The sequence below is a fragment of the Mesorhizobium sp. M0715 genome, assembly GCF_040320355.1.
Taxonomy (GTDB): domain Bacteria; phylum Pseudomonadota; class Alphaproteobacteria; order Rhizobiales; family Rhizobiaceae; genus Mesorhizobium.
The window spans coordinates 170,830-225,630 of sequence record NZ_JAMYPL010000008.1; the positions used below are offsets into that span (position 1 = coordinate 170,830).

A 54,801-nucleotide genomic window follows, 5' to 3' on the forward strand; every position below is an offset into this window, starting at 1 on the left:
TTCGGTTGCCGGCCATGAACTCGATGGCGCGATACTGCCAGGACTGGAAACCCGAGGACTGGCCGAGCGCGTCGCGGAACTCGGTGTATTCGCTGGGCGTCATCGTCCGCAGCACGTCCCAGGCATTGTTCAGCTGCTCGAAGATGCGCGCAACGCGCGACAGCATCTTGAAGCTCGGCTCGAGCCGGTCGGCGCGGATCGAGCGGATCGCGGCGCCGATCTCGTGCAGAGCGAGCTTCATCCAGAGCTCGGAGGTCTGATGCTGGATGATGAACAGCATCTCGTCATGCGCCGATGACAGCGGCGTCTGGGCCTCCAGCACTTTCTCCAGGTGCAGATAGTCGCTGTAGGACATGCGCTCCTTGAACGACATCTGGGCGCCTTCGGACGCCGGATCGTATGGCTCGCTCAATTGATTTTCTCCGTGCGCAGCCGGAAGCGCTGGATCTTTCCGGTCTGGGTCTTGGGCAGAGCGGCGATGAATTTTACCGATCGCGGATATTTATAGGGCGCGATCGTTGCCTTGACATGGTCCTGCAGGCGCTTGATGGTGAGGGCGTCGGGCGCGACGCCCTGCACCAGCACGACATGCGCCTCGACGATCTGGCCGCGTTCGGCGTCCTCTGCACCGATCACCGCGCATTCGGCGACGTCCGGATGCGCCAGCAGCGCCGCCTCGACCTCGGGACCGGCGATGTTGTAGCCGGCGCTGACGATCATGTCGTCGGAGCGTGCGGCGAAATGGAAGAAGCCGTCCTCGTCCTGCGTGAAGGTGTCGCCGGTGAGGTTCCAGCCGTCGCGCACATATTCCTTCTGCCTGTCATCGGCCATGTAGCGGCAGCCGGTCGGGCCGCGCACCGCCAGCCTGCCGGTCGTGCCGCGCGGCACCTCGCGCATCTCGTCGTCGAGGATGCGCGCCTCGTAGCCGCCCACCGGCTTGCCGGTCGACGCAGGCCTCATGTCATCGAAGCGGTTGGAGATGAAGATGTGCAGCATTTCGGTGGCGCCGATGCCGTCGAGGATCGGCTTGCCGGTCTTTTTCGTCCACTCTTCGAAAACCGGAGCGGGCAAGGTTTCGCCGGCCGAAACGGCAACGCGCAGCGACGACAAATCGGCTCCTTCATCCATGGCCTTCAGCATAGCGCGGTAGGCGGTCGGCGCGGTGAAGGAGATCGTCGCTTTGTAGGTCTCGATGATGTGGATCATGTTGGGTGGCGTCGCCTGCTCCAGAAGCGTCGCCGCCGCACCGAAGCGCAGCGGAAAGATAGCGAGCCCGCCAAGGCCGAAGGTGAAGGCCAGCGGCGGCGAGCCGACGAAGATGTCGTCCGGCGTCACCTCCAGGATTTCGCGAGCATAGGCGTCGGCGATGATCAGCAGGTCGCGGTGGAAATGCATCGTCGCCTTCGGAACGCCTGTCGTGCCCGAGGTGAAGCCGAGCAGCGCGACATCGTCGCGGCCGGTGTCAACTGCGGTGAACGTTACCGGCTTGTCGAGAGCGGCACGATCGAGTTCAGCATCATGGTTGGCGGTGCCGTCGAAACCGATGACCTGCTTGAGGAATGCGCTGTCCTTGGCGCACACGGTCATCTCGTCCATCAGCCTGGTGTCGCAGAGCGCGACGGTGATCTCGGCCTTGTCGACGATCTTGGCGAGTTCGCCGGCGCGCAGCATCGGCATGGTGTTGACGACCACGGCTCCGACCTTGGTGGCGGCCAGCCAGCAGGCGACCATGGCGGGGTTGTTGGCCGAGCGGATCAGCACCCGGTTGCCCGGCTTGACTCCGTAATTCTCGACCAGCGCGTGGGCCAGCCTGTTCGTCCAGTCGGATAGTTCCTTGTAGGTGCGGCGGCGGCCATTGCCGATGAGGGCGGTGTGGTCGCCGAGACCTTTTTCGACCAGCCTGTCGGTCAGTTCGACACCGGCGTTGAGGCGTTCGGGATAGTCGAAGCCGTCGAGCAGGATTTCAGGCCATTGCTCCGGCGGCGGCAGGTGATCGCGCGTGAACGTGTCGATATGCGCTGAAGGCCCAAGCATGTCGCCGCTCTCCCGTCTGCTGCCTGGCCAGTGCGCGACGCGCCTTGGCTGGCTGTGGTGGATCCTAAGGTCCTGCTCTGAGGAAGCTTCGTACTACCCATCGCACCTGCTGAGATGCGCCCAGAAAGGGTGAACATCTGCAGGTTCGGGCAGCACAGCAGACCTCCCATTGTCGGCTGTTCGTTGGGGCAGGATCGCACCAGTCGAAATTTGTTTCAAGCCTAAAATGTTTTTGCTCAGGGCATTGACGCATGGCATGGCGGTGGCCATTGCTAGCAAGTAGCGATGCCGTCTTGGGGAAGGGCGCAGATGTTCGAACGTCACATCGTCGATTGGGATGATGCCTATGCCAACGGTGCGAATATCGCCGGCAGTGATCGCTGGCCGGCCGCATGGGCGAAGCCGGCGCAAGCATTCCGTGATGCGCTGTCGGCGCAGGGCCGGGCACGGCTCGACATCGCCTATGGCGAAGGGCCGCGCAATCGGCTCGATCTTTTCATTCCTAGTGCCGCGCCCAAAGGGCTGGTGGCGATTATCCATGGCGGTTACTGGCTGGAGACCGACAAGAGTTTGTGGTCTCACCTTGCCAATGGCGCGGTCAGCAACGGTTTTGCCGTTGCGATGCCGTCCTACACGCTGTGCCCGGACATACGCATCGCCGGCATCGTCAGGGAGATTGGGGCGGCAATCGGCGAGGCAGCGGCAATGGTCGACGGACCGCTGATGCTGACCGGACATTCGGCCGGCGGCCATCTCGCCACCCGGATGGTGACGACAACCACGCCGTTGGCTGCCGATGTGGCGCGGCGCATACGCCACGTCGTTTCGATTTCAGGCTTGCATGACCTGCGTCCGATCATGCGCACCGGCATGAACAAGGAACTGGCAATCGACGAAGAGGAGGCGCTGGCTGAAAGCCCGGCGCTGCTGCGCCCGATAAATGGCGCCCGCATCACCTGTTGGGCCGGTGGCGGCGAGCGCGCCGAATTCCTGCGCCAGAATGCGCTGCTTGCCAACATCTGGACCGGCCTCGGCGCCACCACCAGCGTCGTGGTCGAGCCCGACCGGCATCATTACAGCATTGTCGACGGCCTTGCCGACCCGGCGCATCCGCTGACGCAGAGCTTGATCTCGAACTAGAGCCGGGATCACTTTCTCGTCTGTTATGAGTGGCTTGTCTGGGATTCCTCAGCGCAGCATCAAAACGCTGCAAGCCTCGCCAGCAGCTGCTGCAGGGGCAAACGGCGCCCGCACGATCAGCCCGTTGGCGTCGGCCAGCATTCTCAGCATCGAGGAATCCTGGATACCGAACGGCGTCGCCACCGGTACGCCGTCATCTTCCCTGACCACGGCTCGGACATAGTCCTGGCGCAAATCATTGGCCGGCATTGCGGCGCCCAATCGCGCTTGGCGAACGTCCTGGCGATGATTGCGGCCGCCGAGCCGCGCCAGCAGCGGCTTCAGGAACAACTGCGAGCAGACCAGGCTTGCCACCGGATTGCCGGGCAGGCCGATGCACCTGATGTCGCCGAGGCGGCCGAACATCAGGGGCTTGCCGGGGCGCATGGCGATCTTCCAGAAGCCGAGCGTCATGCCTTCGCCGGTCAGCACGTCGTGGATCAGGTCGTGATCGCCGACCGAGGCGCCACCAAGCGTCACGATGACATCCGCACCGGCCGCGACCGCTTGTCTGATCAGGGCAGCGATAGCCTCCTTGCGATCGGCGGCAATGCCGAGATCGAGCGCGCGGGCGCCGACCGAGTGTGCGGTGGCAGCGACGCCATAGGCATTCGATGAGATGATCTGATCCGGGCCGAGATCACTGCCCGGCGGCAGCAATTCGTCGCCGGTGGCGACGATGGCGACCAGCGGCCGTTTCACCACGCTGACCCGAGGATGGTTGGCCGATGCTGCCAGCGACAGTGCCGCCGGGTCGAGTAAGCGGCCTTTTTCCAGCAGCATGTCGCCTGTTGAAAAATCGAGCCCGATGCGGCGGATATTGCGCCATTGCGCCGTCGGCTCGGTCACTTCGATTTCGCCGCCGCCGAGGTCGCGGACATTCTCCTGGATGACGATGGTGTCGGCGCCTTCGGGCAGCGGCGCGCCGGTGAAGATGCGCACGGCCTGCGTCTGGCCGACCGTGCCGTCGAAGCCACGTCCAGCCGGCGCCATGCCGATCACCGACAGCCTGGATGGGACCGACGTGACGTCGGCGGCGCGCGCCGCATAGCCGTCCATGGCGGAAGCATTGAAAGGCGGCTGGGTGCGAAGAGCAACGACCGGTTCCGCCAGAACACGATCCACCGCCTCGAACAGAGGAACGCTTTCGCCGGCTAGAGGTGCCGCACCATCGAGCAGGCGTTCAAGCGCCTCCGCGATAGGAACCAGCGCCATCAGGCGCTCGCCTTGTAGTCACCCGACTTGCCACCCGTCTTTTCGACCAGGCGGATGCCGGTGATGACCATAGCGCGGTCGACTGCTTTCGCCATGTCGTAGATGGTCAGGCAGGCCACCGAAGCGGCGGTCAGCGCTTCCATCTCGACACCCGTCTTGCCGGTGACGCGCGCCAGCGCGGTGACCTTCAGGCCCGGCAAAGCATGGTCGGGCTCGATGTCGACGGAAACCTTGGTCAAAAGCAGCGGGTGGCAGAGCGGGATCAGTTCATGCGTCTTCTTCGCCGCCATGATACCGGCGATGCGCGCTGTGCCGAGCACATCGCCCTTCTTGGCGTTGCCGGCGAGGATCATCTTCAGCGTCTCGGGCTGCATCGCGACAAAGCCTTCGGCAATCGCCGTGCGCGTTGTTTCTTCCTTGTCGCCGACATCGACCATGTTGGCCTCGCCCTGCGCGCCGAGATGGGTAAGACCTGATACCATCGTCAGATAGCCCCGGCCAAAGCCTTGCCTGTCAGCAGCAGGCGCGTCGCCGCGGTGACGTCCTGTTGCCGCATCAGGCTCTCGCCGACAAGAAAAGTGCCGATGTCGCTCTTTTGCAGCCTGAGGCAGTCGTCATGCGAGAAAATACCGCTCTCGCTGACCAGCAAGCGGTCGGCCGGAACCATCGTCGCCAGCCGCACTGAAGTGTCGAGGCTGGTCTCGAATGTGCGCAGATTGCGGTTGTTGATGCCGATCAGCCGCGACGACAATTTTAGCGCGCGTTGCGTCTCGGCCTCGTCATGCACTTCGACCAGTGCATCCATGCCGAGTTCGAACGCCGTCGCCTCGAGCTCGCTCGCCAGGGCGTCGTCGACGCTGGCCATGATGATCAGGATGGCATCCGCGCCCCAGGCGCGGGCTTCGTAGACCTGATACGGATCGAACAGGAAATCCTTGCGCAGCGCCGGCAGCGCGACGGCGGCTCGCGCCCGGGTGAGAAATTCAGGCGCACCTTGGAAGGACGGTGCATCGGTCAGCACCGAAAGACAGGCAGCACCACCCTTGGCATAGGCCTGCGCCAGAGCCGGTGGATCGAAATCGGCACGGATCAGACCCTTGGAGGGGCTCGCTTTCTTGATCTCGGCGATCAGCGCGAAGGCGCCGGATTTGCGCTTCGCTTCCAGTGCGGCAAGAAAACCGCGCGGTGCGTCGGCATCTTTTGCCCGGACCTTGATTTCGGCCAACGGCACGCGTGCCTTTGCCGCCGCGATCTCGTCGCGCTTGTAGGCCTCGATCTTGCGAAGAATGTCAGACACGCTCTATCCGTTATCCGTTCGAAATCTCGACCAGCCTGTCGAGCACTTGCAGGGCACGGCCGCTATCGATGGCTTGCGCCGCCGCCGCGATGCCGTCGCCAAGCGTCGTCGCCTTGCCGGCCACAACCAGTCCGGCACCGGCGTTCATCAGCACGGTGTCGCGATAGGCGCCGGCGCCGCCGCCCAGCATATCGCGCAAGGCCTTGGCGTTGTAGTCCGCATCGCCGCCGCGCAACTCATCCTTGCTATGGCGCGCCAGCCCAACCGCTTCAGGGGTCAGCGTGAAGCTGCGGATTTCGCCGCCGATCAGTTCGGCGACCTGCGTCTCGCCGGTGGTGGTGATCTCGTCATAGCCGTCGCCATGGGCGACCCAGACATGCTCGGCACCCAGCGCCTTCAGTGTCTCGGCAACCGGCAGGATCCATTCCGGCAGGAACACACCGACCAGCTGCCGCTTGACGCCGGCCGGATTGGAGAGCGGCCCGAGCAGGTTGAATATGGTGCGGGTGCCGAGTTCGACGCGGGTCGGGCCGACATGCTTCATCGCAGGATGATGCGCGGGCGCGAACATGAAGCCAACGCCTGCCTCGTGGATGCAACGGCTAATGAAATCGGGCGAGATGTCGATCTTGACCCCGAGCGCCACCAGCACATCGGCTGCCCCTGTCAGCGACGACAGGCCGCGATTGCCGTGTTTGGCAACCGGCACGCCGCTGCCGGCAACGACGAAGGCCGATGCCGTCGAAATGTTGACGCTGTGAGAATTGTCGCCGCCGGTACCGACGATGTCGACGGCATCGGTGGGCGCGTCGACGTGCAGCATCTTGGCCCGCATGGTTGCGACGGCGCCGGAAATCTCGCTCACCGTCTCGCCGCGCACGCGCAGCGCCATCAGGAAACCGCCGATCTGGCCGGGGGTCGCGTCACCCGACATGATGATGTCGAAGGCCTCGCGCGCTTCCTCAAAGGAAAGCGCGCTACCGGTCGCGATCTTGGCGATATGGGTTTTCAGCGCGCTCATCTTGTCGAGGCTTGGGCGACGGCGGCCTGGTCGATGCGAACGTCGTACTGTGTCTGCAACTGTGCCACCAATTGGTCGAGCAGATCATCCGACATGCCGGAGGTGAAGGATTTCTGTGCGTCATCCGGCACCGAGCTGGCATCGGCTCCGGCGGGCTCGAACACTTCGGCGACCTTGTACAGGATCTGCCCGTCGCCGGTGGGCGAGGGGATCAGGCCGGTACCGCCTTCGCCAACGCCGAACATTGCTGCGGCGCCTTCCTTGCCGAAATCGACATCGTCGGCCTCGCGCTTGACACCGCGCTTGGTCTGCTTTTCCAGCTTCAGTTCGCTGGCGATGACATCGAGCGTTGCGCCGGCCTTGAGCCGCTTTTCCAGCTCGTCAGCCTTGGCGGCGAGCCGCTTGCTTGTTTCCGCCGCGGTCCAGTCGGTGACGGCTTTCTGACGAACCTCATCCAGCGTGCGGTCGCGAGCCGGCGTGATGGACGCCACCTCATAGAAGACGAAGCCGTTGTCGGCTGTGGTCAAGGCATCGTTTTCCGTGTTGGGTTCGGCGTCGAAGACCGCTTTGATCAGCTCCGGCGATTGCGGCAGGTCCTTGACGATGCTTGCATCTGGCCGCAGCCCACTGCGATCGATGGCGTCGATGGTGACGATCTTCAGCTTCAGCTTGGCCGCGGCCTCTGCCAGCGAACTGCCGGCGGCGCGGGTGTCATCGTAACTGTCGCGCACGTCCAGAAGAATGCGGCTTGCCTCGCCCAACGCCAGGTCCTTGCGGATCTGGTCGGACACTTCGGTCAGCGGCTTCACCACCTCGGACTTGATCTCGGTGACGCGCAGCAGCACCGGGCCGAAGGCACCTTGCACGACCTGGCTGACCTCATTGGCATTGAGCGAAAAGGCCGCGCCGGCGACCGCCTTGTCGGCAATCTTGTCCTTGGCAAGCGTGCCGAGCAGCGTGTCGGCCGGGGTCTTGCCTTCCGCCGTGACCAGCTTGTCGAAGGTGGCGCCGGCCTTGAGCGAATCGAGTGCGGCCTTGGCCGCATCCGGCGTCTTGAATACAAGCTGCTCGACGGTGCGCAGTTCCGGCGTGGTGTAACGCGCCTTGTTCTTGTTGTAGTCGTCGCTGACCTGGCTGTCGGTGACGGCGGTCGTGTCCATGATGTCGACGGGTTCAAGGCGGACATAGGAGAATTTGCGGTATTCGGGTGCCGCATATGTCTTCTTGTTGGCTTCGAAATAGGCCAAGAGCACGCTATCGGACGGTGCCGCGATCGGTTCGACCAGTGCCTTGGGCAGCGTCAAATAGTCGATGGTGCGGTCCTCGCCGCGATAGAGCGCAACCGCCTTGAAGAAAGTGTCCGGAGCCTTGAGGCCATCCGAGACAGCCTCGACGATCTGCTGGCGCACCGCCACCTGGGCACGGTTCTTCAGATAGTCCTCGGGCCGCATGCCAATCTGCTGCAGCATGTATTCGAATGTTCTGCGGTCGAACTGGCCGCCCGGGCCCTTGAATGCCGGGTCTTCGCGCGTCAACTCGGCCAACCGGTCCTTGGAAAGTCCGAGGCCCAGCTTGCGGGCCTGTTCGTCGAGAACGGCGCCCGAGACGAGTTGCGCCAGCACCTGGTTGTCGACACCGAGTGCCTTTGCCTGTTCGTGGCTGAGACGCTGGCCGAACTGCTGCGACATGACAGCGAGCTGGCGATCATAGGCGAGACGGTATTCGTTGATCGACACTTTGGTGCCGCCGGCGGTAATGACCGAATCATGGCCGGCCAAACCACCCATCAGCCGTCCGGAAACGCCCCAGACCAAAAAGCTGAGCACCAGCAGCACCAACAGCCCCTTCGCGACCCAGGTGCCTGCCGCGCTTCTCAATATACCAAGCATTTTTACTTCCGATTTATGCGCATTTTCGCATGCGCCGAGTCTGAAACAAGCGCAATAGCGCCCTTCCGGCCCACTGTCGATTGCTTTGTGGCCTGATTTTGGTAGTGAGGGCCAGAGCCCCGATATCATCCGGAGAAGCAAACCCATGACGCCAGGAATTCGCCCGCTCGTCGCCGGCAACTGGAAAATGAACGGCACCAGTGCCTCGCTCAACGAGCTCCGGATGATCGGCAACGGCTTCATGAGCGGACTTGACGCGGAGACCGAAGCGTTGGTTTGCGTTCCCGCGACCCTGCTTGCCCACGCCGCGGAGATCCTGTCACGCACGCCGGTGCATGCCGGCGGTGAGGATTGCCATACCAAGGAGAGCGGCGCCTACACCGGCTGCATCTCGGCGGAAATGCTCAGGGATGCCGGTGCGAGCCATGTCATCGTCGGCCATTCCGAATGCCGCGAGCAACGCGGCGAGGATGACGCCACTGTCCAGGCCAAGGCATCCGCCGCATGGCGTGCCGGGCTTGTTGCCATCATTTGCGTCGGCGAAACGCATGAACAGCGTGAAGCGGGCGCGACGCTGGATGTGCTGTCACGGCAGGTCGATGGTTCGGTCCCGCCAAGCGCCACCCCGTCCAACACCATCATTGCCTATGAGCCGGTATGGGCGATCGGCACCGGCCTGACGCCGACAGCCGGCGATGTGGCGGCAGCACATGCACATATCCGCGAAAAGCTGTCGGAAAAGCTCGGCGGCGTCGCGGCGAAGATGCGCATTCTCTACGGCGGCTCGGTCAAGCCCTCCAACGCGGTCGAATTGCTCGGCGTCAGGAATGTCGACGGCGCGCTGGTCGGCGGCGCCAGCCTGAAAGCGGCGGATTTTCTCGGCATCGCCGAGGCCTATCGCAATATTGCCTGAAGACATTCGCTGCGCCGGACAGGGCTTCCGGTGCACGAAATCGTTGCAAAGGACGGGTTGCTTCCCATATTCCGGCCACGGGCTTGGAAATGCCGTCAAAGCATTGTATTGAGCCGCCTCCAATTCACCGGTCGTGTCCGCGGCCGGGCAAGGCCTTGCCAGGATAAACTATGGAAACCGTACTGATCGTCATCCATCTCATGGTTGTGCTCGCCCTTGTCGGCGTGGTGCTGCTGCAGCGCTCCGAAGGCGGCGGCCTCGGCATCGGTGGCGGCTCCGGCTTCATGACCGCGCGTGGCGCTGCCAATGCGCTGACGCGTGCGACGGCGATCCTGGCGGCCGCCTTCTTCGCCACGTCCTTGACCCTGTCGATCGTCGCCCGCTACGGCGAGAAGCCGATCGATATCCTCGACCGCGTGCCGGCGACATCGGACGGTGCAGGCAAAGGCGTGCTCAACCAATTGCCCGGCACGACCACCCCGGCGCCCGCAGGCACCACCACGCCGACGCCGCCGTCAGGCAACGATGCCGCGGCTCCGGCGACCGCGCCGGCCACGGCGCCTGCCGCCGGGTCGACGCCGCCGGCAACCAATGGCGCCGCTCCCGCCGCGCCGGCGGCCCCGCAGGTTCCAAACCAGTAGTCTTCGGCGGCTGAAGCCGCGATCTGTGCTCGTTTGAACACAGTCGCGGCAAATGCAGCGAGATCACAAAGATTCGACTGGGTGAGGTACGACCTCACGCTTGAGGCCCCCGCGCTTATTCGACTATAGATTGCGCGCGGCACTTCCGGCGCCCTTGGGGGGCGCTGGGCGACGCCGTGGGCAACAAGCATAGAACGATCGGATCTTCGCCATGCAGCTTCGCAGCTTCATTTTCCTGGGACTTTGTGCCGCAATCGGCATCAGTTCCCCCGCTTTCGCTGGCGTTCCAGCCAATATGGCCGCACAGCCTTCGGTTGAAACAACCTCCGCCATCAACGTCGCCGTCAAAAGTGACGCGTCGCAATTGAAGCTTCTCAAGAAGAAGAAAAACCCGACGCCCGACGACCTCGCCCAGATCAAGAAGATCGAGGCCAAGATCGTTGCCGACAAGGAGGCCGCCAAAGCCAAGGCGCTCGAAGCCAGGAAACTGGCGATGCGCGAGGCGGCCAAGGCCAAGGCCGACGCTGAACGGCAGGCGTTCCTTGCCAAGAAGGGCAAGAGCGCGCCGGCAACCGAGGTGGCCGATGCCAAGCCGGCCAAGAAGCAGGTTGCCAAGATCATCGAGCCTATCGAACCGATCGCGCCGATCCAATCGGCAGAGCCGCTTCCGGCAGAGGCGATGAACGTCGCCTTGACCGGCAACAATGGCGAGCTGCGCAGCGAGGTCATCGGCCAGAAGCAGCCGAGCAACGGTGGTCTGTTCGCCGGTCTCTTCGGCGGGACCTCGTCCGGGTCTTCGATAAGCTATCTCCCTGAGACACGGGCTCTCGACCAGGTGCTCGCCAAGAGGGAAGCCAAGAAGCAGTTCAAGGTGAAGCCGGAATTCGTGCCGCAGGACGTGGAATTCAGCGGTTACGATGCGGGCACCATCGTCATCGACACCAGCGCGCGGCGCCTCTACCTCGTCGAATCGTCCTCCACCGCCCGCCGCTACGCCATTGCGGTCGGCCGCGAGGGTCTGCAGTACAAGGGTACGGTTGCGGTCGGCGACAAGCAGGAATGGCCGCGCTGGATCCCGACGCTGGACATGCAGAAGCGTGAGCCGAAGCATTACGGCCAGTACAAGGACGGCATGCCCGGCGGTGGCCAGAACCCGCTCGGCGCCCGCGCCATCTACCTCTATGACGGCAAGAAGGACACGCATCTGCGCATCCACGGCACCATCGCGCCGCAGTCGATCGGAACCAGCGCCTCGAATGGCTGCTTCCGCATGATCAACGAGCACGTCATGGACCTCTACAGCCGCGTCAGGGTTGGCACCAAGGTCGTTATCATCTGACGTTTTCGTCATCCTGCCGAAAGGGCCGGCTCAGCCGGCCCTTTTGTTTTGCCCTGTTCACGATCCGAGCGCCTTCTTGGGAAAAAACCTTCGCGGTGGTTTTTTCTCTGGCGGAATCAATCCGGCCGCGTTAAGCGATGACTCCCATGGCGCGATATGTATTCATCACAGGCGGCGTGGTTTCCTCACTTGGAAAAGGCATAGCCGCAGCGGCCCTTGGGGCTCTCCTGCAGGCGCGAGGCTATCGCGCACGCATCAAAAAACTCGACCCCTACCTCAATGTCGATCCGGGCACGATGTCGCCGTACCAGCATGGCGAGGTTTTCGTCACTGATGATGGCGCGGAAACCGATCTCGATCTTGGCCATTACGAGCGCTTCACCGGCCGCTCCGCCAATCAGCAGGACAACATCACCACCGGCCGCATCTACAAGAACATCATCGAGCGTGAGCGGCGCGGCGATTATCTCGGCGCAACCGTGCAGGTCATTCCGCACGTCACCGACGAGATCAAGAATTTCGTCCTCAACGGCAATGACGACTATGATTTCGTGCTTTGCGAGATCGGCGGCACGGTCGGCGACATCGAGGCGATGCCGTTCCTGGAAGCGATACGCCAGCTCGGCAACGACCTGCCGCGCAACAACGCCGTTTACGTGCATCTGACGCTGATGCCCTACATCCCGACAGCGGGCGAGCTGAAGACCAAGCCGACTCAGCATTCGGTCAAGGAGCTGCGCGGCATCGGCATCGCGCCCGACATCCTGCTGGTCCGCGCCGACCGCGCCATCCCCAAGGAAGAACGCAGAAAATTGTCGCTGTTCTGCAACGTCCGCGAGAGCGCTGTGATCCAGGCGCTCGACGTGCCGCATATCTACGACGTGCCGATGGCATACCACAAGGAAGGGCTCGATTCGGAAGTGCTGGCCGCCTTCGGCATCGATCCGGCGCCGAAGCCGCGCATGGAGCCCTGGCAGGCGGTGTCCAACCGCATCCACAATCCGGAAGGCGAGGTCACCATCGCCGTGGTCGGCAAATATACCGGCCTCAAGGATGCCTACAAATCGCTGATCGAGGCGCTCTCGCATGGCGGCCTGGCCAACCACGTCAAGGTCAAGCTCGACTGGATCGAATCGGAGATCTTCGAAAAGGAGGATCCGACGCCATGGCTGGAAAAGGTGCATGGCATCCTGGTTCCCGGCGGCTTTGGCGAGCGCGGTGCCGAAGGCAAGATCCTGGCGGCGAAGTTCGCGCGCGAGCGCAAGGTGCCGTATTTCGGCATCTGCTTCGGCATGCAGATGGCTTGCATCGAGGCCGCGCGGTCGCTGGCCGGCGTCGAGCATGCGTCTTCGACCGAGTTTGGTCCGACCGAGGAACCGGTCGTCGGCCTGATGACCGAATGGCTGAAAGGCAACATGCTGGAGAAGCGCCGCGAAACCGGCGATCTCGGCGGCACGATGCGGCTCGGCGCCTATCAAGCCGAACTCGCCAAGGGCTCCAAGATCGCCGAGATTTACGGCGACACACAGATTTTCGAGCGCCATCGCCACCGCTACGAGGTCAATGTCGACTACAAGGAGCGGCTCGAAGATTGCGGCCTGGTGTTTGCCGGCATGTCGCCCGACGGCGTGCTGCCGGAGACGGTCGAGTATCCAGACCACCCCTGGTTCATCGGCGTGCAATATCATCCGGAACTGAAAAGCCGGCCGCTCGACCCGCATCCGCTGTTCGCCAGTTTCATCGAGGCGGCGGTGGAGCAGAGCCGGTTGGTGTAGCGATCAGGTCGGGCGGCAATGCAGACCTATGTCGCGCTGCTTTACAGCATCATCCTGGGCGAGGGCCGCCGGGTCGTCATGGCCGACCTCAAGGCTATGGCCGAAGAGCTCGGGCTGAACAACCCGCGCACGCTGGTGTCGACGGGCAATCTGGTCTTCGAGGCACCGGCAACTGATATCGCCGACCTCGAACGGTGGTTGGAGGCAGCCTTTGAAAAAACCTTCGGCCGCCATGTCGATATCCTCGTGCGCGGTGCCCAGGACTGGCTGAAGCTTGCCGCCGGCAATCCGTTCCCGGCCGATTCGGCTAAAGCAGGCGATCAGGTGGCCGTACGGGTGATGCGCAAGCCTGCGCCCGTGGAGGCCGTGAAGGGGCTCCAAGCCTATGCCGGCGAGGATGAAAAAGTGACTTCGGTCGGCGGCGACATCTGGGTCGTATTTTCACGCGAGAGGACAAGCTCGCGGCTGCTCGCGGCAATGAATCACAAGCGCATGGGCACGGGCACGTCGCGCAACTGGAACACAGTGCGCAGATTGGCCGAGATGCTCGGGTAGTTCGGGGCGGCTTTGCGCCGCCCCGAATGACGCCCGTCAGGCTTTCGCGGTCCTGGCGCCGGCGCCTAAAGCGGCGGTGCGTAGCACGTAGTAGATGATGCCGGCGATCGCCACGCCGAAGAACCAGCCATAGACGCCCCACCAGGACGGCAGCCAGTTGGTGAAGTTGGGCAGGATCGACGAGAAGATGGCGCCGATGCCGGCGGCGATGAATGCATTGACGTGCCAGCCGCCCTGGAAACGGAACTCGCCGTCTTCGCGGTAAAGCGCCTCAACGTCGATCTCACCCTTCCGGATCAGGTAGTAGTCGACCATCATCACCCCGAAGATCGGCCCCATCGTCGCGCCGATGATGTTGACGAAGGAAGCGGCACTGCCTTCCCATGGCGCGAAGGGATAGAGCAGCAGGGCAATGACGGCCGCGATATAGCCGCCCTTCTTGAAGTCGATCTGCCTGGGGAAGACGTTGGAGAAGTCGAAGGCCGGCGAGACGAAATTGGCGACCACGTTGATGCCCAGGGTCGCAACCGCAAAGGTCAGGGCTGCGAGCGCCGCCAGGAACCAGCTGTCGAATTTCGCCGAGATCTGGTCGGGATGCAGCAGCACCTCGCCATAGACGTCAAAGGCGGCAATGGTGGTGACGCCGGCGACCAGCGAGAACAGGATGAGGTTGATCGGCAGGCCCCAGATGTTGCCCTTGCGCAGCGATGCCTTGTCCGGCGCGTAACGGGCGAAATCGCAGAAGTTGAGATAGAGCGCCGAGAAATAGGTGACCCAGATTGCTGCCACCGCAAACAGCGAAGTCCACGAGCCGGGCGTGCCGGGCACGCCCGCGTCCTTCGTCTTGTCCAGCAACACGTCCATCGGGATGTCGCTGGTGAAGGCAAATCTCCCGGATTTGACGCAGAGATAGATCGCCAGGATCAGCATCATCACCCACACTGCGGGGCCGGCCCAGTCCTGGAAGCGGCGCACCGTTTCCATGCCGTTCTGGATGATCAGCAGTTGCAGCCCCCAGATGACCACGAAGCAGATCACCTCCAGGCCGGTATGGCCGAGGAAATGCGTGCTGGCGTTGAAATCGGCGAACCACTGCGTGCGGATCAGCAGCGCCACGATCGCGCCCGAGGCGGCGGCCGTCTGCGCGCCGTACCAGAAGCAGGCGACGATGGCGCGCACCAGTGCCGGTATGTTGGCGCCCCAGATGCCGAAAGAGGCGCGGGCAAGCACGGGGTAGGGCACGCCCGTCTTCACGCCGGCATAGCCGACCATGTTCATCAGCACATAGATGATCAGCGATCCGATGCCTATGGCGATGATGAAATTGACGAAGCCGCCGCAAAACAGGAACAGACTGGCGGCAAGATAGTAGCCCCAAAGGCTGTGGACGTCCGATGTCCAGACGTTGAAGATCGAGAATGGTCCCCAGTTTCGCACTTTGGCCGGAGCCAGATCCTCGTTGTACAGATCAGGTGAAGCACCCTGTATCGTCATGGCAATGTTCCCCTTTTGCAGCACGCGCCCTCACGCGTTGGCCGCGTGCAGGTTAAGCCTGCCGCAGGGGAACCGACAAGCAACCTATTTGCCGGCTTTGGCCTTAAAGATATTCAATGAGAACTGCGATTATCGATGCAAGGCGATGGTGGGTCATCGCTGAACCCGGCACGGATGATTCGAAGTTCGACACCAGGATTTCAATCTGAAGCGGTGGCTGCCGACACCTTCGGTAGGGGGCCATCTAAGCGATGGCCATCACCTGCTTGTGGTCCGCGACTTCGGCGAGCAGCCAATCCTGAAACAGGCCGGTGCCTGGTTTGTTGCCGATGCTGCGACGCTGATGCAGGTAAATGCCGGCCGGATAGGTGTGGCGGGCACGGAACGGGGCGACCAGTTTGCCTTGCTGCAGAAAATCTTGCGCCATCATCGTGTCCGCGAGCGCTATTCCCGCGCCATTGATCGCTTCGCGCATGATCAAGGTGCAATCATCCAGTGTTGTGCTGGATTTTGGCGTCGTTTCCAGAACGCCTTCCTGCTCCAGCCAACGCTTCCATCTCATGGTTTCGCATTCATGGATCAGATGATGATTGACCAGATCGGCCGGCGATCGCAGCGGCACAGGCCCCTCCAAAAGCGAAGGCGCACAGACCGGCGTCAAAAGCAGCGGGATCAGCAGCGTCAAAGCCGGGCCGGCCTTGTAGACGAACTCGTCGACAATGGCCAAATCGAAGTTGGCGCGCTTGCCTGAAGTGGAGATCTCCAGATCCACCGACGGATGCAACCGGCGAAAGTTCGGCAACCGGTCCGCCAGCCAAAGGTTCAGAACAGTGGGCACGCACAAGACCCGGACACGTTGGATCTTGCCGTGGCGCGACCCCTCGGAGAGGCTGACGTCATCGGTGGCGCGCCAGATGGCTTCGAACGCCTCCGAGAGGCTGCGCGCATAGTAGGAGCCCCTGATGGTTGGGGTTATCTGGCGAAAACCGCGTTCGAACAGGTCCTGGCCAAGATTTCGTTCAAGCGCGCGGATGTGGCGGCTGACAGCCGAGGGTGTCAGATGCAGTTCTTCCGCCGCGTCCTTTACGCTGCCGAGGCGAGCGGCGGCCTCGAAAGCGCGCATGCCATTGAGTGAGGGAAGGGCCATTGGCCGATCATGAATTGTCAGTTGAGTTTTTGTCAATCGACATGGGCAGAATTCGCGTTTGATCGCCTGCCCCGTTAGGGGATACCCAGAAGACAAGAGCAATTAAGTCGTCTCAAGAAAGCGACTGTTTGGGGACCGGCATTATACCACGAACGGCGGAGACCGGCTTGACCAGTCTCCACCGGGGCGAGCGAAGCGTTGCTCGCTACCGGCTGGTGTTGCCGCAATTGGAGAGAGCGCCAGCCTATGCCTCAATCGCCAGCGCCGGTTTTCGAGACCGCGGACGAGATTTCCGCCGAAGCCTCTGTCGTCGTGATTTTGCAAACTGCCCACACGGGCTTTGGCCCGCGGGCAGTCGCCCTGGATGCCGAGATGAGCGGGATTTTCTCTCGCGCCTGCTCCGACCCGGCCGCCTTGGCCGAATCCGGCACCTGCATCGATCTTATTGCTCCTCAGGCCGTATCGACCAAGCGCGTGGTCGTCCTGGCCTTGGGCAAAGCTGAAACGGTAACCGCCCTGTCGTTGGCACGCGCCGGCGGTCTGCTTGCCGCGCATCTGGAGGGCAAGGGAGAATGCGCGGCCACGCTGGTCCTGGACCCCATCGCCGGCGTTGACCTGCCCGGAGCCGAAATCCTGGCGCGTGTCGCGCTCGGCATGCGGCTACGCCGCTATCGTTTCGACATGCGCAACCGGCGGCAAGGAGCAGGAGCGGATCGAACCTTGCGGGTGAAACTGGTCGGGGCCGGCGGCCCGGATCTGACCGCGGCGCTGGCGCGGATCAATGCCATCGCCGACGGCGTGGAATATGCACGCACCCTGGTCAACCTGCCGCCGAACCATCTCCATCCCGACAATTTCCACGATCATCTGGAGCCGCTGCGTGAAGCCGGCATCGACATCGAAATGCTCGATGCCGCGCAACTGAAGGAGCTCGGCATGAACGCGCTTCTTGCTGTTGGATCGGGCTCGGCGCGCCCGCCCCGGGTCGCTGTCCTGCGTTACCGGGGCAAGGGTGCGCCCGCTCAACCACTCGCTTTCGTCGGCAAGGGCGTCTGCTTCGATTCGGGAGGCCTCTGCATCAAGGGCGGAGCGCAAATGTTCGACATGAAAGCCGACATGGGCGGAGCGGCCGCTGTGGTCGGCCTGCTGATCGCGCTCGCCCGGCAAGGCAGCCCGGTACATGTTGTCGGTGTTCTCGGCATCGCCGAGAACATGCCATCCGGCACCGCGCTCAAACCGCGCGACATCATCACGACGGCGTCCGGACAGACCGTGGAAGTGTTCGACACGGATGCGGAAGGACGCCTGCTTCTGGCCGACTGCCTCCACTATGCAGCCACGCGCTTCAACCCTTCGGTGATCGTCGATCTGGCGACGCTGACCTATTCGGTGACGCGTGGCCTGGGGTCGATATTCGCCGGCCTGTTCAGCACCGACGATGCCATCGCGTCACAGATGATCGCGGCCGGAGAAGCGGTCGGCGAACGGTTCTGGCGGCTGCCGCTCGACCGGGCCTATGATGAGGGTCTGCAATCGCCGTTCGCGGACCTGCGGCATCATGCCAAGGACATGGAAGACGGCGACGCTCCCTATGCGGCGGCCTTCCTGCGTCACTTCACTGAAGACCGCCCCTGGGTGCATCTCGACATCGCCAGCAAGGAACTGACCGACACCGATCGGCCTCTCGGCAGGCAAGGTGCCACGGCATTTGGCGTGCAGATGCTGGAAGAGTGGGTGCAGGTCACCCGCAACATGAGTTAGGCCCCCGTCGTCACGGACAAATACAAGATGCCTTCAACCGCACTGGGAACTGGGATGTCATCTGAGATCATCGGCATGGAAGGACGGGGCGCTTTCGGTGCCTACGAGACCTGGTATCGGGTCAGTGGCGAACTCGGTGGCGAAAAGGCGCCGGTGGTGATCCTGCATGGCGGCCCGGGCGTCGCCCACAATTATGTCGATGCCTACAACCTTCTTGCGCGAAGGGATCGCGCCGTCATTCATTATGACCAGTTGGGCTGCGGCAATTCCACCTTGCTGCCTGAGAAAGGCGCCGATTTCTGGACACCTGGGCTGTTCATCGACGAGCTTGAAAACCTGATCGACCACCTCGGCATTCGGGCGGGCTTCCACGTGCTCGGCCAGAGCTGGGGCGGCATGCTGGGCGCCGAATATGCCGTGACGCGGCCGCAGGGTCTGAAATCGCTGACCATTGCCAACTCACCGGCGTCCATGAAGCTGTGGGTCGAAGAGGCCAACCGGTTGCGTGCGGATCTGCCCGCCGATGTGCAGGAGACTCTGACCTGGCACGAGCAGGCCGGCACGACGGACGATGCGGCGTACCAGGCGGCGACGATGGTGTTCTACGAGCGGCATGTCTGCCGGGTCGTGCCTTTCCCGCCCGAAGTCACGGAAAGTTTCGCCCAGGTCGTGCGCAATCCGACCGTCTATAATCTGATGAATGGGCCGAACGAGTTCCATGTCATCGGAACGCTGAAGAACTGGAGCATCGTCGAGCGCCTGCCGGCCATCGATGTTCCCACATTGATCATCTCCGGACGTCACGACGAGGCCACGCCCGCGACCGTGCAGCCCTACAAGGACGGCATCAAGGGGTCTCGCTGGGAGATATTCGAGCATTCCAGCCACATGCCGCATGTCGAAGAGCAAGATGCGTGCATGCGGGTGGTGGGAGACTTCCTGGACCACAACGATAACTGAAAAAAGGGGAATCAAGACATGAAGAAACTGCTTCTGGCGGCAACAGCCGCGGCATTGCTGGCCGGTACATGGCTGGCCCCGGCACAGGCCGAATATCTCAAGGAGCACCGGGGCGGCACCATCCGCCTGCTGGCCCGCTCCGCGGCCGGAACGCTCGATCCGCACATCAATTACACGGACCAGGGCTGGCAGATGTACCAGCCGATCTATGACGGCCTGGTGGCCTTCCGCAAGGCCGAGGGCATGGACGGCTTCACCATCGTTCCCGATCTGGCCGAGGCCCTGCCGCAGGTCAGCAATGACGGTAAGACCTTCACCTTCAAGCTGCGCAAGGGCATCAAGTTCTCCAGCGGCCAGGATCTTGGCGTGAAGGACGTCGTCGCTTCCTTCCAGCGCATCTTCAAGGTTTCCGGACCCACCTCCGGCACGTTCTATGCTGGCATCGTCGGCGCGGACAAATGCCTGGCCGACACCAAGAGCTGCACGCTGGAAGGCGGCGTTGTCGGCGACGAAGCGGCCGGCACCATCACCATCAACATCACCAAGCCGGATGCCGAGCTGCTCTACAAGCTTGCCTTGCCGCATGCCGTGGTCCTGCCGGCGGAAACGCCCGCCGAAGACATGGGTTCCAAGCCCATTCCCAGCACCGGCGCGTACATGATCTCCGCCTTCGACCCCAATAAGGGCATGACGGTTTCCCGCAACCCCAATTTCAAGCAGTGGAGCGAAGAAGCCCAGCCGGACGGCTATCCGGATGTCGTTCAATATGATTTCGGCCTATCCGAAGAGGCAGCCGTCACCGCGATCCAGAACGGCGAAGCGGACTGGATGTTCGACGCTCTGCCCAGCGATCGCCTGGGCGAACTGGGCAGCAAGTCCATGGACCAGCTGCACATCTCACCGCTTTCGGCTTGGTGGTACGCGCCGCTGAACAACCGTCTCGCACCCTTCGACAATGAAAAAGCCCGCCAGGCCGTTGCCTATGCGATCGATCGCAACACGCTGGTCAAGCTGTTCGGCGGCAAGGTGCTGGCCTCGCCGGTCTGTCAGGTCCTGCCCCCGGATTTCCCCGGCCATGAAGACTATTGCCCCTTCACCCAAAAATCCGGGCGCCAAATGGTCGGCTCCTGATCTCGACAAAGCAAAGCAGCTCGTCGAGGACTCCGGCACCAAGGGCCAGAAGGTGACGATCATCGTCGAGGACACCGCCATTTCGCGGTCCATCGGTGTCTATCTGCAGAGCGTGCTGACCAGCATCGGCTATGTCGCCGACGTCAAGCCGATCTCGTCGAACATCCAGTTCACCTACATCCAGAACACCAACAACAAGGTGCAGATGTCCGTCACCCAGTGGTACAAGGACTATCCGGCGGCTTCGGACTTCCTGAACATCCTGTTCAGCTGCGCCTCCTTCCGTGAAGGTTCGGACGCCTCGATCAACATCGCCGGCTTCTGCGACAAGGAAATCGACGCCAAGATGCAAAAAGCATTGGACCTCGGCGTCACCGACCAGAAAGCCGCCGACAAAATGTGGGCTGAAATCGACAGGCAAGTCACCGACAAGGCACCCGCCGTTGGCCTCTTCACGCCGAAGCGGCTCGACTTTGTCAGCAAACGTCTCGGCAATTTCAAGTTCAACCGGCAGTTCAACTGGATGATCACCCAATCCTGGGTACAGTAACGAACCGCGGAGGGGCACGTCGGTGTCGAACGTAGCTGTCGCCGCGCCGCGCAAGACGCGAGGGCCCTGGGCCGTCGCGTTTGCGAAGCTGGCAAGGGACAGGGCTGCCATGGCGTCGCTGGCCGTGTTCCTCCTCATCGTCCTTGCCTGCCTCAGTGCGCCTCTTTATGCGAAATGGGCAGGCGTGGATCCCTTCGCCTCGACGCTCGACGCCGTTATCCAGATCGACGGTGCCGACGTTCCGGTGATGGAACAATCGACGGAGGGGCTTGGGCTTGGCTACACACCGCTCGGCCCGACCTGGCGGCTGGGCAATTATTTCCTCGGCGCCGACAGCCAGGGCCGCGATGTCATGGCCAGGATGCTCTATGGCGGGCTGAGCTCGTTGTTGATCTCCGGAGCAGCCACCATCTTCACCCTGATCCTGGGCACGGCGGCGGGATTGATCGCCGGCTATTTCGGCGGCGTCACCGACACGGTGCTGTCGCGCTTCCTCGACATACTGTGGGCGTTCCCGATCTATCTGCTGGCGATTTCGCTCTCCATCGTCACCATCGCGCATGGCATCACGATCGGTCCGATCCAGATCGAGTCCGGCAGTCTGTGGCTGCCTGTCATCATCATCGGCACCGTCTACGTGCCCTATGTGGCCCGCCCAATCCGCGGGCAGGTTCTGGCACTGCGTAAAAGCGAGTTCGTGCTGGCCGCGATCAATCTGGGCGTGCCGGGATGGCGCATCTTGTGGCGCGACATCCTGCCCAACGTCACCACCACGCTCATCGTCTTCGTGCCGCTGATGATGGCGCTGAACATGCTTACGGAATCAGCGCTTTCCTTCCTTTCGATCGGTGTGCAGCCACCCGCCGCGAGCTGGGGCACCATCATCCAGGACGGGCAGGCGCTGCTTTACACCAGGCCATTGGTGGCGCTGGTGCCGGGGCTGGCGATCGCGGTTTCCGTCATGGCGCTCAATGTCTTCGGCGACGGCCTGCGCGACGCGCTCGACCCGCGCTCCAAGGTTCGGCTGGGGCGCGACTGATGATCTACGCCATCCTGCGCCGTTTCGGCCAGATGCTGTTCGTGATGTTCGGCATCTCGGTCATCGTCTTCCTGATTTTCTTCGCAACGCCGGGCGCCGACCCGGCGGCGCGCATCGCCGGCCGCAATGCATCGCCCGAAGTGCTGGAGGCGGTACGCCACAGCTTCGGCTTCGACCGGCCGCTCTACGTGCAATATGTGACGATGATGGAGAAGATCTTCGTCACCGGCGATCTGACCTCCTTCGTCAATCGTGGCTGGAAGGTGGTGCCGGCGGTCATGGATTCGATCCCGGTTACACTCTCGCTGGTGTTCGGAGCGGCGATCCTGTGGGTGGTCGTCTCCATCATCATCGGCATCGCCGCCGCCGCCACGCGCGGCAGCTGGCTGGACAAGCTGCTGATGGCGCTGGGGCTGCTCGGTATTTCGATGCCGGTGTACTGGCTGGGCGAAGTGATGAACCTGATCACCCAGAGCCGCTACCACGACAGCTGGGCGTTCTCCTGGGTGCCACCGCTCGGCTACAAGAATTTCTCCGACGATCCGAAGGGCTGGTTTCTGACCCTGGTCATTCCCTGGATCACACTGTCCATTCTCTATATCGGCATTTACGGGCGCGTGCTGCGCGCGGCAATCATCGAATCGCTGCAGGAAGACTATATCCGCACGGCCCGGGCCAAGGGGCTGTCGGAAACCCGCATCCTGCTGCGCCATGCCTTGCGCACGTCGCTCATCGCCTTCGTCACTCTGTTCGGCCTGGATTTCGGCGCGCTGGTGGGAGGCTCGGCCTTGCTCACAGAGGTGGTGTTCGGGCTGCACGGCATCGGCAAGCTCACTTATGACGCTCTGCAGAATCTCGATCTGCCGATGATCATGGCGACGGTGATGTATGCGTCCATGTTCGTGGTTATCGCCAATGCGGTCGTCGATTTCGTCTACATCCTTCTCGATCCGCGCCTGAGGACATCATGATACTGTCGGTGCGCGACCTCAGAGTTTCCTTCCGCACAAATGATGGCCTGGTGCGGGCCATCGATGGCGTTTCCTTCGACCTCGAGGAGAGCGAGATCCTCGGTGTCGTCGGTGAGTCCGGTTCCGGCAAGACCGTGTCGCTGCTGGCCGTCATGGGTCTCATCACCGATCCCAACGCCACCATCGAAGGGTCGATCCGCTACAAGGGCCGCGAACTCGTGGGACTGCCCGCACGCGAACTCAGGCGGCTGCGCGGCAACGAGATCGCGATGATCTTCCAGGATCCGATGACCGCATTGACGCCTGTCTACACGATCGGCTGGCAGATCGCCGAACAGATCCGCGCGCATCGCAACATCAGCAAGTCCAAGGCGATGGAGCGCGTCGAGGAACTGCTGGCCGAGGTGAATTTTCCGAACCCGCACGAGGCGATGTCGCGCTACCCGCACCAACTGTCCGGAGGCATGCGTCAACGGGCGGTGATCGCAATGGCTTTGTCCTGCAATCCGGCGCTGCTGGTGGCTGACGAACCGACCACGGCGCTTGACGTCACCGTACAGGCCGGTATTCTCGATCTGGTGCGCAAGCTGCGCGCGACGCACAAGTCGGCGGTCGTCTTCATCACGCATGACATGGGCGTGGTCTCCGAACTCGCCGACCGGGTCATGGTCATGTATGCCGGCCGCGTGGTGGAGCGCGGCAGTCGCGCGGAGCTGTTTTCCGATCCGCGACACCCCTATACGCGCGCGCTGCTGGGTTCGATCCCGCCGCTGACCGGCGAAAAACCGCGGCGCCTGCCGGCCATTCCCGGTTCGCCGCCATCATTGCTGCGACTGCCGCAGGGCTGTGCGTTCGGTCCGCGGTGTCCAGTTCACTACGAACCCTGCGAGGCCGGCAAGCCCGATCTCGGGAGCGGCACCCATGCCGCGGCATGCTTCAGGGTGGCACAGGCATGAGCGGACCGATGATCGACAAGAACCGCCCAATCCTCGAGACGCGTTCGCTGGGCAAGCGCTTTTCCATCGGCAGCCGCTTTTCTGCCGAGGGCAAGCGAACCGTCCATGCGGTCGACAATGTTTCCCTGACCGTGTGGCGCGGCGAGACGGTTGGGCTGGTCGGCGAATCCGGATGCGGCAAGTCCACGCTGGCGCGCTGTCTGGTGAGGCTCTACGACATATCGGACGGCGAGCTTCTGTTCGAAGGCAACGACATCACCTCGAAGTCGCTGTCTGAACTCAGGCCGCTGCGGCGGCGCCTGCAAATGGTTTTCCAGGATCCGTCGGCATCGCTCAATCCGCGCCGGCGCGTCGGCGACCTGGTGGCCGAGCCGCTGCGCATCCATGGCAGGCTCTCGTCGAGCGAGATCACCAAACGCGTGGCGGAACTGTTCGACCTTGTCGGCTTGCTGCCGGATCACGTCATGCGGTTTCCGCACGAATTTTCCGGCGGACAACGCCAGCGCGTCGGCATCGCGCGGGCTATTGCATTGAATCCGGACCTTGTGGTCCTGGACGAACCCGTCTCTGCGCTCGACGTGTCGGTGCAGGCGCAAATCGTCAACCTGCTCGCCGATCTGCAGGAGAAGCTCAACCTCACTTACATCTTCATCGCCCACGACCTGTCTGTGGTACGTCAGGTTTCAACCCGCATCGCGGTCATGTATCTCGGCTCGATCGTCGAAGAAGGGCCGGCGGAAGAAGTGTTTGCAGCACCAGCCCATCCCTATAGCCAGGCGCTGATCTCGGCGGTTCCCGTCGTGGAGACGACGCCCGGTGGGACGCGCAAGCGCATCATCCTCACCGGCGACGTACCGAGCCCGCTGAACCCTCCAACCGGCTGCCGTTTCCATCCCCGATGCCCGATCGCGGCGGAGCGCTGCCGTTCGGAGCGGCCGCAGTTACGGGAATACCGGCCCGGTCGCAAAGTCGCCTGCCACTTCCCCACGATGTAGGCGACACTCACCACCGCACGGGTGATCGCCTTCGCCTGACAGATTTCTAAAAAATTCCATTTTTGCCGGGAACCAACTGGCTATTGGCGCGTTTGGTGGGGTTCGATCGAGCGCATTGCGGTCGACCGGGAGGAAGCGATGGATCAATTGCATTTCTTTTCGCCCGTGCGGATTTCGCGCGGGCAGGGACACCCTTTGGAAGAAATCGATAGTGTTGCCGAAGCCATGATGTTCTTGCGGAAATGGCCGACGGGACGGCGCGGTCCGGTTTATCAGTGCGCGCTGAATTGTTGCTCGGCCGCCTTGTCGGGCCAGATGTCGGCCGAGGAAGCAAGGAAAGCGTTCACCGGCTTTGCCCGCATCACGCGTCTTCTCGATGACGACATGGCGTTGCCGGTGCCCGGCGAAAGCAAGGCAAGCGTACACGCGTTGCGGCGATAGGCTGTTGTCCTGACGGTCCCCACAAGGTCCCGCGCTGCAAGGCGCGGGACCTTGTGCCGCGCTCGGTTTGACGCATCGAAAGTTCGTCCTGCATGGCACACTTTCACAGCGGACGGTCGTTCATGCTTACTTCGGTCACGAGCTTGCGGCGAAGCGCCATGGTGTAGTCGTCTGGCCCCTTTGGCGTCATGACGAAGGCTTGGGAACCGCCAATCACCGATTTGGCAAAATAGGATGCCAGAGGTTCGCCGGGATTCTCATCCTCCGTCGGGATGGCGATGGCGTTGATCGTATATCCCTTGGCTATGGCGTTCGACCTGCTCGGCTGGACGGGAAGCCCGTCGTTGTTCTCGCCGTTGGAAGAGATATCGATGACTTTCTTGGCCGCCTTTCCCGGGAACCGGTCGAGCAGGAGACTGCCGATGTCGATAGCCGAGGAAACGGATGTTCCGCCACGCCCTCTGCGGATGAAGCCGGTATCGCCTTTCCTGCTGATCACCGCTGCCGCCGCTTTGGCATCTTCCAGTCCGCAGATGCTTGTCCAGGGCAGCACGACGCGTGCGTGTCCGGGGCTCGACCATTCAAAATAGGCAACGCCGATGCAGCCAACGTAATTCCGGCTGATAGCGGCGATGATCTCTGGCGAGGTGAGTGCCGCGGCATGTCCCTCGCGTTGCATATCGGCGATCTTTGGATCGATCGACGACGAGAAGTCGACCGCGAACACGATGGCGACGTCAACGTTCGCGGCATGGGCAGAGATCGCCCAAAACATCGAAGCTGCGACTATTCCTGTCACTCTCGAGATTGAACTGACCGGCGTCAGAATGCCCCAACCTTTCGTCCGTACCCGTTCACGAAAGGATAGGGGGGCGGCGTCCTGATGATATACACTGCCAAACATGTCATTCTCCATCTCGACATCCGGTCGTTTCAAAAAGCGAGCTCAACATGTGGAAATTTGGCGGGGCGCCTTGGCACCCACCCCGAACAGCAGCAGATCGGCCTTGGTCCACAAAAGATAACAGCCGAGCAAGGTCAGCGGCATGGCGAGTGCCGCGAAGGACCCGCCCGACCAGACCTCCGGCAGAGCTCGGCCGAGGGCGACGGTCGTCGCCAGCATTGCCGGCAACCGGCTGGCGAGCACCGCACTGCGGAACGGATCGGGCCAAGCGGCCGGCCACATCGGAATTGGCGTGCCGGGCCTGTGGAAGGTGCTGCCGAATTTGCCCAGGGCATGGAGCAGGCCAGAGGTCGCCGCAAGCAATGGATCGCCGAGCAGCAACAGGGCAATACCGAGTCCGATCGCACCCAGACCCGACAGGAAGTCGCCCAGACGGTTGAGGGTGGGATCGGGAGCATCCGGCCTTGCCCAGGCCCGGTGATAGGCCTCGCCGCCCCAGAAGAAGACCAGGGTGGTCAAGGTCAGCGCAACAGTGCCATGGCTGCCGGCGAAATATTCGATCACCGCCATGGTGACGCTGCTTCCCTCATGCAAGCCGACCGGCGCGGTAGCAATCTGGATCGCGAGACCGACAATGAGGCCGAGCGCGTTACCGCTGTTGTAATAGCCGCCCGGTCCCTTCATGCGGGCGCGAAGCGCCGAAACCAAATGTGCGATAGGAAGAAGGATCGTCCGCGCGTCCATCACTGCGCCCCCACGACAAGTCCTGCCGCCATCGGCAAGGCCACCGCCGCCTGGCTGATCGACGCCACTGGCCCCGTGTCGGGCGGCAGCCGGGGCCGGAATAGGTTTCGCATCACCGGCAAGGGTCATCACATTCCTCCACTGGACCTGAATTGTTGGGGTGACGATCGCCTGCCCAATTTGCGGCGGCAGCTGCAAAGGCAGGGGCCCCGTCGGAGGGTTGAACCGAAGCGGTTCGCAAGGACGTGCGTGCCTGCGGCGCTCGGTTCGACAGTGCCACGGACAGGATCGCACCCAGAATGATGGCGGCACCCAATGCGCTCGCGGACGAGCTCCGCTCGCCGAGAAAGATCGCCGCGCCCAGCGCCCCGAAAACGCTTTCTGCGCTGACGATCACGGCGGCGTGGCTGGCCGGCGTAAAGCGGAGGGCAACCGTCTGTATGCCGAAGGCAATCGCAGTGGAGAACACGCCGAGGATCGCCAGTTCCGGGCCGGCTGCGAATGCGGCGGCCAACGACAGATTGCCTTGCATTGCGCCGAGCGGCAGGGCGAAGGCTGCGGCGCCGAAGAACTGTGTCGCAGCTGCGGTGAACGGCCGCGCATGCACCTGCATGTGCCGGCCCAGCTCGACTGCCCAGAGCGCATAGCAGGCAGCCGAGAGGACAGCGGTGAGATCGCCGCTGATGAGCCCGGCGATCCCATCCGACAACAGCAGGGCTCCAACAACGGTCAGCCCGGCGGCGACCGTGAGACTCGGCGTCGGACGTTCGCCTATGAGAAACCAGGCGGCCAGCGGTGTCATTACCGTTGCCGTGCTGACCAGGAAGCTCGCATTGGTGACGGAGGCGCCGAGATAGCAAAGCTGCTGGAGCGTGATGGAGATGGCAAACAGCGCGCACACCTTGGCCAAGCTGGAAAAATAGTCCGGCCCGAGCGGAAGCCGCCTCTCCATCAAGACAAAGGGCAACACAAGCAGGCCGCCGATCAGGCAGCGCAGACCCACCGCACTCAGCGCGTCGAGATGCACAAGCACCATCTTTTGCGAGACATTGCCGAAGCCCCACAAAGCGGCTGCGAATAGCAGCAGCAAATTGGCTCTTGTCCTGGACACGCGTCCCCCTCGAACCAAGCCTTTCGTTGACTTGGTCACTTTAATTTAGCAAAGCCTAAACAGCCTGCCGTTACGGCAGCGCTTGAGCGCGAAGGCCGACTGTTGCGAAGCGTTAGTTTTGAGTTAGGATTTCGTCAGGCTGGGATAGCAAATGCAAAGTGAGGACAGGGGCGCTGCAAATAGAATCTCACTCTTCGGCGGTTTCCGGATTGAAAATGAAACGGCCGGTCCGCTTCGGCTGACCGGGAAACGAGGGCCGGCAATCATCGCCTATCTGGCCCGGTGTCCGGGCATGGCGGCGACGCGGGAGAGGCTGGCTGACCTCCTATGGGGCGACAGTGACGGCGAACATTCGCGCAACAGCCTTCGGCAAGCCCTCAGTGTCCTGCGCCAGGATCTGGCGCGAGAAGGGGTGGATCTCATCCATTCCAGCGGTGAGCTGATCGCCCTGAGGCCAGAGGCCTTTCAAATCGACGTGGAGAAGTTCGAAACGGGTCTCTCGGCCCGTTCCGCTCAGGACCTCGCGAAGGCCTTGGCGAACTACACCGGGCCCTTCCTCGACGGGCTTTATCTGGGAAGCAATGCGTTCGATGACTGGATCACATCGGAACGCGACAGGCTGCTCGGCCGCGCGCTTGAGTCCTTCGAAAAACTGGCCCGTCTCGTCGACCCCGATGCCGGGCTGATCCTGGCCGATCGTATTCTGAGCATGGAACCGACACGGGAAGAATCCTATCGGCTCAAGATGGAATTGCTGCTCGCATGCGGGCAACGCGACAGGGCAATCAGGACATACGAAGCTTGCAGAAGCATGCTGAAGAAGGAGTTCGGCGTCGAAGCCGGCACTGAAACGCGGGCGCTTTGGCAATCTCTGTTGCTTGCCGCCGATGACGCTTCAAATGTGCAGTCGACAAGTGGTGTTCCGGCCAGCCAGCGCCTTGGGCGTCCGTCCATCAGCGTTGCCGACTTCGTCAATCTGACTGGAAAGCAAGGCGACGACTTTTTCGCCAAGGGACTTGTCCAGGACATCACGACGGCCCTTTCCGAAGTGGCCGATTATGTCGTGCTCGCCGCGCTTCCGCCCGAGAAGAGCGGCCCAGGCGAAGAAGCCAAGACGCCAGGGACACTCCGGGCGCGATATATGCTCAGCGGCAGCGTCCAGAGATCTGGCAATGGGTTGAGGGTAAATGTCCAGCTCGTCGACGCCGCCGGCGGCCACCACGTCTGGGCCCAGAAGTTCGACGGCCACTCCGAGAACGCGCTCGAATTCCAGGACAGGATCGCACAGTCTGTTGTTCTTGCCGTGATCCTCGAACTTCAACTGACCAACTGGAAGGTTCGAGACAAAAGCCCGCCGGGGACCCCTGAAGTGCGCAGGCTGGTCAACGAAGCCCTCATGAAATATTTTGAGATGACTCGGGACTCACTTTTGATCGGGATTGAGCTTGCCGAGAAGGCCTTCTCGATAGGTCCCGACAACGCTCGTGCAAAGCGGACGCTCTCGATCGTAATATCCATGGGCGTGGCGTTTGGTGCGCTGCCTCGGGAGCGAGGGGTGATCGAGCGTGCGGTCGAGCTTGCGGAAGCTGCGGTGCGCGCGGTGCCGGACGATGAAATTGCCCGATGTATCTTGTCGTTCGCTCTCGAAAGTTGCGGTCGTATCGACGAGGCGATCGCCGAATGCCGCCACGCGATCAGCCTCAACCCAAGCTACCCGACTGGCCACGGCGATATTTCGATGCTCTTTGCGTTGCGCGGACAGGTCGACGAAGCGGTGCGCGAGGCCAACGAAGCAATCCGGCTCGGAACGCACGATGTGATCGACTTCTGGCGCCACCACGGCCTGGTTGTGGCGCTCTTCGCTGGCGGAGACAACCAGCGGGCGCTCGAAGCCGCCCGCAAAGTGGTCAGGACAAAGCCGGGCTTCGTTCGCGGTGCCCTTTATTGGGCCGCGACCGCGTCGGCCACCGGGAACAACGAAGAAGCGTCCCGAGCCATCCACCATTGCCTGTCACAACTTCCGCATCTCAATCTGAGCAATGTCTGCCCTGGCTTTGTGCCGCGCTATGTGAAGGATCATCACCATTCCCGGTTCCTTGAGATGCTGTCGAGGGCTGGCCTTCCCAGTTCCTAGCCACATCTTTGGCGCAGACACCATCATACGAAACTGGAGGGTTCCATCCTCCGCCCAGGCATCGAAAGCAGATGACGCGTTGGCAATTCCGGCCAGGTCGACCTATAAGCTACCCCTGCGATTGAGCTAGTCGCGCCGCACGCCGTCGCGCCAGCCAGTCATCCGCCGAATTTGCGGCTTGGCCTATCATGGCACGTGATAGAGTTCATACGATACGATTTAACCTATTGAAGTTACTAAATATGCAAGAGTATCAAAGGTTTAGGATAGCCATAGCCCCGATGATGGACTGGACGGACCGGCATTGCCGGTTCTTCCACCGCCAGTTGACGAGCCATGCACTGCTTTACACCGAGATGGTGGTGGCCGACGCGGTCATTCACGGCGCGCGCGAGCGGCTGCTCGGCTTCGATGCGACGGAACATCCGGTCGCGCTGCAGCTCGGCGGCTCTGATCGTGAAAAGCTCGCCGAGGCTGCCCGCATCGGCGAGGCTTTTGGCTATGACGAGATCAACCTCAATGTCGGCTGTCCGTCGGACCGCGTTCAGTCGGGCACGTTCGGCGCCTGCCTGATGAAGGTGCCGGACCTCGTCGCCGGCTGCGTCGCAGCGATGAAGGCGGCGGTGACAATTCCCGTCACCGTCAAATGCCGCATCGGCGTCGACGAGCAGGACCCGGAACCAGCCCTCGATGCGCTGGCGGATGGGGTTTTCGATGCCGGCGCCGACGCGTTGTGGGTGCATGCACGCAAGGCGTGGCTGGAAGGGCTGAGTCCCAAGGAAAACCGAGACATCCCGCCGCTCGATTACAGCAGAGTCTATCGACTGAAGGCAAAAAAGAACAACAAATTCATAGGCATAAATGGTGGAATTCAGTCGATTGAAGAGGCCCAGGCGCATCTCGGTCACGTCGACGGCGCCATGCTTGGCCGCGCCGCCTACCACACGCCCGGCATTCTGGCCGGCGTCGATGCCGCTTTCTACGGCGTCCAGTCCGAGCCGTTCGATTTTGCCGCGCTGATCGATACCATGGCGGACTATGCGGCACGCCATATCGAGCAGGGTGGCCGGCTTGGCCATGTCACCCGCCATATGGTCGGACTGTTCCATGGCCTGCCCGGTGCGCGCCGCTACCGGCAGATCCTGTCCACCGACGCGACAAAACCCGGCGCCGGCCCGGACGTGCTGAAGACGGCTTTCGCGGCCGTCGAGTTCGGTGGAGCAGCAGCCGAAGCGGCTTGAGTTTTGGGGATCAATCCCTGAGGATCATGCGGTCGCCGCGCACGTCAAAACCCGACAATGAACCGATGAAGTTCATGCCGAGCAGGCTCTGGCTGAGCATGCCGGGTGCGGCGATCATCACCGACATATCCCTGCGCATGATGCCGCCGATCGCAATCTGATCGGTTTTCACGGCCGCGGCGCGTGCCATGCCGTTAGCGGTCGAAACCGGTATGGTGTAGTTGAGCGCGGCCGGATTGAATCCGGCGGCCTGCGCATCCTGTGACGTCAGCACGGTGCTGGTTGCACCCGTATCCACCACGGCCCGGACCGGGTTGCCGTTGACCAGGATGCGCGCTTCGAAATGGCCGTTGTCGGCCTTGTCGAGCGTCACCGTGGCGTGACCGTCTTCGACGCCGAGCGCAAGCGGGCTGCCGGGAACAAGGCCCGCGGTCACCCGGCTGGCGACATCCTGCAACTCATAGCGATATTGGTAGCCAGCGATCAGCGCGAGTGCGATCGCCGCCCAGGCGCCGAGGTTGCGGGCCATGGCGCCCAGGGGCCGGCCCGAGCGAAGCAGGCCGGCGCCGACAAGGGCGCCAAAGGCGCCGAGCCAGATCAGTCGGCTGAAATCGTTGTTCTCGACGCCGAGCGTGCTGCCGGCGGAATCGTTGAGCATGAGCAGGACTGCTCCCACCCCGATCGCGGCCGTCAAGATCCAGAACAACCGGCTCATCCGCACCTCACGATAGCGCGTCGCGTTCGCGCGTCATGCGGGTGCGGCGCGTTTCCCGGCGCGGCCGGCGCTCGACCGTTTCCAGCCGGGCCGGCAATTGCGCCATGACGCTGCGGCGCGTTTCCGTCGTCATCCCGATCCAGGCGCCGATTTCCTCGCGCGTGCGGCCGCAACCGAAACAGAAGCCGGTTTTCATGTCGATCGAACAGACCAGGATGCACGGGGATTCGATGACCGTCATGACTTTCTCTTGGGCTTCCATCCGGAATCCCTTGTTCCACCTCCACATGGTGCAACGGCAAAGCCAATGCAAGCCCTCGCGATTGCGCCCTTCGGGGCCGGCTTTGCGTCAAATGCAGGCCCATCATCCCGGAGGTTGTGCCAACCTCGCAAGGCGGCTATGCCGCTCACCAACTCCAGGGAATGATCGACAACAAGATGACCAGCGCACTGCCTTTCGACGATTTTCGCAACCTGTTGGCCAATCTGCCGACGGCCGACACGGCAGCCGAGACCCGCGTGCGCATGCTGTTTGCCAAGGCCGACAAACCAGGCAATTCGCTTGGCCGTATCGAGGACATCGCCGCCTGGCTGGCAGCCTGGAGCGGGCGGGCCCCGCCCGCGGTGACAAGACCGCTGATGGCGGTCTTTGCCGGCAATCACGGCGTCACGCGCCACGGCATTTCGCCACGGCCGGTGGCGGCGACCGCCAATGCGGTCGAGCTTTGCGCCGCCGGAGGTGCCGCGATCAACCAGATCTGCATCGCCAACGATCTCGGACTGAAGGTCTTCGATCTCGCCCTGCACATCCCGACCGCCGACATCACCGAGGATGCTGCGCTCGACGAGCGTGGCTGTGCCGCCACCATGGCCTTCGGCATGGAAGCGATCGCCGGCGGCACCGACCTTTTGTGTCTCGGCGATCTCGGCGTCGGCAACTCCACCGTCGCCGCCACCCTGTTTGCGGCGCTGTTCGGGGGCAGGGGCGCCGACTGGGTCGGCGCGGGGTCGGGGGCCGATGCGGCCATGCAGGCACGCAAGGCCGACGTGGTCGATGCTGCGCTGGCTTTTCATGACGGCCATCTCGGCGACCCGCTCGAGGCGCTGCGCCGGGTCGGCGGCCGTGAATTCGCAGCAATCGCCGGCGCCATCCTTGCCGCGCGGATGCAGAAAATCCCGCTGCTGCTCGACGGATTGGCCGCCACGGCAGCCGCAGCGGTACTGCATGGCGTCAATCCCACCGCGCTCGATCATTGCCTGCTGGCCAGCCTGTCGCCAGAGCCTGCGCATGCACGCGCCGCCCAACGGCTCGGCCTGCGCCCGTTGCTCGATTTGGGCATCAGCCATGGCGAAGGGGCAGGGGCCGCCCTTGCCGCGGGGCTGGTCAAGGCCGCCGCGCTGACCAGTTCGGGCATGGCTGCGGCAGTACGCGGCTAGAGTCTTGAGGTATTAGCGCCGGAGATTGGGAATGCGATAGACGACAGTGTTGTATTTTGGGTTGGAGCGGCCGCCGACTATTACGCCTCCAAGGCGTTCCGCTATTCTTCTGCTGGCCACGTTCCTTTCGGCAACCGGATATTCGAAGCAGTCCGGTTCAAGTGCCTCGGAAGCCCACTCCGCGACAGCAGCAATTGCCTCTTGGCCAATGCCGTTTCCTTGAGCGTCTTCCCTGATCCAGATCCCGAGTTCGGGACACACGGTCTTCGCTGCATGAAGGCCGACAAGTCCCAGACAGCGATCGTCCGCCAATGCACGCACAACAAAGTGCAAATCCGATCCGTCCTGGATTGGCGTCAGCCAGGATCGCCATACTTTGGCAAAGGCCGCCAGTGATCGAGGTGGTTCCCACTGCATGAAACGGGTGATGGCGGGAGTGATGGCGAAAAAGAGGTCTTCAGCGTCGTCGGCTGTAAACAGCCTCAAGCGAAGGCGGTCCGAGTGGATCTCTATGCCAACGACGTGCCAATCACCTTCTGCCATCGTGGGGCGCCGTCCTTCTTGCTGGCCATCGACACAGTTCGCCGCGACGCTTACCGTCGTCGAGCCGCCACCGCCGCTGTCGGCAGTGCTGGCAGTTCCTCCATCACCCGGCTCAGCGGAAAGATGGCGATCGCCTCGGTCCCTTCGCGCAGCTTGGAATGAAGCTCGAACTCGCCGCCATGCATGGCGAGCAGCCCTTGCACGATCGGCAAGCCAAGCCCGGTGCCTTGCTCGGCGCTCTTGATCGCGATCGAGCCCTGGCCGAAGGCGGAAAGCACGATCGGGATCTCGTCTTCCGGTATGCCCGGACCGTTGTCCTTGATCGAAATGTATTGTCCGCCGCCCGCCGTCCAACCAACGCGGACACGGATTTCACCGCCGGTAGCGGTGAATTTTATCGCATTCGACAGAAGGTTGAGCGTGATCTGTCGCACCGCACGCTCATCAGCGAAAAGGCGCGGCAGTTCGTGCTCGAAATCCTGGACGACCCGGATATCCTTGTTGCGCGCCCTCAACTCCATCATGTGACAGCAGTCCTCGACGATACCAAGCAGCATCACCGGCTCTTCGTTGAGCTGGTAGCGGCCGGCCTCGATGCGCGAGAGGTCGAGGATCTCGTTGATCAGGTCGAGCAGATGCTGGCCGGATTCGTGCACGTCATGGGCGTAGTCGCGATAGGTGGGATTGCTCATCGGCCCCAGCACCTCGTTCGACATCACCTCGGAAAAACCGAGAATGGCGTTGAGCGGTGTGCGCAATTCGTGGCTCATCGAAGCGAGGAACCGCGATTTCGCCAGATTGGCGTCTTCGGCCCGCCGCCGCGCCTCGTCCGACATCGATTTCGCCGTCTCCAGTTCGGCGATCAGCGCATCCTTTTCGGAGCGGAACGACAACATCATCAGGGACGAGTGGTTGAGATGCCGGGCCACATAGGCGAAGAACGGCAGCGACATGACCAGCAGCGCGGCCATGATCGCCTCGACCGGCATCCATAGCTTGGCGCCGGCATAAGCGTAGAGCGCCACGGGAACGGCAAAGGTGGCCAACAGCGCCCCGCGCAGAGACGAGGTCATCACCGCGGTCGCCGCCATGGCGAACAACAGCACCACGGCCTTGACGATGTGGAACGGATCGACCTCGCAGACGCTGCAGCCAAGCCACACAAACCATGCCCAGCCGAGACCGCAAAGGAAATGGCCGATCAGGAATTCCCGTCGTGCTTGCGAAGGGTTGAGGTCGGAAGCTTCCGTGCGCTCGATGCGCCGCGCCATGAAGGCAACGATGGTGTAGCAGGTCAGGGCGAACAGCGCCCAGAGCCCGATCTCGTTGCCGATTCCGGCCAGCCGGCCGGCCGCCGCGATCGACAGGACAAGAAGCGGGATGGCGATGGCGCCGCTGGTCATCGCGCGGGCATGCAGCTTCAACAGTTCGCGATCGAAATCGGGATTGCCGGCCTGCTGCGAAAGACGGTCACGCGTCTTGCGCACCGCGCGCGCCACATCGCTGTTGCGATGAGGTTTCCTGCGGTCCACAATGAACTTGTCCGCTGTGTTCGAGCGTTGCAAGGGCATCAAAACTTCAATTTATGCGAGCAGCGGTTTCCAAGTGTTAAGCTACGTTCGAATGATTAACCAACCGTTTGCCATATGAGCCGCTCATGGTCGCCAAGACCGCGCCGGCGATACGTTGCGCGCCCCAGAAGCCTGTGGCGCCGGCTGGTGGATTACGGGCTTGCCGTCATCATCCTCGGACTGCTGATCCTGCTGGCGGCCCGCCTCGACCGGGTGGAGACACGCAAGACGCAAGGCGTGGCAATCATCAACGACGGCGATTCGATCACGCTTGGCACCGAGCGTATCCGCATGCGCGGCATCGATGCTCCAGAATATACGCAGACCTGCCGCAAGAACGGCGCGGACTATTCCTGCGGCACGCTTGCGCGTCAGTCGCTCGTTCGCCTGATCGCCGGCAAGCCCGTCTCTTGTACCGGCTGGCAGCGTGATCGTTATGGCCGGCTGCTCGGCGACTGCACCGCCGGCGGCAAGAATCTCAACCGCGCGCAGGTCGAGGCCGGCTGGGCGGTTGCCTATGGCGACTTCGAGAGCGAGGAGGCCGTCGCCCGGGCGGGAAAGGCCGGCATCTGGGCGGGAACGTTCGATCAGCCGCAGAACTGGCGAGACAGCCATCACGGGGAAGTCGTCGAGAAGAAGCACGGCACACTGGCCTCGATCGGCGATGCCGTGCGCGAGATTTTTCGCTTCTGGTGATACGCGTCCTGGAACTGGAACCGAGAACGAACAGGAGGATGGAATGAAACTCTTCGACGGGGGCCGGGCGCCCAATCCACGGCGGGTCCGCGTTTTCCTGGCCGAGAAAGGCATCGAGGTTCCGCAGGTGCCCATCGACATGGGGGCGCTCGAACACAGGCAACAGGCGGTCAGCTCGCGCAATCCCTTGCAACGCCTGCCGGTGCTGGAACTCGACGACGGCACCGTCATCACGGAATCCGTCGCCATCTGCCGTTATTTCGAGGAACTGCATCCCGAACCGGCCCTGTTCGGGCGCGGCGCACTCGGCAAGGCGCAGGTCGAGATGTGGCAGCGACGGATGGAATTCAATTTGCTCAGTTGCGTCACGCAGGCTTTCCGGCACATCCATCCGGCCATGAAGGAATGGGAAATCCCGCAGGTCCCCGAATGGGGTGAGGCCAATAAGCCGAAGGCCGTGGCGTTCCTCAGGCTTCTGGACGGCGAACTGGGCAGCCGGGAGTTCATCGCCGGTGACAGCTATTCGATCGCCGACATCACCGGCCTGATCGCCGTCGACTTCATGAAGCCGGCACGCATCAAGGTGCCGGATGACTGCGCGAATGTGTTGCGCTGGCATCAGGCCGTCTCCAGCCGGCCGAGCGCATCAGCCTGAGAATGACTGTTGAACTCGAAAACCTCGTCGCCAGGGTCCGCGCCTGCCGTATCTGCGTGGAAAATCCGGCCGGCAAGCCGTTGCCGCATGAGCCACGACCAGTACTGCGCCCTTCGTCCAGCGCCCGTATCCTGATCGCCAGCCAGGCGCCCGGCACCAAGGTACATCTGTCTGGCATGCCGTTCACCGACGCCTCCGGCGACCGCCTGCGCAGTTGGCTTGGCGTGACGAGCGACGAATTCTACGACATCGAAAAATTCGCCATCGTCCCGATGGGCTTCTGCTTTCCCGGCCAGGATGCCAAGGGGGGAGATCTGCCGCCGAGGCGCGAATGCGCGGCGGCCTGGCGCGCGCCTTTGATGGCCTCGATGCCACGGATCGATCTGGTGCTGACGATCGGCATCTATGCGCAGTCCTGGCACATGGGTGCGGCGCGCCGGCCCTCCCTGACCGAAACGGTCATGGATTGGCGCTCCATCTGGGAGAATTCCGTCGGTCCGAAAGTGCTGCCGCTGCCGCATCCCTCGTGGCGCAACACCGGCTGGCTGAAGAAGAATCCATGGTTTGAAATGGATTTGCTGCCTTTTCTGCGTTCGGAAATCCGATATCGCCTCGGCTGACCTTACAGCAAGAAATCACTCGCTTTTCCGTCAATTGGCAGAATTTCTTTCTTGTGAAAGGTCGGAATAAGGGGGAGTATAGCCAATCTATTCCCCTGGGGAGCAAAATATGGACCGCCTCGATAGAAAAATTCTCCGTCTTTTGCAGGAGGACGCGACACTCGCGGTCGCCGACGTCGCCAAGAAAGTCGGGCTGTCGACAACACCTTGCTGGCGGCGCATCCAGAAGCTCGAGGAGGAAGGCGTCATCAAGCGGCGCGTTGCCATTCTCGACCATGAAAAGGTCAATGTGCGCGTCACCGTCTTCGTGTCGATCCGCACCAATTCGCACAGCCATGAATGGCTGCGGCGTTTCTCGGAAGTCATCCAGGAGTTTCCCGAGGTGGTCGAGTTCTACCGCATGAGCGGTGACGTCGATTATCTGCTGCGGGTCGTGGTTCCAGACATCGCCGCCTATGACGCCTTCTACAAGCGGCTGATCGCCAAGATCGAAATCCGTGACGTGTCGTCGTCCTTCGCCATGGAGCAGATCAAGTACACGACCGAAATCCCGCTCGACTACATGGTGCTGGACAAGGAATCGGGTGCCAACGCCGCCTGAGCTGCAGCAGGTTGTCCTGCTTAGTTCTTCTTTTTGTTGAGGAAACTCCAGGGCGAATTGACCGGCAGGGTGACGGTGTCCGGTACGCTGCCGACGGCGACCACGTCTGCCTTGCGGACGCTGTAGCCAGACTGGATGACGCTGACGCCGTCGAGGATGAACAGCTGGCTCTTCTCCATGTCCGGCTTCAGCGCGCCGGTGACCGCGACCGGCTGATAGGCCTCGGAGATTTTGTAGGGACGTGCCGGCGTGACCAGCACGATCTGGTTGGGGGGCGGCGTTGGCATGTGGCTGCACGCACCCGTCCACGGCACCAGCAGGAACTGATAGACAAGATCGCCGTCGCGATCGACCGGCAATGCGTAGCCGGCTAGCTGAATGCTTTTGTCCTGCAGGTTGAGGGACAGCGTCTCGCCATGGTCGGGCAATTTTGCCGCGATCATCGGCAGCCCGACGTTTTCGGCGGCGGATTGCGTAGCCGGACGCAGATCCTTCCAGAATATGTGCGCGGTCTCGGCCGAGGCATCGGTGGCCGCGGACACAAACAATGCCGCTGCGAAGGCCAGGATTGATTTGGGAGGATTGCTCATTGGCCGCGTCCCTTTGAAGCTCAAGTAAAGACGCCGCTGTCAACGACGTCAACGCTCCCGCCGCATCACATGTCGGCAGCCGCATCACATGTCGGCAGCCACTTCACATGTCGGCGAGATCCAGACATGCCGGAAAGCGGATTTCCGCGCCGTCAGCCTTTCCTGGCGACGATCCGCGCGAGCGTCTTGGCATTGGACAGCTCCCTTACGGCGTCCTTGCCGATCCAGCGCGCCGTCTTGTCTGCCGACTGCGCCAATCGTTCGGCGACAGCCAGGGCAGCGCCGTGCATGTCCATTGATCGTTTGCCGATCGACCGAAGCGCCCAGTTCACGGCTTTCTTCACGAAATTGCGGCTGTCGTTGGCATGCGTTTCGATGATCGGCAGGAAGGCGAGGAAGGTCGTCTCCGGCTCCTTCTTCCGGTGGACGACAGACCAGGCCATCATGGCAAAGGCCGTGCGCCGAACGAATTCCCGCTCGTCCGCCGCGAACTCGGCGATCAGTTCTTTCCAGGCGTCCGTGTCGACAAAGAGGTCGGAGACGCCGTCGACGATGTCCCAGGAGTCGAAGCTGGCCGCCCATCGTCTTGCATCTTCAGCAGAAAACCGTTTCGGGTCAGCGGTGACGGAGGCGATGAACTGCGCCTCCATGATGCCGGTGTCCCATAGCTCGAAGGCGCGCTCGTGGTTGCGTCTGATCTTCCTGGCGATCTGCCGCTGCATGCCGTGCGAGATACCAAGCGCACGGTCGATCTTGATGCCGTAGCGCAACATGCCGAGGCGGTTCTCCTCCGACCCGATAGCGCGAAGATGGGCGACGATTTCCGCGGCTGTGGATTGAGGTGAGAGCTCTGCCACGGCGGAAACCTACTTCTCCAGGCGCGCCAGCAGCGAGGACGTGTCCCAGCGCTTGCCGCCCATCGCCTGCACATCCTTGTAGAACTGGTCGACAAGTGCTGTCACCGGCAGTCTGGCGCCATTGCGATCGGCCTCGGCCAGACAGATGCCGAGATCCTTGCGCATCCAGTCGACGGCGAAGCCGAAATCATATTTGCCGGCGTTCATCGTCTTGTGGCGGTTCTCCATCTGCCAGGAGCCCGCGGCGCCCTTGGAAATCACCTCGATCACCTTCTCGATGTCGAGTCCGGCCTTCTTGCCGAAATGGATGCCTTCGGCCAGGCCTTGGACGAGGCCGGCTATGGTGATCTGGTTGATCATCTTGGTGAGCTGGCCGGCACCGGCCGACCCCATCAAGCCGACCGTGCGGGCAAAAGCGTCGATAACAGGCTTCGCTCTGTCGAAAGCGTCCTGCTCGCCGCCGACCATGACGGTCAGCACGCCGTTCTCGGCGCCGGCCTGGCCGCCCGAGACAGGCGCATCGAGAAACGAAAACCCGCCGGCTTCCGCCGCCGCCGCCAGCTCGCGAGCGACCTCGGCCGAGGCCGTGGTGTTGTCGATGAAGACCGAACCCTTCTTCATCGATTTGAAGGCGCCTTCCGGACCGGTCGTCACCGAACGCAGATCGTCGTCATTGCCGACACAGGAGAAGACAAAATCCTTGCCCTCGGCGGCCTGTGCTGGCGTCGCCGCAAGGCTATCGCCATGCTGGCCAACCCATTGCTCGGCCTTGGCCTTGGTGCGGTTGTAGACGGTGACATCATGGCCACCCTTGTTCTTCAAGTGCCCGGCCATCGGATAGCCCATCACGCCAAGACCGAGAAATGCAACAGATGCCATGAGCTTGCCCTTCAGAAACGGAATTTGCTGCGAAAGCTCTAGGCTCTGCGCTCAATTCGTCAAGACGCGTAGGGCAGGATCGGCTGGTGCAGCTGAATTGAAATAGTCAGCGTTTCAGGTGAACGGTGATCCGGCGCTCGATCCATTCGACGCCATGGCGCAATATCTCGACCATCACCAGATAGACGAGCGCGACCCAGATATAGGCCTGGATGTCGAACGAGTTGGCGAAGGCGAGCTTTGCATTGCCCATCAGATCATAGACCGTGATGATGGCGACGATGGCGGACGCCTTGACCATCAGGATCAGTTCGTTGCCATAGGGCCGCAAGGCGACGATCAAGGCTTGCGGCAGGATGATCTTGCGCAAGGTCTGCAATTTGTGCAGACCAAGCGATGCCGCCCCTTCCCATTGCCCTCTTGGCACGCTCTCGATGGCGCCGCGCAGAATCTCGGCCTGATAGGCGGCGGTGTTGAGCGCAAAGGCAAAGACGCCGCAATTGAACGCGTCCTTGAAAAAGTCCCAGAGGCCGATCGACTGGAGCTCGACCCTGAACGAGCCCAATCCGTAATAGACGAGATAAGTCTGGACCAGCAGCGGCGTGCCGCGGAAGAAATAGACGTAGCAATAGGCGAGGCCGGACAGGATCCGGTTCTTGGACATGCGCCCGTAAGCGACGGGCACCGACAGGATCGCGCCGAGCACCATCGATATGGAAACCAGCGAGAGCGTTACCCCAAGCCCTCGCAAATAGGCTGGCGCATATTTGGCGAAGAACTCAGGGTTCCAGGCAAGGAAGAGATAGCTGACGATGCCAATGCCGAACAAAATCCACAGGCAGACCAGCGCATAACCGGCAATACGCCTGCGCGGCCAGCCGCGCGCCCGGGGCGGGGGCCGTTCGACCATTGTGGCCGTGGCGCTCATCGCTGCGCCTCCTGCCGGCCAAGCGAACGCAGGATAGCGCTGGTGGCGAAGGACGACAGGACGGCCAGACCAAGAAAGACCAGCGAGGCGACACCGAAGAACAGGAAAGCATGCTTGGTGACGCGGGCGGCAATGCTGGCATTGCGCAGCGTCTCGGCCAGGCCGACGACCGACACCAGCGACGTGTCCTTGAGCAGGCTGAGCCAGCAATTCTCCAGGCCGGGGAACGCGATGCGCAGCAGCTGCGGCACGATCACCTTGCGCATGGTCAGCCAGTTCGAAAGACCGATGGCATAGCCGCCCTCATACTGGCCTTTCGGAATGGCCCGGAAGGCCGACAGGAAAACCTCGCTGGCATAGGACGAGAAGATCAGCGCAAGCACGATCATGCCGGCGACGAAGCTGTTGACGTCGATGGTGGTGTCCGGCCGGAAATACCTGACGAGATGCTGCAGCAGGATCGGCATGCCGAAGAAGAACAGGAAAAGCGTCACCAATTCCGGCAGACCGCGAAAGACGGTGGTGTAGATGTTGGCGGCAAGGCGCAACGAGGGTTCTTCGGACTGCTTGGCGAGTGCAATGAAAAAGCCGATCGTCAATCCGATGGGCAGCGTGGCAAGCGCAAGCGCAATGGTGATCAGTGCGCCATAGGCAATATCGTCAAGCCAGCCTTCGGGTCCCCAACTGAGAAGTGTCCATATGCTCTGGGCTGGCATCGATCGGTCTTATCCCCACGGCATTCCCAAGATGAACAGAAGACGGCGGGGGAATTCCCCGCCGTCTTGACCGTATTTATCAGGACTCGGCGCCGTAGACGTCGAACTTGAAGTACTTGTCGTTGATTTCCTTGTATTTTCCATTGGCGCGAATGGCGTCGATGGCCGAGTTGAGCTTGTTGACCAGGTCGGTTTCGCCCTTGCGCACGGCAATACCGGCGCCAGGCCCGAAGATCTCGACCGGCTGCGGCGAAGGTTGGCCGAGGATCTTGCAGCAGGCGCCGTCAGGCGAATCCAGAAACTGCTGCAGCACGACAATATCGTCCTCGATGGCGTCGAGACGGCCATTGGCAAGATCTGCCTGCTCCTCGGGGCTGCTCGGATAGCCCTTCACGGTGCTGTCGGTGTAGGTCTTCGAGGCATAGTTGAAATGCGTCGTGGTGGTGGCGACGCCGATGGTCTTGCCGGCGAGATCTTCCTTGGTCACGCCTTTCAGCGTGCTGTCCTTCGGCACGGCGAGAGCCGACGGCGTGTTGTAGTATTTGTGCGAGAAGTCGACCTTTTCCATCCGCTCCGGCGTGATCGACATCGAGGCGACGATGGCGTCGAACTTGCCGGCCTGAAGGGCGGGAATGATGCCGTCCCAATCCTGGGCGACGAAGGTGCACTTGACCTTCATCTCGTCACAAAGCGCCTTGGCGATGTCGATGTCGAAGCCCACGAGCTGGCCATCGGCCGTGAGATTGTTGAATGGTGGGTAGGCGCCTTCGGTGCCGATCCTCAGGGTCTTTTCCTGGGCCTGGGCGACGCCGAGCGTCAGCAGCGCGGCCGATGCGGCAAGCGCGATACGCAGTGAAATACGCATGATGGTCCTCTCTTTATGGTCCCGGCCGTCGTTCCGAACGGCTCTGTGGGGCGGTGCTTTTGACCGCCCGCTGGCGCGATACTCCCACTCTTTCCAAGAAAAAAGCAACTGCAAAACCGTAAAAATGGGCAAGGCTATTCTGCCGTTGCGTCAGCGCTCAAGCAACGAGCCCAGTGGTGCGCTCGATGAAGTCGGCTATCGATTTTGCATCGTCGAGATCGAATACCGGCAGCAGCTCGCCTTCAATCGCAAAATCGGCGGCGACAGCGACGATGTTGGGATCCTCCGCCGAAAGCGGCGTACGGTCCTTCGCATCCAGCCGGCGGGTTTCGATCTTGTCATGGGCTTCGCGCTTGTAGCCCTCGACCAGCACAAGGTCGCAAGGGGCAAGCCGCGACAGGACAGTCTCCAATGTCGGCTCGTCCTCGCCGCGCAGCTCGTGCATCAGTGCCCAGCGAACGCCGGAGACGATCGCGACTTCGGTGGCGCCAGCCTGCCGGTGGCGAAAACTGTCGGCGCCCGGTTTGTCGATGTCGAAATCATGATGGGCGTGTTTCACCGTCGAGACTTTCCAGCCGCGCCGGACAAGTTCGGTGACCAGCCTTTCGGTCAAAGTCGTCTTGCCGGAATTCTTCCAGCCGGTGATGCCGAAGACGCGTCTGTTCATGGCTTGATGCTCTGCAACAGACGCTCGGCAGACACAAGATCGTCCGGATCGTTGATGTTGAAGAAAGGGTCGACCCCCGCCGATTGCAGAACAGGGAATTCCACCTCGACAAAACCGTGCCGGTCGATGAAAGCCGAAACCCGCCTGATATCCTCGTCGACCAGAAAGTGCCGCAAGGCATCGCGGCAGCCGAGCGGCCAGAGCGCGAAGGTCGGGTGCCGCTTGCCGGCCGAGCAGGCAACGGCAATCGAACCGGGACTTTGATCGGCGGCCGCTGCCAGACGCTCGACAAGGTTCAACGGCAGGAAAGGCGTGTCGCCGGCAGCACTGACGATCGCTTTGCAAGACGTATTGGCCGCGGCCCATTCGAGGCCGGTCAGGATTCCGGCGAGCGGCCCGGCAAAGCCGGGCACGCTGTCGGCAAGCACCGGCAGTCCAAAGCGCAGGAATCGTGCAGGATCGCCATTGGCGCTGAGCGCCAGCGATTCTATTTGCGGGGTGAAGCGCGACACGACCTGGTCAAGCAGGCAGCCATCGCCAAGCGGCAACAGGCTCTTGTCGCCGCCGCCCATCCGTCTCGACTGGCCACCGGCCAGGATGATCCCCGCAATGTCTCGCTTCATGCCACGAAGCCTGTACGCCAGCCGTCGGAAATCACAAGAACCTTCAATGATCTGGCTAGATTCCGTCCGGAACCATGCTCGGCCCCGTGCTTTCGGCGACGATCTTGCGCCGGCCGGCGACCCGCTCGCGGTAGAGCGCATAGAGGCCCGAGCCGATGATGATGGTGGCGCCGACGATCATCGGCGGATCGGGGATATCGGCGAAGATGAACAGGCCAAGCAGGATCGACCAGATCAGGGCCGTATAGCGGAACGGCGCGATGAAGGAGATGTCGCCCGCCCGCATCGCCATGATGATGAACTGGTAGCCGATCAGCACCAGCACCGCCGCCAGGGCCAGCAGGGCTGTGCTGTCCCCCGTCATCGGCGTCCAGCCGCCCATTGCCGGCAACAGCGCCGCACCGACGATGGTCATGGCAAGCGCGGTTGCCGTCGACACCAGCAATGTCGGAATGGCCTTGGGAATTTGCTTGGTGGCGAGATCGCGCACCGCACAACAGGCAACGCTGGCCAGCGCCGCCAGCGAGTAGATGCTGAACCCTTCGAAGCCAGGCCGCACGATGATCAGCACGCCGGCAAATCCGATGGCGATGGCCAGCCAGCGCCGCCAGCCGACAGCCTCGCCAAAGACGAGCGCGGCCCCCATCGTCACCGCCAGTGGCAGCGCCTGCAGCACCGCCGAAACATTGGCGATCGGCAAATGGGCGAGGGCGACGAGAAAACTCACCGTGGCACCGGCCTCGCTGATCACGCGCAGGGCCACCAGAGGCTGCAGCATCGAGCCCGGGCGGGCGAGCGCGCCGCGCTGCCAGGCGAGCAAGCCAACGAAAAGCGAAGCGAAAGCCCCACGGATCAACATGACCTGCGCCATGTTCATCGATTGTGACGAGTATTTGGTGATGGCGTCGTTGAGGCAGAAGCCGGCCATCGCCACCATCATGAACAACGCGCCGCGAATATTTGGTGACAGGGGCAAGACGGCTACCGGTTCTGCTAATGCATGTCGCCCAAAAGTGACCTCGATTTTTGGGAAACGGCATGCATAAGAAACAAAGACCTAAAGCGCGTCACCTGAATCCGTTCAAACGCGACGCGCTTTAGGCAGCAAGCCTGTAACAGCCGGGCATGAAACAGCAACAGCAAAGGGCTGGGCCACAGCCTTGTTTGTGGCCCAGAAGATCACCTGCAATGGCGGCAGAACTTACTTCTTCGGCGTCAGCACCTCGGTGCCATTGCCTTCCTTGCCGGCGATGGTCCACAGACCATGCAGCGAGCCGTCGTCCGTCATCTTGTAGACGACGAGGCCGATATCCTTGCCCATGACATAGCCGGCCGAGAAGGCGTCATCGTTGCGCATGCAGATGCCGTCGGAAGATGAGCCACCGGTTTCCCAATGGATCGCGCAGGTCGTCCCGCTGGTCAGCGTGATGGTGGCTTCGCCGCCGTAGGCCGAGCCGTCGAAGTTGGTGCCGGCGACGGTATAGGTGCCGCCGATCGACTGCGCCGTTGCGGGCGCGGCCGCGAGACCAAGCAAGGCCAGAGAAAGAACGAGTTTGCGCATGATGTATTCCCCTGTGAGCGAAGAGCCGCTTCCAGGGAAAGGCTAGGCTGGAACAGACTGGCCGTAAATCCGGCTGCGGTTCGCGAACTAGACTTTTTCTGGGGTGTGGTTCGAAACGTTCATGGCCCCTTGAGACTGCCGGCAATGGCGCCGACCAGCGGGTCGTATTTCGACTTCAGGGCCGGAGGGTAATCGACCCATACCGTGCGGATGACGCCATCTCCACCAAATAGGCGCCGCTCGTAAAAGATCTTTCCTTCCTTCAAGCCCGACAGCACTGCAGTCCTTTCCGGCCCTGCTGTAGGTCACCTTGTAGCCCGGCTCGTTGCTCGCCTTCTGCGCCGCGACAAAGCCTTTCGGCGTATCGTCGTCGATGTTGAGGATGCCCGAGCAGATCAGGCTGGCACCATCGGCACTCAGCCATTGCTGCCCGTCGCCATTGTCGGGCTCGGGCTGGTGCTCGGTGAAGATTTCCTCGGGAAAGGTGCAGACGGTGCCGAAGCGCTCGTTCACATAGGTGAACGGCGCGGCAATTGCCGTGCTCGCCGCGATCGCAGCGAAAAACGTCCCGAATGAAAAGAACCGCCGCATGTCTTGCCCCGAAGTCGATGACCGCACGGCAATTCTTGCACAGATCGGCGGGAAGATCAGCCGCCGGTGACGCTCATATGGCGCGATACCGATGGGCGGCTGGTGCGGCGGTCGATGATGAAGTCATGGCCTTTCGGCTTGCGGCCGATCGCTTCGTCTATCGCTTCGGCGACCAGCTCGTTGCCTTCGGAGGCGCGCAAGGGCGCGCGCAGGTCAGCGGCATCTTCCTGGCCCAGGCACATATAGAGGGTGCCGGTGCAGGTCAGCCGGACGCGGTTGCAGCTTTCGCAGAAATTATGCGTCATCGGCGTGATGAAGCCGAGCCGTCCGCCGGTCTCGGCGACCTGGACGTAGCGGGCCGGGCCGCCGGTCTTGAAGGGAATGTCGGTCAGCGTGAACTGGCGTTCCAGCGACGCGCGCAGCAGCGACAGCGGCAAATACTGGTCGGTGCGGTCGGCATCGATCTCGCCCATCGGCATGGTTTCGATGACCGTCAGGTCCATGCCGCGGCCATGCGCCCAGCGCATCATCTCGGGCAGCTCGGCGTCGTTGAAATCCTTCAGCGCCACCGCGTTGAGCTTGACCTTCAGCCCCGCCGCCTGCGCGGCATCGATGCCTTGCATGACCTTGTCGAGATGGCCCCAGCGGGTGATCTTGTGGAACTTGTCGGCATCGAGCGTATCGAGCGACACGTTGATGCGCTTCACGCCGCAATCGGCGAGTTCGGCGGCAAAGCGCGACAGCTGCGAGCCGTTGGTGGTCAGCGTCAGTTCTTCCAGCGCGCCGCTGGCGAGATGCCGCGACAGCTGGCGCACCAGATGCATGATGTTCTTGCGCACCAGCGGCTCGCCGCCAGTCAGGCGCAACCGCCTGACGCCCTTTTCGATGAAAACCGTGCACAGCCGATCGAGCTCTTCCAGCGACAGCAGGTCCTTCTTCGGCAGGAAGGCCATGTCCTCGGCCATGCAATAGGTGCAGCGGAAATCGCAGCGGTCGGTGACCGACACGCGGAGATAGCTGATCGTGCGGCCGAAAGGATCAATCATGTCCATGCAAGCGCTTCCCGTGGCCGTGAACGGCTTCGTTATATACCGCTATGTGATACGATCCGGCCATTCATTCAAGATACCGCCTCTCGATCTTTGGTAACATCCCTCAGCCGACATCGCATGTCGGTCGGTCTCATCAGGCCTTTTCCCGTTTGGCGAAGCGGCGTAGGGAAGGGCGGATGAGACGGGATCGAACAGCATGACCGCACCGAAAGAGCTCAGGGTCTCCAAGGACCGCAAACTTCTGTCCGTCACTTTTCCCGACCATCGGCCGTTCGAGCTGCCGGCGGAACTGCTGCGCGTGGCCTCGCCATCGGCCGAGGTGCAGGGCCATTCGCCCGAACAGCGGGTGACGGTCCCCGGAAAGCGCAATGTGGCAATCCTCAAGATAGAGCCGGTCGGCAACTACGCCGTGCGCATCACCTTCGACGATTTCCACGACACCGGCATCTTCACCTGGAATTACCTGCATACGCTCGGCCACGAGAAGGATGCGCGCTGGGAGGCCTATCTCGCGGAGCTTGCGGAAAAGGGCCTGAGCCGGGACCGCTAAATTGATTCTCCTCGCTGTCGTCAAAACGTCATCGAGATGGCGTAGCGCCGGCAAAGGTTTGGAGGCGAAAACATGTCCGTCATCACCACGGTCGAGCAGCTCGAGGCGCTCTATGGCGTTCCAGGCGAGGCCTCGCTGGTCAAGGAACTCGACCAAATCATTCCCGAATATGCCGCCTTCATCGAAGCCTCGCCGTTCGTCGCGCTGGCGACCAGTGGCCCGGAGGGGCTGGACTGTTCGCCGCGCGGCGATCTCGCCGGCTTTGTGCGCATCCATGATCCGAAAACCCTGATGATGCCGGATCGTCGCGGCAACAACCGCGCCGATTCGCTGAAAAACATCATCCGCGACCCACGCGTCGGCCTGCTGTTCCTGGTACCGGGCTCCGGCACGACGCTGCGTGTCAACGGCCGCGCTCATATCACCACGGATACGGCGCTGTGCGCATCATTCACGGTGGACGGCAAGGCGGCGCGATCGGTAACCGTCGTCGACATCGATTCGGTCTATTTCCAATGCGCCCGGGCCATCGTCCGTTCCGAGCTCTGGAACGCGGCAAGGCACGTCGACCCGAAGTCGCTGCCGACGCCCGGACAAATCCTGGAAATCACCAGCCGCAGCAACATCGACGGCGAAACCTACGACAAGGAATGGCCGGAGCGGGCGAAGAAGACGATGTGGTAGGTCTGGCTGAAAGGTCGTCACGCCTCTTTTAGCACATCATAGATCTTGCGCATCTGCTCGCCGATCATGTCGCATTGTTCGGGCGTCGACTGGCTCATCGCCTTCTCGATCAGCGCCATATGCACTTTCAGCGCCTGCATCAGCAGCGCCTCGCCGGCCTCGGTGAGCGCGAGCCGCAGGATGCGCTTGTCCTTCTCATCACCTTCGCGGCGCAGCAGGCCGCGCGCCTCCAGCTGCGGCAAAAGCATGGTGATGTTGGAGCGGCCGACGAGCAGCTTGCGGGCAAGATCGTGCTGCGACATGCCGGGGTGGCGATAGAGGTTCATCAGCACGTCGAGCTGCGCCGGTTTCAAATCGAGCGGTGCAAGCTTCACCGCGAGCGTGCGCTCCAGCACATGGCATGCGCGCGCCACCGCGACCCAGTTGCGGAAACGGGGGTTGTCCCAAGGCAGCTCTTGTTTATTGTTCATCTTTGAACTATTATGTTCATGCTTGAACGTATGGATGGATTTTCACTATGGCATCATTCGGGCTGAAGGTCATCCGGGGCGTGTTCGGTGCGGCAGAGCGTGTCGCGCCGCGGCTTAGCGGACGCGCGGCGTTCGAATTGTTCTGCCGCACCCCGAATGTCAAGGCGCTCAGCGATGGCGAGCGCCGCGCTGTCGAGCGTGCGGCCGGGTTCATGACCGAGGCGCGACATCACCGACTGAAGACCGCGACCGGCTGCGTCATGGTGCACGAGTTCCGGCCCGAGCCGGGCAGGGCGGCCGCCGGCACGGTGCTCGTCGTCCATGGCTGGCGCTCGCGCACCGAATATATGCGCGCCTTGATCGAAGGCTATCGCGCCGCCGGCTACAGGGTCGTTTCGCTTGACCTGCCCGGCCACGGCCAGTCGCAGGGCCGGCGCCTGAACATGGTCAATGCCGTGGATGCGGTGCGAATTGCCGGCGAATGGTTCGGCCCCTTCGTGGCGGCGGTCGGCCATTCCTTCGGCGGCGCCGTCGCCGCCAATGCCATCGCCGGTTCGGTCAAGAACATTCCGCCGCTGGCGGCCGGACGCCTGGTGCTGATCGCGGCGCCAAGTTCCCTGCCGGCGATCTTTGCCGACTTCAGTCATATGTTGAATGTCGGCCCGCGCTCGCAAGCCGCCATGGCGGACCGGGTCGAGCATCTTTCCGGCCGGCCGCTGCACGAATTCACCGGCGACCGTCAGCTCGCCCAGGCGCCGGTGCCGACCCTGGTCATCCATGCGCAGGACGATCGCGAAGTGTCGGCCGATCATGCAAGGCGCTATGCCGGCGCCGGCGGCCATGTGCGGCTCTACTGGGCCGATGGGCTCGGCCACCGCCGCATTCTCGCCGACAAGGGTGTGGTCGAACGCGCGGTCGGCTTCGTAACGCATCGCGAGCCATTGCTGCTTCACTGAGCGGCGGTCGAGACTATTTCTTCTTCTCGCCGGGTTCGACCGGCAGTCCGGCGGCCTTCCAGGCGGTGTAGCCGCCAAGGATGTGCTTGACCGGCGAAAGCCCCATGTCCTGCGCCGTCTTTGTGGCCAGGGCCGAGCGCCAGCCGCCGGCGCAGAAGAACACGAAGCTCTTTCCCGAGGCGAAGAACGGCTTGTGGTAAGGGCTTTCGGGGTCGATCCAGAATTCCAGCATGCCGCGCGTGACATGTTTGGCGCCCGGAATCCGGCCGTCGCGTTCCACTTCGCGCGGATCGCGCAGATCGACGAAGATGGTGTCTTCATCGTCGAGCAGTCCGGCTGCCTCCTCCGGCGAAACCACTTCGATCTCGGCGTTCGCCTCGTCCAGCATCTCGCGATAACCCTTTTTCACGCTCTCGTCCCTCCCGGCCTTGCTGGCGAATTTCGATCACACCAGCCGGCGTTTGTCACGCCGCGTCGGTGCCGGCCATTGTCGTCCAGGCAGCCATGGCACCGGCCACCGTCGCCAGCAGGGCATCGTGCGAGGCACCGTCGCGTGCCTGAATCGACATGCCGTGCTGAACCGTGGCGAAGAAAGTCGCGGCGGCGCTCGCATCGAAATTCGCCGGCAATTCGCCTTCGGCAACGCCGCGCTCGAGACGCTTCCGCAGGGCGGTGTGGTTTTCGGCACGACGACGGCGCAGATCGTCGCAGATGGCGCCTCGGCTCGAATCCTGATGCAGCGCGCCGAGCGTGATCAGGCAGCCCTGCGGACGATCGCTCTGCGCATAGGCCTTCGCCGTCAGGCTCAGGAATTGTTCGATCGCCTGCCGCGCGGTCGGAGCCTCGTCCAATGCCAGCCAGATGTCGGCACCCTCGGTGTGCGAGTAAAAATCCGTCGCCTCCAGGAACAGCGCCTCCTTGCTGCCGAAGGCGGCGTAGAGGCTGGGCGAGTTGATGCCCATGGCGGCGGTCAGCTCGCTCATCGATGCGCCTTCGTAGCCACGCGCCCAGAACACCTGCATCGCACGTCGCAGGGCTGCGGTTCGATCGAAGGTGCGGGGGCGGCCTCGTTCCGACATGATGCTCTTTTCTGTGTTGATCGATACATAATTAAGTTGACGCCGACGGGCAAGGCTGGCAGACATTTATGTATCGATCGTTACAAAAGGAGAAATCGATGTCATCCAACCAACTGGGCGGCAAGGCCGCGCTCGTCACCGGCGGCAGTCGCGGCATCGGTGCGGCGATTGCGCGACGGCTCGCGGCCGACGGCGCCAGTGTCGCTCTGACTTATGTGCATGGCGAGGAGCAGGCTCGCTCGGTTGTCGCCGAAATCGAGGCCAAGGGCGGCCGCGCCATCGCGATCAGGGCCGACAACCGCGATGCGGTGGCCATAGACAAGGCCGTCGACGACGCAGTGACCACTTTTGGCCGGCTTGACATTCTGGTCAACAGCGCCGGCATCTGGCGGGCCGCCCCCATCGACACGCTGTCGCTCGCAGATTTCGACGAGACCATGGAGGTCAATCTCCGGGCTCCATTCATCGCCTCGAAGGCGGCGGCCGTGCATATGGGTGAGGGCGGCAGGATCATCTCGATCGGCAGCAACCTTGCCGAGAGGGCGACCGACGGCAGCCTCACGGCCTATTCAGCCAGCAAGGCGGCGCTGGTCGGCCTGACCAAGGCGCTGGCGCGCGACCTCGGCCCGCGCGGCATCACCGCCAACGTCGTCCACCCCGGTTCGACCGACACCGACATGAACCCGGCCGACGGCCCGCATGCCGAGCATCAGCGCCGGAAGATGGCAACACCGCGTTTCGGCAAGGCCGATGACATTGCCGGCATGGTCGCCTGGCTTGCAGGCCCTGAAGGCCGCTTCGTCACCGGCGCTGCCCTGACCATCGATGGCGGCGCCAACGCCTGATCCCGAGAGATTTCCGGCTGGGGCGGAACAACCCTCCGCTCCAGCCGTCACGATCTTGTGAAACCGTTCTGCAACAGGCTTTCCAAAATTTATGAAAGCTTAACGAAATCGGTATGAATCAGTATAGTCGCGCCTTACATCCGCCATGCGGTGAGCGGGACGATCTAGCGTGCGGAACGGGAACCGGTTGCGGCCGGAGCGGGTGATTCATGAAATTCCTCGGAAACAAAGCAACCGTGATGCCGCTGATGGCGATCACGGCAACGCTGGCTTTCGGTGTACCCCAGGCAGGCGCGCAGGGGCTCTTCGACATGCTTTTCGGCGGCGGCGTCAAGCATGCGCCGAAAGGCGAGTTTCCGCCCCCGCCGCCGAAGAACAAGCCAAAGCCGAAAGTGTCCGGTGGTGGCGGCGGCAATGTGAAGATCAGCAGCCCATCCTACTACACCTACAAGGCCGACCGGCTGGTTCGCGTCGACTTCTCGGCATTGGCCGCGACGCCGCAGCCGGCGACACCGCAGGACGCCGCCTTCGTGCCGTCGGCAACGGGCGCTGCGTTCCGTGATGCGGTTGCCAGCTTGGGTGACTACGAACTCTTAGCCGAGCCCGACATCGCCAAGGCGCTGATCGCGTATTACTCGGCCAATCCGGATTTCATCTGGATAAGCGGAACCAGCCTCAACAGCCGCGCGCAGGATGCGGTGCGGGTGCTTGGCGAGGCTTCAAGCTATGGCCTCACGCCCGCCGACTATACGGTCGAAGTGCCCGCTGCCGGCGCATCGTCGGCCGATGCCAATGCGCAACTGAAAGAGCTCGTCCGTTTCGAGATGGCGCTTTCCGCGCGTGTGCTGCGCTATGCCCACGACGCCCAGAACGGCCGCGTCGATCCCAACCGCATGACCGGCTACTATGATTTCCCGGCCAAGCCGCTCGACTTGCAAGGCGTGCTGAGGACGCTGGCGCATACCCAGCAAGTGCGCACCTATCTCGAGTCGCGGCATCCGCAGAATGCGGAATACCAGGCGCTGCGCGTCGAACTCGAATCGCTGCAGGCCAGCGCTGAAAACGAAGTCGTCGTCGACCCCAAGCTGTTGTTGAAGCCGGGCGAAACCAGCCCGGAACTGCCGAAGCTGCTGACCCTGATCGCGCGCAATCTCGATGACGAGATGGGCGGCGCCTATGGCGAGATCCTGTCCAGGCTGGCCACCGGCGAGGTCTATGATCCGGAACTGGTCCCGGTCATCAAGGCGGTGCAGCAGAAGGCAGGCATGAAGGGCGACGGCGTCATCGGCCCGCGCACCGTCGCGACGCTGGCCGGAACATCCAAGGCCGACAAGCTGCTGAAGGTGGAAGTGGCGCTGGAGGAACTGCGCTGGCTGCCCTCCGATCTTGGCAGTCCGCGCGTCTTCATCAACCAGCCAGCCTTCACCGCAAGCTACATCGACAATGGCGAGGAAAAGCTCAAGACGCGTGTCGTCGTTGGCCGGACCACCAACCAGACCTCTTTCTTCTACGACCAGATCAAGCAGGTCGATTTCCATCCCTATTGGGGCGTGCCGCAGTCGATCATCGTCAACGAGATGCTGCCGAGATTGCGCAACGATCCGGGCTATCTCGACCGGGCCGGCTACGAGGTGACGGATTCGCGCGGCAAGCGCATTCCTTCGTCGGCGGTCAATTGGGGCGCCTATGGCTCCAACATCCCCTACAGCGTTCGCCAGCAGCCGAGCGAGGCCAACGCGCTGGGCGAGTTGAAGATCCTGTTCCCCAACAAGCACGCGATCTACATGCACGACACCCCGCAGAAATCATTCTTCCAGCGGGATATGCGCGCGCTCAGCCATGGCTGCGTGCGGCTGCAGGACCCGCGCGGCATGGCAGCGGCGGTGCTTGGCACCTCCGTGGACTATATCGCCGAGAAGCTGAAGCACGGCCATGCGACCGAGAATGTGACGCGCACGATCCCGGTCTATGTCGCCTATTTCACCGCCTGGCCTGATCTGTCCGGCAAGGTCGAATATTTCGGCGACGTCTACGACCGCGACTCGCGCCTCAAGCAGGCTCTGGACGCTACGGAGGCGGTTCGCTCGCCTTCGAGTTGATCCAGGACTTTCGGTAGGCCGTTAACTCATAAATACGGAATGACCGAAAGCGGAAAGGCGGCTGAGAGGGAACGAGGAGCGGCGGCTACCGTTATCGAACAAGCTCAAAACGCAACTGTGATCCTGTTTCGGTAGGGACGAACGATGTTGAGCGCTCGAAGCGATTCTGCGACGGTGTTTTGCCATCGTCGGCATTCTGCCGATGGCTGACGAAGGTGGACCAAGCTACGGAAGTGGGCACGTTTCGCTTCAGCGTTCAGATGGAAGACGCGCAACCGTTGGCACGACACCATACGATGCCAACGACTTCGGGCCTTCATTCGCGATCACACGGCCACAAAACAGAGGCCCTGACCTACTCCGCGAAATGGTCACTAACGGAGGCGCCGATGTCGAGCCATTATGCGATTCTCGAAGCCCCCTCCACGCTGGGCCTGGCGACCGACGGTGTGGAGCGCTTGCCTGACCGGCTCCTGGACCTTGGCCTTGCGGAGCGCATCCAGGCGCGCCGGGC

Annotated in this window: 59 protein-coding genes (2 of these 59 cut by a window edge); 28 read left to right on the plus strand and 31 right to left on the minus strand. The window is 62.5% G+C overall.

Annotation, left to right across the window (positions count from 1 at the left end; translation table 11 throughout):
• Together kynA and NKI21_RS12790 are read right to left on the minus strand one after the other, a co-directional pair.
• A protein-coding gene (gene kynA / locus NKI21_RS12785) for a tryptophan 2,3-dioxygenase (RefSeq protein WP_027036649.1) crosses the window boundary here: on the minus strand, positions 1-412 show its 5' end (the start). 425 nt of this gene lie to the left of the window's left edge; the window shows 412 of its 837 coding nt (coding positions 1-412); its start codon is at positions 410-412; the stop codon falls past the left edge of the window.
• Positions 409-2,034 carry an AMP-binding protein gene (locus NKI21_RS12790; RefSeq protein WP_352865816.1) on the minus strand — a complete coding sequence of 542 codons (1,626 nt, stop codon included), beginning with the start codon at positions 2,032-2,034 and terminating at the stop codon, positions 409-411. The genes kynA and NKI21_RS12790 overlap by 4 nt, the downstream gene beginning before the upstream one ends.
• A gap of 309 nt (positions 2,035-2,343) precedes the next feature.
• Here NKI21_RS12790 and NKI21_RS12795 point away from each other — a divergent pair, with 309 nt between their 5' ends.
• Positions 2,344-3,174: a hormone-sensitive lipase gene (locus NKI21_RS12795; RefSeq protein WP_023812915.1), complete on the plus strand. Its 831-nt coding sequence runs from the start codon at positions 2,344-2,346 to the stop codon at positions 3,172-3,174.
• Positions 3,175-3,222: 48 nt separating this feature from the next.
• Here NKI21_RS12795 and NKI21_RS12800 read toward each other — a convergent pair whose 3' ends face one another.
• The 5 genes from NKI21_RS12800 to NKI21_RS12820 are packed head-to-tail and all read right to left on the minus strand — an operon-like array spanning position 3,223 to position 8,635.
• Positions 3,223-4,428: a molybdopterin molybdotransferase MoeA gene (locus NKI21_RS12800; RefSeq protein ID WP_023812914.1), complete on the minus strand. Its 1,206-nt coding sequence runs from the start codon at positions 4,426-4,428 to the stop codon at positions 3,223-3,225.
• On the minus strand, positions 4,428-4,910 hold the full coding sequence (gene moaC, locus NKI21_RS12805) for a cyclic pyranopterin monophosphate synthase MoaC (protein WP_023812913.1): 483 nt from the start codon (positions 4,908-4,910) through the stop codon (positions 4,428-4,430). The genes NKI21_RS12800 and moaC overlap by 1 nt, the downstream gene beginning before the upstream one ends.
• 2 nt (positions 4,911-4,912) lie before the next feature.
• Positions 4,913-5,725: an indole-3-glycerol phosphate synthase TrpC gene (gene trpC, locus NKI21_RS12810; RefSeq protein WP_023812912.1), complete on the minus strand. Its 813-nt coding sequence runs from the start codon at positions 5,723-5,725 to the stop codon at positions 4,913-4,915.
• 10 nt (positions 5,726-5,735) lie between these two features.
• Positions 5,736-6,746 carry an anthranilate phosphoribosyltransferase gene (gene trpD / locus NKI21_RS12815; protein WP_023812911.1) on the minus strand — a complete coding sequence of 337 codons (1,011 nt, stop codon included), beginning with the start codon at positions 6,744-6,746 and terminating at the stop codon, positions 5,736-5,738.
• Positions 6,743-8,635 carry a SurA N-terminal domain-containing protein gene (locus NKI21_RS12820; RefSeq protein ID WP_352442405.1) on the minus strand — a complete coding sequence of 631 codons (1,893 nt, stop codon included), beginning with the start codon at positions 8,633-8,635 and terminating at the stop codon, positions 6,743-6,745. The genes trpD and NKI21_RS12820 overlap by 4 nt, the downstream gene beginning before the upstream one ends.
• A gap of 145 nt (positions 8,636-8,780) precedes the next feature.
• Between NKI21_RS12820 and tpiA the strand changes: the two genes are divergently transcribed.
• From tpiA to NKI21_RS12845, 5 genes are all read left to right on the plus strand, one after another.
• Entirely contained in the window at positions 8,781-9,548 is a 768-nt protein-coding gene (gene tpiA / locus NKI21_RS12825; protein ID WP_023812909.1) for a triose-phosphate isomerase, read from the plus strand.
• A 170-nt stretch (positions 9,549-9,718) separates the two neighbouring features.
• The gene (gene secG / locus NKI21_RS12830) at positions 9,719-10,189 is read left to right on the plus strand and encodes a preprotein translocase subunit SecG (RefSeq protein ID WP_128303636.1); all 471 of its coding nucleotides are present in this window, start codon (positions 9,719-9,721) and stop codon (positions 10,187-10,189) included.
• A gap of 211 nt (positions 10,190-10,400) precedes the next feature.
• On the plus strand, positions 10,401-11,528 hold the full coding sequence (locus tag NKI21_RS12835; RefSeq protein ID WP_352442406.1) for a L,D-transpeptidase: 1,128 nt from the start codon (positions 10,401-10,403) through the stop codon (positions 11,526-11,528).
• A gap of 137 nt (positions 11,529-11,665) precedes the next feature.
• On the plus strand, positions 11,666-13,303 hold the full coding sequence (pyrG, locus tag NKI21_RS12840; RefSeq protein WP_352442407.1) for a CTP synthase: 1,638 nt from the start codon (positions 11,666-11,668) through the stop codon (positions 13,301-13,303).
• Between the two features lie 18 nt (positions 13,304-13,321).
• Positions 13,322-13,858, plus strand: a complete 537-nt coding sequence (locus NKI21_RS12845) for a DUF1697 domain-containing protein (RefSeq protein ID WP_352442408.1) — start codon at positions 13,322-13,324, stop codon at positions 13,856-13,858.
• Positions 13,859-13,894: 36 nt separating this feature from the next.
• On the opposite strand, the gene NKI21_RS12850 is transcribed toward NKI21_RS12845, so the two are convergent.
• A complete protein-coding gene (locus NKI21_RS12850) occupies positions 13,895-15,352 on the minus strand; it encodes an NCS1 family nucleobase:cation symporter-1 (protein ID WP_352442409.1) in 1,458 nt (485 codons plus the stop codon).
• A 244-nt stretch (positions 15,353-15,596) separates the two neighbouring features.
• Positions 15,597-16,499, minus strand: coding sequence for a LysR substrate-binding domain-containing protein (locus tag NKI21_RS12855; protein WP_024503328.1), 903 nt, complete (start codon positions 16,497-16,499; stop codon positions 15,597-15,599).
• Between the two features lie 246 nt (positions 16,500-16,745).
• Between NKI21_RS12855 and NKI21_RS12860 the strand changes: the two genes are divergently transcribed.
• The 9 genes from NKI21_RS12860 (at position 16,746) to NKI21_RS12900 (ending at position 25,303) form a co-directional block, all read left to right on the plus strand.
• Positions 16,746-18,260 (plus strand): leucyl aminopeptidase, encoded by a 1,515-nt coding sequence (locus tag NKI21_RS12860; RefSeq protein WP_352865824.1) that lies wholly within the window; start codon positions 16,746-16,748, stop codon positions 18,258-18,260.
• Positions 18,261-18,314: 54 nt separating this feature from the next.
• Positions 18,315-19,220 carry a proline iminopeptidase-family hydrolase gene (locus tag NKI21_RS12865; protein WP_352442411.1) on the plus strand — a complete coding sequence of 302 codons (906 nt, stop codon included), beginning with the start codon at positions 18,315-18,317 and terminating at the stop codon, positions 19,218-19,220.
• Positions 19,221-19,238: 18 nt separating this feature from the next.
• Positions 19,239-20,351, plus strand: a complete 1,113-nt coding sequence (locus tag NKI21_RS12870; RefSeq protein WP_352865828.1) for an ABC transporter substrate-binding protein — start codon at positions 19,239-19,241, stop codon at positions 20,349-20,351.
• A complete protein-coding gene (locus tag NKI21_RS12875) occupies positions 20,296-20,901 on the plus strand; it encodes an ABC transporter substrate-binding protein (RefSeq protein WP_352865831.1) in 606 nt (201 codons plus the stop codon). The genes NKI21_RS12870 and NKI21_RS12875 overlap by 56 nt, the downstream gene beginning before the upstream one ends.
• A gap of 22 nt (positions 20,902-20,923) precedes the next feature.
• Positions 20,924-21,940 carry an ABC transporter permease gene (locus tag NKI21_RS12880; RefSeq protein WP_352442413.1) on the plus strand — a complete coding sequence of 339 codons (1,017 nt, stop codon included), beginning with the start codon at positions 20,924-20,926 and terminating at the stop codon, positions 21,938-21,940.
• Positions 21,940-22,911 carry an ABC transporter permease gene (locus NKI21_RS12885; protein ID WP_023813929.1) on the plus strand — a complete coding sequence of 324 codons (972 nt, stop codon included), beginning with the start codon at positions 21,940-21,942 and terminating at the stop codon, positions 22,909-22,911. The genes NKI21_RS12880 and NKI21_RS12885 overlap by 1 nt, the downstream gene beginning before the upstream one ends.
• Positions 22,908-23,867: an ABC transporter ATP-binding protein gene (locus NKI21_RS12890; RefSeq protein ID WP_013531724.1), complete on the plus strand. Its 960-nt coding sequence runs from the start codon at positions 22,908-22,910 to the stop codon at positions 23,865-23,867. The genes NKI21_RS12885 and NKI21_RS12890 overlap by 4 nt, the downstream gene beginning before the upstream one ends.
• A gap of 8 nt (positions 23,868-23,875) precedes the next feature.
• Complete coding sequence (locus tag NKI21_RS12895; RefSeq protein ID WP_127397497.1) at positions 23,876-24,862, plus strand: ABC transporter ATP-binding protein; 987 nt, start codon at positions 23,876-23,878, stop codon at positions 24,860-24,862.
• Positions 24,863-25,000: 138 nt separating this feature from the next.
• Complete coding sequence (locus tag NKI21_RS12900) at positions 25,001-25,303, plus strand: DUF982 domain-containing protein (RefSeq protein ID WP_352442414.1); 303 nt, start codon at positions 25,001-25,003, stop codon at positions 25,301-25,303.
• A gap of 103 nt (positions 25,304-25,406) precedes the next feature.
• Here NKI21_RS12900 and NKI21_RS12905 read toward each other — a convergent pair whose 3' ends face one another.
• The 3 genes from NKI21_RS12905 to NKI21_RS12915 all read right to left on the minus strand — a co-directional run bounded on the left by NKI21_RS12905 (position 25,407) and on the right by NKI21_RS12915 (position 28,062).
• Positions 25,407-26,078: a DUF1194 domain-containing protein gene (locus NKI21_RS12905; RefSeq protein WP_164892905.1), complete on the minus strand. Its 672-nt coding sequence runs from the start codon at positions 26,076-26,078 to the stop codon at positions 25,407-25,409.
• Positions 26,079-26,249: 171 nt separating this feature from the next.
• A complete protein-coding gene (locus tag NKI21_RS12910; RefSeq protein ID WP_245273307.1) occupies positions 26,250-27,080 on the minus strand; it encodes a hypothetical protein in 831 nt (276 codons plus the stop codon).
• A complete protein-coding gene (locus NKI21_RS12915; RefSeq protein ID WP_352442415.1) occupies positions 27,064-28,062 on the minus strand; it encodes a DMT family transporter in 999 nt (332 codons plus the stop codon). Before NKI21_RS12915 ends, NKI21_RS12910 begins: the two co-directional genes overlap by 17 nt.
• Before the next feature lie 151 nt (positions 28,063-28,213).
• Between NKI21_RS12915 and NKI21_RS12920 the strand changes: the two genes are divergently transcribed.
• Together NKI21_RS12920 and dusA are read left to right on the plus strand one after the other, a co-directional pair.
• Entirely contained in the window at positions 28,214-30,196 is a 1,983-nt protein-coding gene (locus NKI21_RS12920; RefSeq protein WP_352442416.1) for a BTAD domain-containing putative transcriptional regulator, read from the plus strand.
• Positions 30,197-30,438: 242 nt separating this feature from the next.
• Positions 30,439-31,437 (plus strand): tRNA dihydrouridine(20/20a) synthase DusA, encoded by a 999-nt coding sequence (gene dusA, locus NKI21_RS12925; RefSeq protein ID WP_023813937.1) that lies wholly within the window; start codon positions 30,439-30,441, stop codon positions 31,435-31,437.
• 10 nt (positions 31,438-31,447) lie between these two features.
• Here dusA and NKI21_RS12930 read toward each other — a convergent pair whose 3' ends face one another.
• Positions 31,448-32,152, minus strand: coding sequence for a TIGR02281 family clan AA aspartic protease (locus tag NKI21_RS12930; RefSeq protein ID WP_352442417.1), 705 nt, complete (start codon positions 32,150-32,152; stop codon positions 31,448-31,450).
• Between the two features lie 7 nt (positions 32,153-32,159).
• The gene (locus NKI21_RS12935; protein WP_352442418.1) at positions 32,160-32,393 is read right to left on the minus strand and encodes a DUF1289 domain-containing protein; all 234 of its coding nucleotides are present in this window, start codon (positions 32,391-32,393) and stop codon (positions 32,160-32,162) included.
• A 197-nt stretch (positions 32,394-32,590) separates the two neighbouring features.
• Here NKI21_RS12935 and NKI21_RS12940 point away from each other — a divergent pair, with 197 nt between their 5' ends.
• On the plus strand, positions 32,591-33,589 hold the full coding sequence (locus tag NKI21_RS12940) for a nicotinate-nucleotide--dimethylbenzimidazole phosphoribosyltransferase (RefSeq protein ID WP_352442446.1): 999 nt from the start codon (positions 32,591-32,593) through the stop codon (positions 33,587-33,589).
• 12 nt (positions 33,590-33,601) lie between these two features.
• Here the strand turns inward: NKI21_RS12940 and NKI21_RS12945 are convergent, their stop codons facing one another.
• A complete protein-coding gene (locus NKI21_RS12945) occupies positions 33,602-34,132 on the minus strand; it encodes a GNAT family N-acetyltransferase (RefSeq protein ID WP_352442419.1) in 531 nt (176 codons plus the stop codon).
• 50 nt (positions 34,133-34,182) lie between these two features.
• The gene (locus NKI21_RS12950) at positions 34,183-35,703 is read right to left on the minus strand and encodes a sensor histidine kinase (RefSeq protein WP_352442420.1); all 1,521 of its coding nucleotides are present in this window, start codon (positions 35,701-35,703) and stop codon (positions 34,183-34,185) included.
• A 75-nt stretch (positions 35,704-35,778) separates the two neighbouring features.
• Here NKI21_RS12950 and NKI21_RS12955 point away from each other — a divergent pair, with 75 nt between their 5' ends.
• From NKI21_RS12955 to NKI21_RS12970, 4 genes are all read left to right on the plus strand, one after another.
• The gene (locus NKI21_RS12955; RefSeq protein ID WP_127297290.1) at positions 35,779-36,399 is read left to right on the plus strand and encodes a thermonuclease family protein; all 621 of its coding nucleotides are present in this window, start codon (positions 35,779-35,781) and stop codon (positions 36,397-36,399) included.
• Between the two features lie 43 nt (positions 36,400-36,442).
• A complete protein-coding gene (locus tag NKI21_RS12960; protein WP_352442421.1) occupies positions 36,443-37,054 on the plus strand; it encodes a glutathione S-transferase in 612 nt (203 codons plus the stop codon).
• Positions 36,994-37,674 (plus strand): uracil-DNA glycosylase family protein, encoded by a 681-nt coding sequence (locus NKI21_RS12965; protein WP_128303649.1) that lies wholly within the window; start codon positions 36,994-36,996, stop codon positions 37,672-37,674. Before NKI21_RS12960 ends, NKI21_RS12965 begins: the two co-directional genes overlap by 61 nt.
• A gap of 109 nt (positions 37,675-37,783) precedes the next feature.
• Positions 37,784-38,275 carry an Lrp/AsnC family transcriptional regulator gene (locus NKI21_RS12970; protein WP_006205209.1) on the plus strand — a complete coding sequence of 164 codons (492 nt, stop codon included), beginning with the start codon at positions 37,784-37,786 and terminating at the stop codon, positions 38,273-38,275.
• Between the two features lie 20 nt (positions 38,276-38,295).
• Here the strand turns inward: NKI21_RS12970 and NKI21_RS12975 are convergent, their stop codons facing one another.
• The 12 genes from NKI21_RS12975 to moaA all read right to left on the minus strand — a co-directional run bounded on the left by NKI21_RS12975 (position 38,296) and on the right by moaA (position 47,604).
• Positions 38,296-38,865: a DUF3299 domain-containing protein gene (locus NKI21_RS12975; protein WP_023813946.1), complete on the minus strand. Its 570-nt coding sequence runs from the start codon at positions 38,863-38,865 to the stop codon at positions 38,296-38,298.
• 152 nt (positions 38,866-39,017) lie between these two features.
• Positions 39,018-39,722, minus strand: coding sequence for a DNA alkylation repair protein (locus tag NKI21_RS12980; RefSeq protein WP_352442422.1), 705 nt, complete (start codon positions 39,720-39,722; stop codon positions 39,018-39,020).
• A gap of 9 nt (positions 39,723-39,731) precedes the next feature.
• Entirely contained in the window at positions 39,732-40,601 is an 870-nt protein-coding gene (locus tag NKI21_RS12985; protein WP_352442423.1) for an NAD(P)-dependent oxidoreductase, read from the minus strand.
• A gap of 106 nt (positions 40,602-40,707) precedes the next feature.
• Complete coding sequence (locus NKI21_RS12990; RefSeq protein ID WP_352442424.1) at positions 40,708-41,529, minus strand: ABC transporter permease; 822 nt, start codon at positions 41,527-41,529, stop codon at positions 40,708-40,710.
• Positions 41,526-42,245, minus strand: a complete 720-nt coding sequence (locus NKI21_RS12995) for an ABC transporter permease (protein ID WP_127270845.1) — start codon at positions 42,243-42,245, stop codon at positions 41,526-41,528. The genes NKI21_RS12990 and NKI21_RS12995 overlap by 4 nt, the downstream gene beginning before the upstream one ends.
• A gap of 79 nt (positions 42,246-42,324) precedes the next feature.
• Positions 42,325-43,110: an ABC transporter substrate-binding protein gene (locus NKI21_RS13000; protein ID WP_027036615.1), complete on the minus strand. Its 786-nt coding sequence runs from the start codon at positions 43,108-43,110 to the stop codon at positions 42,325-42,327.
• Positions 43,111-43,267: 157 nt separating this feature from the next.
• On the minus strand, positions 43,268-43,777 hold the full coding sequence (gene mobB / locus NKI21_RS13005; protein ID WP_023813952.1) for a molybdopterin-guanine dinucleotide biosynthesis protein B: 510 nt from the start codon (positions 43,775-43,777) through the stop codon (positions 43,268-43,270).
• On the minus strand, positions 43,774-44,400 hold the full coding sequence (gene mobA, locus NKI21_RS13010; protein ID WP_023813953.1) for a molybdenum cofactor guanylyltransferase MobA: 627 nt from the start codon (positions 44,398-44,400) through the stop codon (positions 43,774-43,776). Before mobA ends, mobB begins: the two co-directional genes overlap by 4 nt.
• Positions 44,401-44,455: 55 nt before the next feature.
• Positions 44,456-45,376: a DMT family transporter gene (locus NKI21_RS13015; RefSeq protein WP_023813954.1), complete on the minus strand. Its 921-nt coding sequence runs from the start codon at positions 45,374-45,376 to the stop codon at positions 44,456-44,458.
• A 225-nt stretch (positions 45,377-45,601) separates the two neighbouring features.
• Positions 45,602-45,961, minus strand: a complete 360-nt coding sequence (locus NKI21_RS13020) for a hypothetical protein (protein ID WP_352442425.1) — start codon at positions 45,959-45,961, stop codon at positions 45,602-45,604.
• A gap of 87 nt (positions 45,962-46,048) precedes the next feature.
• Positions 46,049-46,552 carry a hypothetical protein gene (locus NKI21_RS13025; RefSeq protein WP_352442426.1) on the minus strand — a complete coding sequence of 168 codons (504 nt, stop codon included), beginning with the start codon at positions 46,550-46,552 and terminating at the stop codon, positions 46,049-46,051.
• 56 nt (positions 46,553-46,608) lie between these two features.
• Positions 46,609-47,604, minus strand: a complete 996-nt coding sequence (gene moaA, locus NKI21_RS13030) for a GTP 3',8-cyclase MoaA (protein WP_031213805.1) — start codon at positions 47,602-47,604, stop codon at positions 46,609-46,611.
• A gap of 196 nt (positions 47,605-47,800) precedes the next feature.
• On the opposite strand from moaA, the gene NKI21_RS13035 reads away from it, so the two are divergent.
• Positions 47,801-48,154 carry a gamma-butyrobetaine hydroxylase family protein gene (locus tag NKI21_RS13035; protein ID WP_292679513.1) on the plus strand — a complete coding sequence of 118 codons (354 nt, stop codon included), beginning with the start codon at positions 47,801-47,803 and terminating at the stop codon, positions 48,152-48,154.
• Positions 48,155-48,226: 72 nt separating this feature from the next.
• The gene (locus tag NKI21_RS13040; protein WP_352721504.1) at positions 48,227-48,838 is read left to right on the plus strand and encodes a pyridoxamine 5'-phosphate oxidase family protein; all 612 of its coding nucleotides are present in this window, start codon (positions 48,227-48,229) and stop codon (positions 48,836-48,838) included.
• Positions 48,839-48,855: 17 nt separating this feature from the next.
• Here the strand turns inward: NKI21_RS13040 and NKI21_RS13045 are convergent, their stop codons facing one another.
• Positions 48,856-49,308, minus strand: a complete 453-nt coding sequence (locus NKI21_RS13045; RefSeq protein WP_023813960.1) for a MarR family winged helix-turn-helix transcriptional regulator — start codon at positions 49,306-49,308, stop codon at positions 48,856-48,858.
• A gap of 47 nt (positions 49,309-49,355) precedes the next feature.
• Between NKI21_RS13045 and NKI21_RS13050 the strand changes: the two genes are divergently transcribed.
• Positions 49,356-50,264 carry an alpha/beta hydrolase gene (locus NKI21_RS13050; RefSeq protein ID WP_128303656.1) on the plus strand — a complete coding sequence of 303 codons (909 nt, stop codon included), beginning with the start codon at positions 49,356-49,358 and terminating at the stop codon, positions 50,262-50,264.
• Between the two features lie 13 nt (positions 50,265-50,277).
• Here NKI21_RS13050 and NKI21_RS13055 read toward each other — a convergent pair whose 3' ends face one another.
• Both NKI21_RS13055 and NKI21_RS13060 read right to left on the minus strand, forming a co-directional pair.
• Positions 50,278-50,673, minus strand: a complete 396-nt coding sequence (locus NKI21_RS13055) for a rhodanese-like domain-containing protein (protein WP_352865845.1) — start codon at positions 50,671-50,673, stop codon at positions 50,278-50,280.
• Between the two features lie 55 nt (positions 50,674-50,728).
• Entirely contained in the window at positions 50,729-51,343 is a 615-nt protein-coding gene (locus NKI21_RS13060; RefSeq protein ID WP_352865848.1) for a TetR/AcrR family transcriptional regulator, read from the minus strand.
• 98 nt (positions 51,344-51,441) lie between these two features.
• Here NKI21_RS13060 and NKI21_RS13065 point away from each other — a divergent pair, with 98 nt between their 5' ends.
• From NKI21_RS13065 to NKI21_RS13075, 3 genes are all read left to right on the plus strand, one after another.
• The gene (locus NKI21_RS13065; RefSeq protein WP_352865851.1) at positions 51,442-52,188 is read left to right on the plus strand and encodes a 3-oxoacyl-ACP reductase family protein; all 747 of its coding nucleotides are present in this window, start codon (positions 51,442-51,444) and stop codon (positions 52,186-52,188) included.
• A gap of 209 nt (positions 52,189-52,397) precedes the next feature.
• Complete coding sequence (locus NKI21_RS13070) at positions 52,398-54,287, plus strand: L,D-transpeptidase family protein (RefSeq protein WP_352865854.1); 1,890 nt, start codon at positions 52,398-52,400, stop codon at positions 54,285-54,287.
• Positions 54,288-54,676: 389 nt separating this feature from the next.
• Positions 54,677-54,801, plus strand: partial view of an arginase family protein gene (locus NKI21_RS13075; protein WP_352865857.1) — the 5' end (the start) only. It continues 754 nt past the right edge of the window; the window shows 125 of its 879 coding nt (coding positions 1-125); it begins with the start codon at positions 54,677-54,679; its stop codon lies off the right edge, out of view.

What these genes read in the sequence shown, in the direction of transcription:
- NKI21_RS12820 (WP_352442405.1), bottom strand. Translation starts at nt 8,635, where the DNA reads ATGCTTGGTATATTGAGAAGCGCGGCAGGCACCTGGGTCGCGAAGGGG.
- NKI21_RS12995 (WP_127270845.1), bottom strand. Translation starts at nt 42,245, where the DNA reads ATGCCAGCCCAGAGCATATGGACACTTCTCAGTTGGGGACCCGAAGGC.
- NKI21_RS12860 (WP_352865824.1), top strand. Translation starts at nt 16,746, where the DNA reads ATGCCTCAATCGCCAGCGCCGGTTTTCGAGACCGCGGACGAGATTTCC.
- NKI21_RS12990 (WP_352442424.1), bottom strand. Translation starts at nt 41,529, where the DNA reads ATGAGCGCCACGGCCACAATGGTCGAACGGCCCCCGCCCCGGGCGCGC.
- NKI21_RS13045 (WP_023813960.1), bottom strand. Translation starts at nt 49,308, where the DNA reads ATGAACAATAAACAAGAGCTGCCTTGGGACAACCCCCGTTTCCGCAAC.
- NKI21_RS12890 (WP_013531724.1), top strand. Translation starts at nt 22,908, where the DNA reads ATGATACTGTCGGTGCGCGACCTCAGAGTTTCCTTCCGCACAAATGAT.
- moaC (WP_023812913.1), bottom strand. Translation starts at nt 4,910, where the DNA reads ATGGTATCAGGTCTTACCCATCTCGGCGCGCAGGGCGAGGCCAACATG.
- NKI21_RS12885 (WP_023813929.1), top strand. Translation starts at nt 21,940, where the DNA reads ATGATCTACGCCATCCTGCGCCGTTTCGGCCAGATGCTGTTCGTGATG.
- NKI21_RS12935 (WP_352442418.1), bottom strand. Translation starts at nt 32,393, where the DNA reads ATGACGGTCATCGAATCCCCGTGCATCCTGGTCTGTTCGATCGACATG.
- NKI21_RS12905 (WP_164892905.1), bottom strand. Translation starts at nt 26,078, where the DNA reads ATGTTTTGGGCGATCTCTGCCCATGCCGCGAACGTTGACGTCGCCATC.
- NKI21_RS12985 (WP_352442423.1), bottom strand. Translation starts at nt 40,601, where the DNA reads ATGGCATCTGTTGCATTTCTCGGTCTTGGCGTGATGGGCTATCCGATG.
- NKI21_RS12800 (WP_023812914.1), bottom strand. Translation starts at nt 4,428, where the DNA reads ATGGCGCTGGTTCCTATCGCGGAGGCGCTTGAACGCCTGCTCGATGGT.
- mobA (WP_023813953.1), bottom strand. Translation starts at nt 44,400, where the DNA reads ATGAAGCGAGACATTGCGGGGATCATCCTGGCCGGTGGCCAGTCGAGA.
- NKI21_RS12960 (WP_352442421.1), top strand. Translation starts at nt 36,443, where the DNA reads ATGAAACTCTTCGACGGGGGCCGGGCGCCCAATCCACGGCGGGTCCGC.
- NKI21_RS12910 (WP_245273307.1), bottom strand. Translation starts at nt 27,080, where the DNA reads ATGACCCTTGCCGGTGATGCGAAACCTATTCCGGCCCCGGCTGCCGCC.
- trpD (WP_023812911.1), bottom strand. Translation starts at nt 6,746, where the DNA reads ATGAGCGCGCTGAAAACCCATATCGCCAAGATCGCGACCGGTAGCGCG.
- NKI21_RS13040 (WP_352721504.1), top strand. Translation starts at nt 48,227, where the DNA reads ATGTCCGTCATCACCACGGTCGAGCAGCTCGAGGCGCTCTATGGCGTT.
- NKI21_RS12930 (WP_352442417.1), bottom strand. Translation starts at nt 32,152, where the DNA reads ATGAGCCGGTTGTTCTGGATCTTGACGGCCGCGATCGGGGTGGGAGCA.
- NKI21_RS12875 (WP_352865831.1), top strand. Translation starts at nt 20,296, where the DNA reads ATGAAGACTATTGCCCCTTCACCCAAAAATCCGGGCGCCAAATGGTCG.
- NKI21_RS12955 (WP_127297290.1), top strand. Translation starts at nt 35,779, where the DNA reads ATGAGCCGCTCATGGTCGCCAAGACCGCGCCGGCGATACGTTGCGCGC.
- NKI21_RS12845 (WP_352442408.1), top strand. Translation starts at nt 13,322, where the DNA reads ATGCAGACCTATGTCGCGCTGCTTTACAGCATCATCCTGGGCGAGGGC.
- NKI21_RS13035 (WP_292679513.1), top strand. Translation starts at nt 47,801, where the DNA reads ATGACCGCACCGAAAGAGCTCAGGGTCTCCAAGGACCGCAAACTTCTG.
- NKI21_RS12895 (WP_127397497.1), top strand. Translation starts at nt 23,876, where the DNA reads ATGATCGACAAGAACCGCCCAATCCTCGAGACGCGTTCGCTGGGCAAG.
- NKI21_RS13050 (WP_128303656.1), top strand. Translation starts at nt 49,356, where the DNA reads ATGGCATCATTCGGGCTGAAGGTCATCCGGGGCGTGTTCGGTGCGGCA.
- NKI21_RS13065 (WP_352865851.1), top strand. Translation starts at nt 51,442, where the DNA reads ATGTCATCCAACCAACTGGGCGGCAAGGCCGCGCTCGTCACCGGCGGC.
- NKI21_RS13020 (WP_352442425.1), bottom strand. Translation starts at nt 45,961, where the DNA reads ATGCGCAAACTCGTTCTTTCTCTGGCCTTGCTTGGTCTCGCGGCCGCG.
- NKI21_RS12945 (WP_352442419.1), bottom strand. Translation starts at nt 34,132, where the DNA reads ATGGCAGAAGGTGATTGGCACGTCGTTGGCATAGAGATCCACTCGGAC.
- NKI21_RS12975 (WP_023813946.1), bottom strand. Translation starts at nt 38,865, where the DNA reads ATGAGCAATCCTCCCAAATCAATCCTGGCCTTCGCAGCGGCATTGTTT.
- NKI21_RS12795 (WP_023812915.1), top strand. Translation starts at nt 2,344, where the DNA reads ATGTTCGAACGTCACATCGTCGATTGGGATGATGCCTATGCCAACGGT.
- secG (WP_128303636.1), top strand. Translation starts at nt 9,719, where the DNA reads ATGGAAACCGTACTGATCGTCATCCATCTCATGGTTGTGCTCGCCCTT.
- pyrG (WP_352442407.1), top strand. Translation starts at nt 11,666, where the DNA reads ATGACTCCCATGGCGCGATATGTATTCATCACAGGCGGCGTGGTTTCC.
- NKI21_RS12865 (WP_352442411.1), top strand. Translation starts at nt 18,315, where the DNA reads ATGTCATCTGAGATCATCGGCATGGAAGGACGGGGCGCTTTCGGTGCC.
- NKI21_RS12940 (WP_352442446.1), top strand. Translation starts at nt 32,591, where the DNA reads ATGACCAGCGCACTGCCTTTCGACGATTTTCGCAACCTGTTGGCCAAT.
- NKI21_RS12920 (WP_352442416.1), top strand. Translation starts at nt 28,214, where the DNA reads ATGCAAAGTGAGGACAGGGGCGCTGCAAATAGAATCTCACTCTTCGGC.
- NKI21_RS12850 (WP_352442409.1), bottom strand. Translation starts at nt 15,352, where the DNA reads ATGACGATACAGGGTGCTTCACCTGATCTGTACAACGAGGATCTGGCT.
- NKI21_RS12790 (WP_352865816.1), bottom strand. Translation starts at nt 2,034, where the DNA reads ATGCTTGGGCCTTCAGCGCATATCGACACGTTCACGCGCGATCACCTG.
- NKI21_RS12835 (WP_352442406.1), top strand. Translation starts at nt 10,401, where the DNA reads ATGCAGCTTCGCAGCTTCATTTTCCTGGGACTTTGTGCCGCAATCGGC.
- dusA (WP_023813937.1), top strand. Translation starts at nt 30,439, where the DNA reads ATGCAAGAGTATCAAAGGTTTAGGATAGCCATAGCCCCGATGATGGAC.
- NKI21_RS12950 (WP_352442420.1), bottom strand. Translation starts at nt 35,703, where the DNA reads ATGCCCTTGCAACGCTCGAACACAGCGGACAAGTTCATTGTGGACCGC.
- NKI21_RS13000 (WP_027036615.1), bottom strand. Translation starts at nt 43,110, where the DNA reads ATGCGTATTTCACTGCGTATCGCGCTTGCCGCATCGGCCGCGCTGCTG.
- NKI21_RS13025 (WP_352442426.1), bottom strand. Translation starts at nt 46,552, where the DNA reads ATGCGGCGGTTCTTTTCATTCGGGACGTTTTTCGCTGCGATCGCGGCG.
- tpiA (WP_023812909.1), top strand. Translation starts at nt 8,781, where the DNA reads ATGACGCCAGGAATTCGCCCGCTCGTCGCCGGCAACTGGAAAATGAAC.
- NKI21_RS12870 (WP_352865828.1), top strand. Translation starts at nt 19,239, where the DNA reads ATGAAGAAACTGCTTCTGGCGGCAACAGCCGCGGCATTGCTGGCCGGT.
- NKI21_RS13060 (WP_352865848.1), bottom strand. Translation starts at nt 51,343, where the DNA reads ATGTCGGAACGAGGCCGCCCCCGCACCTTCGATCGAACCGCAGCCCTG.
- mobB (WP_023813952.1), bottom strand. Translation starts at nt 43,777, where the DNA reads ATGAACAGACGCGTCTTCGGCATCACCGGCTGGAAGAATTCCGGCAAG.
- NKI21_RS12900 (WP_352442414.1), top strand. Translation starts at nt 25,001, where the DNA reads ATGGATCAATTGCATTTCTTTTCGCCCGTGCGGATTTCGCGCGGGCAG.
- NKI21_RS12970 (WP_006205209.1), top strand. Translation starts at nt 37,784, where the DNA reads ATGGACCGCCTCGATAGAAAAATTCTCCGTCTTTTGCAGGAGGACGCG.
- moaA (WP_031213805.1), bottom strand. Translation starts at nt 47,604, where the DNA reads ATGGACATGATTGATCCTTTCGGCCGCACGATCAGCTATCTCCGCGTG.
- NKI21_RS12855 (WP_024503328.1), bottom strand. Translation starts at nt 16,499, where the DNA reads ATGGCCCTTCCCTCACTCAATGGCATGCGCGCTTTCGAGGCCGCCGCT.
- NKI21_RS13070 (WP_352865854.1), top strand. Translation starts at nt 52,398, where the DNA reads ATGAAATTCCTCGGAAACAAAGCAACCGTGATGCCGCTGATGGCGATC.